This window comes from Virgibacillus tibetensis (genome assembly GCF_036026595.1).
GTDB classification, from domain to species: Bacteria; Bacillota; Bacilli; order Bacillales; family Amphibacillaceae; genus Virgibacillus_P; species Virgibacillus_P tibetensis.
The window spans coordinates 857,014-899,890 of sequence record NZ_JARZFX010000001.1 but is presented as its reverse complement, the minus strand read 5'-3'; the positions used below and the strand labels follow the sequence as shown (position 1 = coordinate 899,890).

At 36.8% G+C, this 42,877-nt stretch carries 49 protein-coding genes (1 of these 49 cut by a window edge); 36 read left to right on the top strand and 13 right to left on the bottom strand.

Going from position 1 to position 42,877, the window contains the following annotated elements:
- The first annotated feature begins 369 nt into the window (after positions 1–369).
- The 4 genes from pdhA to lpdA are packed head-to-tail and all read left to right on the top strand — an operon-like array spanning position 370 to position 5,177.
- Positions 370–1,452 carry a pyruvate dehydrogenase (acetyl-transferring) E1 component subunit alpha gene (pdhA, locus tag QGM71_RS04910; RefSeq protein WP_327606388.1) on the top strand — a complete coding sequence of 361 codons (1,083 nt, stop codon included), beginning with the start codon at positions 370–372 and terminating at the stop codon, positions 1,450–1,452.
- A 3-nt stretch (positions 1,453–1,455) separates the two neighbouring features.
- The gene (locus tag QGM71_RS04905) at positions 1,456–2,433 is read left to right on the top strand and encodes an alpha-ketoacid dehydrogenase subunit beta (RefSeq protein ID WP_327606387.1); all 978 of its coding nucleotides are present in this window, start codon (positions 1,456–1,458) and stop codon (positions 2,431–2,433) included.
- 23 nt (positions 2,434–2,456) lie between these two features.
- Entirely contained in the window at positions 2,457–3,764 is a 1,308-nt protein-coding gene (locus tag QGM71_RS04900; RefSeq protein ID WP_327606386.1) for a dihydrolipoamide acetyltransferase family protein, read from the top strand.
- Between the two features lie 3 nt (positions 3,765–3,767).
- Positions 3,768–5,177, top strand: coding sequence for a dihydrolipoyl dehydrogenase (lpdA, locus tag QGM71_RS04895; RefSeq protein ID WP_327606385.1), 1,410 nt, complete (start codon positions 3,768–3,770; stop codon positions 5,175–5,177).
- Between the two features lie 38 nt (positions 5,178–5,215).
- On the opposite strand, the gene QGM71_RS04890 is transcribed toward lpdA, so the two are convergent.
- Together QGM71_RS04890 and QGM71_RS04885 are read right to left on the bottom strand one after the other, a co-directional pair.
- Positions 5,216–5,596 (bottom strand): hypothetical protein, encoded by a 381-nt coding sequence (locus QGM71_RS04890; protein ID WP_327606384.1) that lies wholly within the window; start codon positions 5,594–5,596, stop codon positions 5,216–5,218.
- Positions 5,597–5,757: 161 nt separating this feature from the next.
- Positions 5,758–7,299: a glycine betaine uptake BCCT transporter gene (locus tag QGM71_RS04885; RefSeq protein ID WP_327606383.1), complete on the bottom strand. Its 1,542-nt coding sequence runs from the start codon at positions 7,297–7,299 to the stop codon at positions 5,758–5,760.
- A 266-nt stretch (positions 7,300–7,565) separates the two neighbouring features.
- Here QGM71_RS04885 and QGM71_RS04880 point away from each other — a divergent pair, with 266 nt between their 5' ends.
- The 4 genes from QGM71_RS04880 to QGM71_RS04865 all read left to right on the top strand — a co-directional run bounded on the left by QGM71_RS04880 (position 7,566) and on the right by QGM71_RS04865 (position 10,389).
- Entirely contained in the window at positions 7,566–8,435 is an 870-nt protein-coding gene (locus QGM71_RS04880) for a polysaccharide deacetylase family protein (protein WP_327606382.1), read from the top strand.
- Positions 8,436–8,810: 375 nt separating this feature from the next.
- Complete coding sequence (locus QGM71_RS04875; protein WP_327606381.1) at positions 8,811–8,915, top strand: GapA-binding peptide SR1P; 105 nt, start codon at positions 8,811–8,813, stop codon at positions 8,913–8,915.
- 225 nt (positions 8,916–9,140) lie between these two features.
- The gene (locus tag QGM71_RS04870) at positions 9,141–10,112 is read left to right on the top strand and encodes an NAD(P)H-dependent flavin oxidoreductase (RefSeq protein WP_327606380.1); all 972 of its coding nucleotides are present in this window, start codon (positions 9,141–9,143) and stop codon (positions 10,110–10,112) included.
- Between the two features lie 7 nt (positions 10,113–10,119).
- Entirely contained in the window at positions 10,120–10,389 is a 270-nt protein-coding gene (locus QGM71_RS04865) for a UPF0223 family protein (RefSeq protein ID WP_327606379.1), read from the top strand.
- A 32-nt stretch (positions 10,390–10,421) separates the two neighbouring features.
- On the opposite strand, the gene QGM71_RS04860 is transcribed toward QGM71_RS04865, so the two are convergent.
- A complete protein-coding gene (locus tag QGM71_RS04860; protein ID WP_327606378.1) occupies positions 10,422–11,039 on the bottom strand; it encodes a YktB family protein in 618 nt (205 codons plus the stop codon).
- Positions 11,040–11,262: 223 nt separating this feature from the next.
- Between QGM71_RS04860 and QGM71_RS04855 the strand changes: the two genes are divergently transcribed.
- A complete protein-coding gene (locus QGM71_RS04855) occupies positions 11,263–11,454 on the top strand; it encodes a hypothetical protein (protein WP_327606377.1) in 192 nt (63 codons plus the stop codon).
- 143 nt (positions 11,455–11,597) lie between these two features.
- On the top strand, positions 11,598–12,404 hold the full coding sequence (locus QGM71_RS04850; protein ID WP_327606376.1) for an inositol monophosphatase family protein: 807 nt from the start codon (positions 11,598–11,600) through the stop codon (positions 12,402–12,404).
- A gap of 14 nt (positions 12,405–12,418) precedes the next feature.
- On the opposite strand, the gene QGM71_RS04845 is transcribed toward QGM71_RS04850, so the two are convergent.
- Positions 12,419–12,589, bottom strand: coding sequence for a DUF5325 family protein (locus QGM71_RS04845; RefSeq protein WP_327606375.1), 171 nt, complete (start codon positions 12,587–12,589; stop codon positions 12,419–12,421).
- Positions 12,590–12,775: 186 nt separating this feature from the next.
- Between QGM71_RS04845 and QGM71_RS04840 the strand changes: the two genes are divergently transcribed.
- On the top strand, positions 12,776–13,078 hold the full coding sequence (locus QGM71_RS04840) for a YlaH-like family protein (protein ID WP_327606374.1): 303 nt from the start codon (positions 12,776–12,778) through the stop codon (positions 13,076–13,078).
- An 86-nt stretch (positions 13,079–13,164) separates the two neighbouring features.
- On the opposite strand, the gene QGM71_RS04835 is transcribed toward QGM71_RS04840, so the two are convergent.
- Positions 13,165–13,368, bottom strand: coding sequence for a YlaI family protein (locus QGM71_RS04835; protein WP_327606373.1), 204 nt, complete (start codon positions 13,366–13,368; stop codon positions 13,165–13,167).
- 218 nt (positions 13,369–13,586) lie between these two features.
- Between QGM71_RS04835 and QGM71_RS04830 the strand changes: the two genes are divergently transcribed.
- Positions 13,587–13,889, top strand: coding sequence for a hypothetical protein (locus QGM71_RS04830; protein WP_327606372.1), 303 nt, complete (start codon positions 13,587–13,589; stop codon positions 13,887–13,889).
- Positions 13,890–13,949: 60 nt separating this feature from the next.
- Here the strand turns inward: QGM71_RS04830 and QGM71_RS04825 are convergent, their stop codons facing one another.
- Positions 13,950–14,552, bottom strand: coding sequence for a YhcN/YlaJ family sporulation lipoprotein (locus tag QGM71_RS04825; protein ID WP_327606371.1), 603 nt, complete (start codon positions 14,550–14,552; stop codon positions 13,950–13,952).
- 105 nt (positions 14,553–14,657) lie between these two features.
- Positions 14,658–15,155 (bottom strand): hypothetical protein, encoded by a 498-nt coding sequence (locus tag QGM71_RS04820; RefSeq protein ID WP_327606370.1) that lies wholly within the window; start codon positions 15,153–15,155, stop codon positions 14,658–14,660.
- A gap of 153 nt (positions 15,156–15,308) precedes the next feature.
- On the opposite strand from QGM71_RS04820, the gene QGM71_RS04815 reads away from it, so the two are divergent.
- Together QGM71_RS04815 and pyc are read left to right on the top strand one after the other, a co-directional pair.
- A complete protein-coding gene (locus QGM71_RS04815; RefSeq protein WP_327606369.1) occupies positions 15,309–15,590 on the top strand; it encodes a YlaN family protein in 282 nt (93 codons plus the stop codon).
- 700 nt (positions 15,591–16,290) lie between these two features.
- A complete protein-coding gene (gene pyc, locus QGM71_RS04810) occupies positions 16,291–19,734 on the top strand; it encodes a pyruvate carboxylase (protein ID WP_327606368.1) in 3,444 nt (1,147 codons plus the stop codon).
- A 114-nt stretch (positions 19,735–19,848) separates the two neighbouring features.
- On the opposite strand, the gene QGM71_RS04805 is transcribed toward pyc, so the two are convergent.
- Entirely contained in the window at positions 19,849–20,805 is a 957-nt protein-coding gene (locus QGM71_RS04805; RefSeq protein ID WP_327606367.1) for a COX15/CtaA family protein, read from the bottom strand.
- Positions 20,806–21,276: 471 nt separating this feature from the next.
- Between QGM71_RS04805 and cyoE the strand changes: the two genes are divergently transcribed.
- The 7 genes from cyoE to QGM71_RS04770 all read left to right on the top strand — a co-directional run bounded on the left by cyoE (position 21,277) and on the right by QGM71_RS04770 (position 27,774).
- Positions 21,277–22,218 carry a heme o synthase gene (gene cyoE, locus QGM71_RS04800; RefSeq protein ID WP_327606366.1) on the top strand — a complete coding sequence of 314 codons (942 nt, stop codon included), beginning with the start codon at positions 21,277–21,279 and terminating at the stop codon, positions 22,216–22,218.
- Positions 22,219–22,285: 67 nt separating this feature from the next.
- Positions 22,286–23,338 carry a cytochrome c oxidase subunit II gene (coxB, locus tag QGM71_RS04795; protein WP_327606365.1) on the top strand — a complete coding sequence of 351 codons (1,053 nt, stop codon included), beginning with the start codon at positions 22,286–22,288 and terminating at the stop codon, positions 23,336–23,338.
- Positions 23,339–23,390: 52 nt separating this feature from the next.
- A complete protein-coding gene (gene ctaD, locus QGM71_RS04790; protein WP_327606364.1) occupies positions 23,391–25,244 on the top strand; it encodes a cytochrome c oxidase subunit I in 1,854 nt (617 codons plus the stop codon).
- Position 25,245: 1 nt separating this feature from the next.
- Entirely contained in the window at positions 25,246–25,869 is a 624-nt protein-coding gene (locus QGM71_RS04785; RefSeq protein ID WP_327606363.1) for a cytochrome (ubi)quinol oxidase subunit III, read from the top strand.
- Positions 25,870–25,872: 3 nt separating this feature from the next.
- Positions 25,873–26,196, top strand: coding sequence for a cytochrome c oxidase subunit IVB (gene ctaF / locus QGM71_RS04780; protein ID WP_327606362.1), 324 nt, complete (start codon positions 25,873–25,875; stop codon positions 26,194–26,196).
- A gap of 132 nt (positions 26,197–26,328) precedes the next feature.
- Positions 26,329–27,237, top strand: a complete 909-nt coding sequence (ctaG, locus tag QGM71_RS04775) for a cytochrome c oxidase assembly factor CtaG (RefSeq protein ID WP_327606361.1) — start codon at positions 26,329–26,331, stop codon at positions 27,235–27,237.
- Positions 27,238–27,318: 81 nt separating this feature from the next.
- Positions 27,319–27,774, top strand: a complete 456-nt coding sequence (locus QGM71_RS04770) for a DUF420 domain-containing protein (protein WP_327606360.1) — start codon at positions 27,319–27,321, stop codon at positions 27,772–27,774.
- A gap of 47 nt (positions 27,775–27,821) precedes the next feature.
- Here the strand turns inward: QGM71_RS04770 and ytvI are convergent, their stop codons facing one another.
- Positions 27,822–28,880 (bottom strand): sporulation integral membrane protein YtvI, encoded by a 1,059-nt coding sequence (gene ytvI / locus QGM71_RS04765; RefSeq protein WP_327606359.1) that lies wholly within the window; start codon positions 28,878–28,880, stop codon positions 27,822–27,824.
- A gap of 175 nt (positions 28,881–29,055) precedes the next feature.
- The gene (locus QGM71_RS04760) at positions 29,056–29,421 is read right to left on the bottom strand and encodes a YugN family protein (protein ID WP_327606358.1); all 366 of its coding nucleotides are present in this window, start codon (positions 29,419–29,421) and stop codon (positions 29,056–29,058) included.
- A gap of 225 nt (positions 29,422–29,646) precedes the next feature.
- On the opposite strand from QGM71_RS04760, the gene QGM71_RS04755 reads away from it, so the two are divergent.
- The 7 genes from QGM71_RS04755 to coaD all read left to right on the top strand — a co-directional run bounded on the left by QGM71_RS04755 (position 29,647) and on the right by coaD (position 33,774).
- Entirely contained in the window at positions 29,647–30,717 is a 1,071-nt protein-coding gene (locus tag QGM71_RS04755) for a CAP domain-containing protein (protein ID WP_327606357.1), read from the top strand.
- Between the two features lie 117 nt (positions 30,718–30,834).
- Positions 30,835–31,239 carry a YlbD family protein gene (gene ylbD / locus QGM71_RS04750; protein ID WP_327606356.1) on the top strand — a complete coding sequence of 135 codons (405 nt, stop codon included), beginning with the start codon at positions 30,835–30,837 and terminating at the stop codon, positions 31,237–31,239.
- An 11-nt stretch (positions 31,240–31,250) separates the two neighbouring features.
- Entirely contained in the window at positions 31,251–31,484 is a 234-nt protein-coding gene (locus QGM71_RS04745) for a YlbE-like family protein (protein WP_327606355.1), read from the top strand.
- Positions 31,485–31,543: 59 nt separating this feature from the next.
- Positions 31,544–31,981: a YlbF family regulator gene (locus tag QGM71_RS04740; RefSeq protein WP_327606354.1), complete on the top strand. Its 438-nt coding sequence runs from the start codon at positions 31,544–31,546 to the stop codon at positions 31,979–31,981.
- A gap of 96 nt (positions 31,982–32,077) precedes the next feature.
- Complete coding sequence (locus QGM71_RS04735; RefSeq protein ID WP_327606353.1) at positions 32,078–32,353, top strand: YlbG family protein; 276 nt, start codon at positions 32,078–32,080, stop codon at positions 32,351–32,353.
- A 368-nt stretch (positions 32,354–32,721) separates the two neighbouring features.
- Complete coding sequence (gene rsmD / locus QGM71_RS04730; protein WP_327606352.1) at positions 32,722–33,276, top strand: 16S rRNA (guanine(966)-N(2))-methyltransferase RsmD; 555 nt, start codon at positions 32,722–32,724, stop codon at positions 33,274–33,276.
- Between the two features lie 15 nt (positions 33,277–33,291).
- Positions 33,292–33,774 carry a pantetheine-phosphate adenylyltransferase gene (coaD, locus tag QGM71_RS04725; protein ID WP_327606351.1) on the top strand — a complete coding sequence of 161 codons (483 nt, stop codon included), beginning with the start codon at positions 33,292–33,294 and terminating at the stop codon, positions 33,772–33,774.
- 105 nt (positions 33,775–33,879) lie between these two features.
- On the opposite strand, the gene ylbJ is transcribed toward coaD, so the two are convergent.
- Complete coding sequence (gene ylbJ, locus QGM71_RS04720; protein WP_327606350.1) at positions 33,880–35,106, bottom strand: sporulation integral membrane protein YlbJ; 1,227 nt, start codon at positions 35,104–35,106, stop codon at positions 33,880–33,882.
- A 287-nt stretch (positions 35,107–35,393) separates the two neighbouring features.
- Between ylbJ and QGM71_RS04715 the strand changes: the two genes are divergently transcribed.
- The gene (locus tag QGM71_RS04715) at positions 35,394–36,419 is read left to right on the top strand and encodes a SepM family pheromone-processing serine protease (RefSeq protein WP_327606349.1); all 1,026 of its coding nucleotides are present in this window, start codon (positions 35,394–35,396) and stop codon (positions 36,417–36,419) included.
- Positions 36,420–36,546: 127 nt separating this feature from the next.
- Here QGM71_RS04715 and QGM71_RS04710 read toward each other — a convergent pair whose 3' ends face one another.
- Complete coding sequence (locus QGM71_RS04710; RefSeq protein WP_327606348.1) at positions 36,547–37,758, bottom strand: nucleotidyltransferase; 1,212 nt, start codon at positions 37,756–37,758, stop codon at positions 36,547–36,549.
- A 366-nt stretch (positions 37,759–38,124) separates the two neighbouring features.
- Here QGM71_RS04710 and QGM71_RS04705 point away from each other — a divergent pair, with 366 nt between their 5' ends.
- The 4 genes from QGM71_RS04705 (at position 38,125) to QGM71_RS04690 (ending at position 40,629) form a co-directional block, all read left to right on the top strand.
- Positions 38,125–38,655, top strand: coding sequence for a YceD family protein (locus QGM71_RS04705; RefSeq protein ID WP_327606347.1), 531 nt, complete (start codon positions 38,125–38,127; stop codon positions 38,653–38,655).
- 48 nt (positions 38,656–38,703) lie between these two features.
- Positions 38,704–38,880 (top strand): 50S ribosomal protein L32, encoded by a 177-nt coding sequence (gene rpmF / locus QGM71_RS04700; protein WP_327606346.1) that lies wholly within the window; start codon positions 38,704–38,706, stop codon positions 38,878–38,880.
- A gap of 405 nt (positions 38,881–39,285) precedes the next feature.
- Positions 39,286–40,047 (top strand): enoyl-CoA hydratase/isomerase family protein, encoded by a 762-nt coding sequence (locus QGM71_RS04695; protein WP_327606345.1) that lies wholly within the window; start codon positions 39,286–39,288, stop codon positions 40,045–40,047.
- Positions 40,048–40,143: 96 nt separating this feature from the next.
- Positions 40,144–40,629, top strand: a complete 486-nt coding sequence (locus tag QGM71_RS04690; RefSeq protein ID WP_327606344.1) for an RsfA family transcriptional regulator — start codon at positions 40,144–40,146, stop codon at positions 40,627–40,629.
- Between the two features lie 177 nt (positions 40,630–40,806).
- Here the strand turns inward: QGM71_RS04690 and QGM71_RS04685 are convergent, their stop codons facing one another.
- Positions 40,807–41,286: an N-acetyltransferase gene (locus QGM71_RS04685; protein ID WP_327606343.1), complete on the bottom strand. Its 480-nt coding sequence runs from the start codon at positions 41,284–41,286 to the stop codon at positions 40,807–40,809.
- Between the two features lie 201 nt (positions 41,287–41,487).
- On the opposite strand from QGM71_RS04685, the gene QGM71_RS04680 reads away from it, so the two are divergent.
- The 3 genes from QGM71_RS04680 to bshC all read left to right on the top strand — a co-directional run.
- On the top strand, positions 41,488–42,363 hold the full coding sequence (locus tag QGM71_RS04680; RefSeq protein ID WP_327606342.1) for a 2-dehydropantoate 2-reductase: 876 nt from the start codon (positions 41,488–41,490) through the stop codon (positions 42,361–42,363).
- Between the two features lie 10 nt (positions 42,364–42,373).
- A complete protein-coding gene (locus QGM71_RS04675; protein ID WP_327606341.1) occupies positions 42,374–42,757 on the top strand; it encodes a DUF3397 family protein in 384 nt (127 codons plus the stop codon).
- 72 nt (positions 42,758–42,829) lie between these two features.
- Positions 42,830–42,877: the beginning of a bacillithiol biosynthesis cysteine-adding enzyme BshC gene (bshC, locus tag QGM71_RS04670; RefSeq protein ID WP_327606340.1), read on the top strand. Its footprint extends 1,596 nt past the window's final position; only the first 48 of its 1,644 coding nucleotides appear in the window; its start codon is at positions 42,830–42,832; its stop codon lies off the right edge, out of view.

Here is a 42,877-nt window from a genome sequence, read left to right as displayed (position 1 = left end):
TTTTATTTTTGTTTTTTAAAATAAAGGCAACTAAATAATACAGATAGCTATTATGATTGTAACAGATTGGAACAGCAGCCTATAGAACGTGACGGAAGTATATCTACCTGTGAAAAAAATAGATCAAATACAAACAAACTGTTTGACCAAAAATAATTTATAAGCTAAGATTTAACTAGATTAATGATTGTACCATTAAATTTTGTTTTCTTATTGTAACAGTTTATGTTATTCAAATAACTCTTGATTAGTAAATTTAATAAAAGGGTACAAGAATAAGAGCTAAATGGTACAGATTTTTCTTATGTTTTGGGTAGGCTAGTAGAGACTATATAAAAAGGATATAAAGAAAGGAAGAGGTGAACTATTTTGAAATATGTACTTGAAAATGTGGAGAGTCAGTTCGAAATGTTCCAGATTCTTAATGAGGATGGAAAGATTGTAAATAAGGATGATATGCCTGATCTATCGGATGAGGAATTAAAAGAGCTTATGCGCAGAATGGTTTATACACGTATTTTAGATCAGCGTTCAATCGCATTAAATCGTCAAGGCCGACTAGGATTTTATGCCCCTACTGCAGGACAAGAAGCATCGCAACTGGGAAGTCAGTTTGCTTTGGAAAAAGATGACTTTATTTTACCGGGATATCGTGATGTGCCACAACTTATTTGGCAAGGTCTTCCATTATATCAAGCATTTTTATTTTCCAGAGGACATTTCCATGGTAATCAAATGCCAGAAGGATTACATGCGCTTAGCCCACAAATTATTATTGGTGCACAGTATGTTCAAGCAGCAGGTGTTGCACTTGGGATGAAAAAACGAGGTAAAAAGACAGTTGCTGTTACGTATACAGGCGATGGTGGAACATCACAGGGTGATTTCTATGAAGGAATTAACTTTGCAGGTGCTTACAATGCCCCAGCGATTTTCTTCATACAGAATAACTATTTTGCGATTTCAGTCCCAGTAGAAATGCAAACAGCTGCTAAGACATTAGCACAAAAAGCTGTAGCTGCGGGTATAGAAGGAATTCAAGTGGATGGTATGGATGTACTAGCTGTCTATGCTGTTACTAAAAACGCACGGGATCGTGCAATCAGCGGGAAAGGCCCTATGCTAATTGAAACATTAACGTACCGTTATGGACCACATACGATGGCTGGGGATGACCCAACACGGTACCGAACAGATGACCTTGACACTGAATGGGAGAAAAAAGATCCAATTGTGCGCTTCCGTAAATTCTTGGAAAGCAAGAAATTATGGTCTGAAGAGGAAGAAAACAAAGTTATTGAAGAGGCAAAAGAAGATATTAAGAAAGCAATTAAAAAAGCTGATGAATATCCGAAGCAAAAAGTTACTGACTTTATAAAGAATATGCATGAGGAACTTCCAGTAAATCTGCAAGAACAACTGGAAGAATACAAAGAAAAGGAGTCGAAGTAAATCATGGCACAAATGACAATGATCCAAGCAATCACTAATGCAATGCATACAGAGCTGAAAAATGATGAAAATGTACTTGTGTTTGGTGAAGATGTTGGTAAAAATGGTGGCGTATTCCGTGCTACTGAAGGACTGCAAGATGAATTTGGTGAAGAGCGTGTATTTGATACGCCCTTAGGTGAATCAGGTATTGGCGGTTTGGCAATTGGGCTAGGTCTTCAAGGCTATCGTCCTGTTCCAGAAATTCAATTCTTCGGCTTCGTATATGAAGTAATGGATTCAATCAGTGGACAAATGGCTCGTATGCGTTATCGTTCAGGTGGAGCACATCATTCACCAATAACTATTCGGTCACCATTTGGTGGGGGTGTGCATACACCAGAACTTCATGCGGATTCTTTAGAAGGATTAATCGCTCAGCAACCCGGAATTAAAGTAGTAATTCCTTCCACGCCATACGACGCAAAAGGTTTACTAATTTCATCTATCCGAGATAATGACCCAGTGTTGTTCTTGGAACATATGAAGCTTTATCGATCATTTCGTGGAGAAGTTCCTGAAGAAGATTATGCTATTGAATTAGGGAAAGCGGATATTAAACGTGAAGGTAAAGACGTAACACTTATTGCTTATGGAGCAATGGTTCATGCCTCGTTGAAAGCAGCAGAGGAATTGGAAAAGGACGGTATTGATGCAGAAGTTATTGATTTGCGCACCGTGTCGCCAATTGATTATGAGACTGTTATAGAATCAGTGAAAAAGACCAACCATGTCGTTGTTGTGCAGGAAGCTCAACGTCAAGCTGGTGTTTCAGCTAACATAGTAGCCGAAATCCAGGAACGGGCAATTTTGCACCTTGAAGCGCCTGTATTGCGCGTTACAGCACCTGATACTGTTTATTCTTTCTCAGCTGCTGAAGAAATTTGGTTGCCAAATTACCAAGACATTGTAGATAAAGTAAACACCGTAATGAACTTTTAAATAGTAGATAGGAGGTAGTAATAATGGCATATGAATTCAAACTGCCGGATATTGGTGAAGGCATTCATGAAGGCGAAATAGTTAAATGGTTTGTCAAAGAAGGCGAAGAAATCAAAGAAGACGATGTGCTTTGTGAAGTCCAAAACGATAAAGCCGTGGTAGAGATACCTTCTCCAGTTGAGGGTACAGTGAAAAAAATTCATGTTGAAGAAGGTACGGTTGCAATTGTAGGTGACACGCTTATTACCTTTGATGCAGAAGGTTATGAGTCAGATGATGACGCTTCTTCCGATGGGACAGAAGAACAGCCTGCCACTGAGGAAAAAGAAGAAAAGAATCAAAAAGAAGAATCAAAAGAAGAAGCACAGCCCGTGAAAGAAGATTCTGAAACAGATGGCAAACGTGTTATTGCAATGCCGTCAGTAAGAAAGTACGCACGTGAAAATGACGTGAGAATTCAATCTGTTACTGGTTCTGGTAAAAATGGCCGTATATTAAAAGAAGATATAGATAGTTTCTTAAATGGTGATCAGCCATCAGAAACAACTGGAGCGGATGAAGCACCTGAATCATCTAAGGAAGCTGAAACTTCGAAAGAAGCAAAAGCACCTGCAGCAGCAAAAGGGGAGTACCCTGAAACTCGTGAAGCAATGAGTGGAATCCGAAAAGCAATTGCCAAAGCGATGGTTAACTCGAAAACGAAAGCTCCACATGTGACATTAATGGATGAAGTAGATGTTACAGAGTTAGTTTCACATCGTAAGAAATTCAAAGCTGTTGCAGCCGAACAAGAGATTAAATTAACGTATTTACCATATGTGGCAAAAGCGCTTGTTTCAGCGTCGAAAAAGTATCCTATCCTAAACGCTGCTGTTGATGATGAGACAAATGAGATCATTCACAAGCAATATTATAATATAGGTATAGCAGCAGACACGGATAAAGGCTTGCTGGTACCAGTAGTTAAGGACGCAGATCGCAAATCGATTTTTACAATTTCTAAAGAAATTAATGAATTGGCAGAAAAGGCTCGAAGTGGTAAACTTACATCTGAAGAGATGAAGGGTGCGTCAAATACAATAACAAACATTGGTTCTGCTGGTGGACAGTGGTTTACTCCGGTTCTTAATTATCCAGAAGCAATTATCCTTGGAATAGGACGTATCGCTGAAAAACCTGTAGTACGTGATGGAGAAATTGTAGTTGCTCCAGTACTCGCATTATCCATGAGTTTTGATCATCGCATTGTTGATGGAGCGACTGCCCAGTTGGCTTTAAATCAAATTAAGCGATTATTGAACGATCCACAATTAATTATGATGGAGGCGTAAATTATGGTAGTAGGAGATTTTCCGATTGAATTGGACACATTAGTTGTTGGTGCAGGACCTGGAGGCTATGTTGCTGCTATTCGAGCTGCACAGTTAGGTCAGAAAGTTACCATTGTAGACAAGGGAACACTTGGTGGTGTTTGTTTGAATGTAGGATGTATTCCTTCTAAAGCATTGATTGAGGCAGGTCATAAAGCTCAGCATGCCTTTGGAAGCGAAGACTTGGGGATCAAAACTGAAAATGTTACGGTTGATTTCTCGAAAGTTCAAGAGTGGAAGGGAAGCGTAGTTAACAAGCTGACCTCCGGAGTTGAAGGACTTTTAAAAGGGAATAAGGTAGACATTTTAAGTGGAGAAGTATACTTTGTTGATAAAAACACTGCAAAAGTGATGGATGAGAAAAATTCTCAAACATACACGTTTAATAACTGTATTATTGCAACTGGATCCTCACCGGTTGAAATTCCATCTTTTAAATTCTCTGATCGAGTGCTGGATTCTACAGGTGCACTAAATCTAGAAGAAATACCTAAGAAAATGGTAGTAATCGGTGGAGGCTATGTCGGTACTGAACTAGGTTCTGCTTACGCAAACTTTGGTACTGAAGTTACCATTCTAGAGGGTACTAAAGATATACTTGGCGGTTTTGAAAAGCAGATGACACAGTTGGTTAAAAAAGGTCTTAAGAAAAAAGGTGCCAAAATTGTTACTGAGGCCATGGCTAAAGGCGTTGAAGAAACAAAAGATGGTGTTAAAGTATCTTATGAGCTTAAAGGTAAAGAAGAAACAATTGAAGCTGATTATGTATTAGTTACAGTTGGTCGTCGCCCAAATACCGAGGAAATCGGCTTAGAGCAAGTGGGTATTGAAACTGATGATCGCGGTTTAGTTAAAATTGATGACAAATGCCGAACAACTGTAGATAACATTTATGCAATTGGAGACATTGTTGCAGGTCCAGCACTTGCACATAAAGCATCTTATGAAGGGAAAGTTGCCGCTGAGGTTATCAGTGGTGAAAAATCTGTAATTGATTACGTGGCAATTCCAGCAGTAGCATTTACAGACCCGGAGCTTGCGACAGTTGGATATAATGAAAAGGAAGCTAAAGATGCTGGGTATGATGTTAAAGCTTCTAAGTTCCCATTTGCAGCAAATGGACGTGCACTTTCATTAAATAATAGTGATGGTTTCATGAAACTGATTACACGTAAGGAAGACGGCTTGGTAATTGGTGCCCAAATAGCAGGTCCTAACGCAAGTGATATGATATCAGAACTTGGCCTGGCCATTGAAGCAGGTATGACTGCTGAAGATATAGCACTTACTATACATGCTCACCCAACTTTGGGAGAGATTACAATGGAAGCTGCTGAAGTAGCTTTAGGTACACCTATTCATATGATGAAATAAAAATTAACACAAATAAAGAGAGAGCTGCAGCTCTCTCTTTATTTGTGTATGGTTTTCTCTAGCAATAGTACTATTTCTTTTTTTGTTTTCTGACCGGAAATCTGAGTGACTAATTGTCCATCTTTTGTAATTATTAGTGCGGGGTGATCTGTATCTAGCATTAAATCCAGTTCCTCTATATTTTTTTCTATTTCTTGGGCATTATTAAATTCTCTTGGGTATTTGGCTTTGAACTCTAAAACAGCATCCATATAAGTATCTTCTACTGACTGACTTGCATTATTGGTTAAAAACATAACATTATAATCCGACGGTTGAAATGAAATAACATTTACCATAGCACCTGTGTTTTGACATCCTGATATAAATAGTAGGAATAAAATTATAGGTAAGTATTTTTTACTTTTAATTTTGAACACCTTCCTCTTTTGAACAAGTGGAAACTAATTAACCTCAGTTTAACAAAAACATAGGGGGATGAATTGAATGTTATAGAACTGTTATACAAATGAAACTAGCTTGTAGATAGGAGTAATATACTTATAATATTTCAATAACAAAAGGTTAGACCTGTTATGGTCTAACCTTTTGTCCTGTTATTATTTTTTTTACTAAGTTCAATTTCTTCTGCTTCCTCTCTAAACGATTTTATTAGAGAGAAAATAATTAAAATCATTATTATTGAGAATGGAAAGGCAGCTATGATTGAGGCTGTTTGTAACGCTTCTAATCCACCCTGCCATAATAGGACAGCTGCTGCACTTGATTGAATAATACCCCATATGAACTTGACGCGGTTTGGTGGGTAGAGACTGCCACCGGTTGTTTGCATCCCGAGAACAAATGTTGCTGAGTCAGCTGATGTAATAAAGAACGTGCTAATCAGTAGAATGGCAATAATGGACATTACAATGCCTAGTGGGAAGTTCTCAAAAACAGCGAATAGAGCCGCTTCCGTGCCATGGTCTTTAACAGCACCAATTATATTTGTACCTTCGAAGTATTCCAAATGAATTGCTGTCCCTCCGAAAACAGTAAACCATAGTGCACCAAAAATAGTCGGAACTAGTAAAACGCCCAAAACGAATTCTCTTATCGTTCTGCCACGAGATACGCGTGCAATAAATGTTCCTACAAATGGGGCCCACGCGATCCACCAAGCCCAGTAAAAGATTGTCCAATCTTTAATCCAAGTAGTATTATCTTCATGGAATGGTGTCATTCGTAAGCTCATACTTGGCAGGTTTTGTAAGTAACTACCAAAAGAAGTTGTAAATAAATTCATAATGAAGGTGGTAGGTCCTAGAAATAATAAGAATAGCATTAACATAATTGCTAGAATTACATTCACATTACTTAAATATTTGATGCCCCTGTTTAATCCAGTCATGGCTGAAATCATATACAGAATCGTGACGATGCCGATGATGATGAGCTGCAGCAGGACCGATTGCTCTAAGTTTGTAATAAATGCCAGCCCGCCACTAATCTGAATAGCTCCAAAACCTAAAGAGGTAGCTACGCCGAAGATGGTAGCAAAAACAACGATAAAATCAATAAGTGTACCCCAGGCTCCTTTCATGTGATCGCCAAATAATGGTTCTAAAATAGAACTCACTACCCCGGGAGATTGCCTGCGAAATTTAAAATATGCCAATGCTAACGCAACAGTTGCATATATTGCCCATGGGTGCAGTCCCCAATGGAAGATGCTGTACTGCATTGCTGTTTTTGCTGCATCATTTGTACCAACCTCCCCATAAGGTGGGTTGTGAAAATGAGAAAGTGGTTCAGCTGCTCCCCAGAATACTAAACCGATACCCATTCCAGCACTAAACAGCATTGCAAACCATGTTAAATAATTATATTCCGGTTTATCACCAGGTTTGCCAAGTTTTATATTGCCATACTTAGAAAATATAAGATAGATCGCAAATAATAAGAAACCAGTTGCACTAAGTAAATAAAACCAGCCAAATGTATCCACTAAGTAGGTTTGAATAATGGTAGTAATATTATCCAGGTTTCCATTTGGTAAAACAGATGAAGGTATGACCCCCCAAATAATAAATAGAACTGCTACAGTTGCTGAGATGTAAAATACGCGAGTTACTTTTTTCATAGTGAGTATCCTTTCGTCAATGAATTTTACAAAGTCAATCAGGTTACTATTTAAACATAAGTTACATCCACGTTCAATTTTTTAACGCTTCATTACTATTCCCTGACTAAATTAATATAATGCAGTGTCTATTTTGCCTGTACCCTTGGTCTCTTTTACTTAAACAGTACAGGCGTTTTAACTAACTTGGGAGATAAGTATTGTCACTATCTCTTAGTATCAACTATAATAGAATAATTACTTATAAAACATCAGGAGGAAATATAATGAAGAGAATAATAAGTATTTTACTTTTACTATTCCTGGTTTTTCTTGCTGCATGCACGGATGGGGAAGAAGAGGATAAAGAAATTATATCCTCACCGAAAGATCAGGAAGAAACACATGAAGATGACCAAGCTCAGCAGAGTACAGAAGAAGATGATAAGGAACGGTCTGAAACGGAGTCAGCAGAGCCAGTTGATAAAATACAAGAGGAACCAAAATATGAAATAGCTGAAGACTGGTCAATCACTCCTATTAACGGCCAGGCAAATGAACAGGTTGTGCTGCTGACAATTGACGACGCTCCAGATGATTATGCCGTAGAAATGGCTAATACCTTAAAAGAATTAGATGTAAATGCTATTTTTTTCGTAAATGGACATTTTCTAAATACACCTGAAGATGAAGAGAAGTTAAGAGAGATTCATGAGATGGGGTTTGTAATTGGAAATCATACATATAGCCATCCAAACTTACGGGAAATATCTGAAGAAGAACAAACAGAGGAAATAATTTCTTTAAGTGACCGGGTGGAGGAGATAATAGGAGAGCGGCCATTATTTTTTCGTGCCCCACATGGAGCCAATACAGATCATTCGAATCAAATTGTTAAAAATGAGGGAATGGCAGTAATGAATTGGACCTATGGCTATGATTACTTTGAGCCTTATATGGATGCTGAAAAACTAACAACAGCTATGATTACAGGTGAAGGTCCAGAAGTAGATGTACCGTATTCGTTACTTAAACCAGGAGCTAATTTATTAATGCATGACAGAGAGTGGACTGCAGCAGCTCTAGAAGATATAGTTACTGGGCTGCAGGATAAAGGGTATGAGATCGTTGATCCTAATTTAATACGTACAAACTAGTTTTGTGATAAAAAGCTGATCAACAACTTTTGTTCAGCTTTTTTGATTGCAAAGAATTAAGGTCTGCTTATTGAACAGTTCCTTCCTTTTATTCTCGAGGACACAGAAAAACTTAACTTTTTAACTAGAAAGCGAACGCAAATCAACGGCTTCTATATACACTTTTGTAATATCATCGTGGACTTTTTCAGAGATCAGTTTATTCCCTGCAACGAGGGGATTAATATATAGGCGATGTCTACCAGGTTCACTTTTTGATTACAAATAACATATATTACTAATGTGATATACTATTTAACGCTTGATTTTTCCAATGTGCCATATTATAATATGAATACGTTATCATAACTACTAATCAAAAAGGAGTTGGACCAAATGGGTACAATTGTTTGTCAAGACTGTCAAGAGATAATTGAGCATTTTGATGAAGAGAAAGTAACAACCCTTTATGGAACATGTCCTACGTGTAACGAGAAGTAACTATATTATATTATTGAAATAAGAGCTGCAGCATAATGCAGCTCTTTTGTGTGTTTGGGCTCCAGAACGTAACTGGCAGCTGCCTAACTATGGAGGAGCTGTCTATAGAAAGTAATTCGCTGACTAGTTAAAAAACCGCTAACCAACTGTAGTTTAAGTAGTGATAGCCAAAATTAACTGATCAATGGTAGGATGAAAACATAACTGTTCAAGGGGGATAATTTAATGAAATGGAGAAGTCGGGTTACAGAACTGTTAGAAATTAAATATCCAATTATTCAAGGGGGACTTGCTTATCTAGCGTATGCAGATTTGGCAGCAGCCGTCTCCAATGCAGGTGGCTTGGGGCAAATTACGGCAATGAGTCTGCCGGATGCTAATAAGCTGCGGGAAGAGATACGTAGACTTAAGACAATGACTTCAAAGCCGTTTGGAGTAAATTATGCAATTGGACAACATGGTCGCGCATATGAGCATATGGTAGAAGTGGCTATCGAAGAAAAAGTTCCTGTTATTTCTGTAACTGGTGGTAATCCCAAAGGTGTAATGGATATGGTACAAGGGCACAATATTAAGAAACTAGTGCTTGTTGCTGCAAGAAGGCAAGCTGAGAAGGCAGAAGAACTAGGTGCTGATGCTGTTATGGTAGTAGGCCAGGAAGGTGGGGGGCACTTGGGTCGTGGAGATGTTGGTACATTGGTTTTAACCCCTCAGGTGGTCGATCATGTATCTATCCCTGTTATTGCTTCTGGTGGTATTGTTGATGGCCGTGGTATGATGGCTGCTCTTGCCTTAGGTGCAGAAGGGATTGAAATGGGCACGAGATTTATCGCTACTAAAGAATGTATTGACGCACATGAGAGCTATAAACAGGCAATACTAGATGCTGATGAGAATTCCACTGTAGTAATAAAAAGATCCATCGGAACACCTGCCAGAGCCTTGAAAAACGCTTGGACAGATGAGATTCTGCGTATTGAAAAGTTGGACAAGGGATATGAATCTCTAAAAGATTACATAAGTGGAAAAGCAAATCAGCGTTATATTCATGATGGGGAGGAAGGCAAGGGTTTTGGCTGGGCTGGACAAGGCGCAGCAAGAATTAATGCTATTCCTACAGTTGATGAAATGATCCAAGCAATGATAAAGGATGGAGAAGCTATTAAGAGAAAATGGAGTATTACAACAAGGGGGTGAATATTCAGTGGAATATAATTATCCAATGGATGAAACGTGGACAAAAGATGAAATAATTGACGTGGTGAATTTTTTTGCCTTGATAGAACGAGCATACGAAGAAAAGGTTAAACGGGATGAACTTTTGTCAATGTATCGGCTATTTAAACAAATTGTACCATCAAAAGCTGAGGAAAAAACGATGTTCGCTGATTTTCAAGATAACTCGGGATACTCAGCATATCATGTTATAAAAAAAGCAAAGGAGTCACAGGAAGCTGTGATATCAATGAAGTGAGACAACACCCTTTCTGGGTGTTGTCTCGTTTCTTATTTGCTGCTCAATGCTTTTTGATAAAAAGGCAACAACCTCGTATACGTTTCCTTTGCTGTTTTTAAAAATTCATTGCCACTTACTACGCGCTTATCATTGACAGGTAACTGTTGTCCGATTAGAAACTCAGCCTTTTTCACATCGCGAAAACGTTCGACATCTTTTAATTCTAAATCCGGAAGTGCTATGGAGTCTTTTTTCATATGATCTAGTGAAACTACATAGTTATCAGGTAGTTCTTTAAGTTCATCAAAGCTGTCAATAAAGCTTTCAGCAATAGCCTTCTTATGATCCAATTCATATATGAGTGCTAACCAAATGAAAACATGATCATCAAATAACCCTACCTGAAAATGAGGGTGTTTCTTATAACCACGTTTGTTGTCAGCTATTGCCAGCCATGTATCTTGTGGGGGATTGACTGTTCTGCGAGCATGCTTTGCAATATGTAAATACACTTCGTTTCCTAATTGAGCAGATAAATAATCCACCAGATAACTTCCAATTTCCTGAAATTTAGGTTGAATCCGTGTTTGTATTGCTTCCATTCTTCCTTCTAAACCATCTATAGAAAAAGTATCAAAATCCTTTTGCTCAAATCCGTTAAATGTCATAGAGTTCCTTCCTTCCTTCTTTTCCAGACTACATTATAATAATTATTAATTATATGAGAGTTACAGTCAAGTTATATACTTACATTCCTCACGTATCAGGTTTAAAACTAACCATTTTAGGGGAAAGTTAGTAAATAAATAGTTAGTTTTAAAAAAAATATTGAACCAAAATGCAAAATTAGTCATAAACATATAAAAAGTAATCTGAAGGGATGTGGATAATTTGAAGTATGTAATGGAGGTATTAAGGCGTAAAGAAGCACAAGAGAAATTACCGGTAATTCGAATGGAAATCGATTATGAACTTGTCACACTTTACGATGCGCTGCAGGCAGAAGATACAGTTCAAATAATAAAAACGAAAGAACGTCTGGAACAGTTGAGAATACAACTGCTTGAAATACAAAATGAATAGCGTTTGAACTGGCCTTCAATACTATATCACTAGATATACATATTGGGGTCATCATTTTAATATCGCTTATAGTAACCTATGCAATGACTATACACCTCCAATTTGTTAGTATAACACTATAAGTTAAAGATGGAGGAATAGATATGAAGTCAGAGATTCGTGATAATTTATTTGATCAGGCAATGGAATGGGTAATGAGTGCCGGAGCAAATATAAGAAATAAAATTAATGATCCATTGGAGATTGATACCAAGTCGAATGCCAATGATCTGGTTACAACAATGGATAAAGAGACAGAATACTACTTCGCAACATGTATCAGAAATAAATATCCAGAACACTTCTTATTAGGTGAAGAAGGTTATGGAGATAACATAACTACTATGAAAGGTACAGTCTGGATCATTGATCCAATTGATGGGACGATGAATTTTGTTCATCAAAAAAGAAACTTCGCTATTTCTGTTGGTATCTACCATGAAGGGGTAGGGGAAATTGGATTTATATATGATGTGATGGCAGATGTCCTTTATCATGCGAAACGAAATGAAGGGGCGTACAAAAATAATGTAAAGCTACCTCATTTAAAAGAAGATCTAAACTTAGAAGAATCTATAATAGGCTTAAATCACTTCTGGCTATGCACCAATCGTTTGGTGGATGAGAAAATTATGCAGGACTTGGTGAGGACAGTTCGAGGAACAAGAACTTATGGTTCTGCTGCTCTGGAATTTGCTCATGTAGCAGAAGGTATAATGGATGGATACTTAACGATGCGCCTAGCTCCATGGGATATTGCAGCCGGATTAATTTTAGTTAAAGAAGTCGGTGGGATAACCAGTAATATAGATGGAGATCAAATCAATATTCTCGAAGCAGGCTCTGTAGTAACTTGTAATACGAGCATACAAAGCAAATTGCTTGATTATTTACAGAAAGGAAGAAAGTGACTCAAACTGATGAGTCACTTTCTTTTTCGTTTCAAAGATATGCCGTATCCCATTATAGCAAACCCTAATATAATAAATAATAAAATTAACCAAACATTGCGAAAGGCTATTGCTACCCCTACTGCTATAAACATAAGTATAACTAACATGGCTAAGAGGAGCATGGGAATGTTAATATTTTTCATATGAACACCTCTATTTCTATCTAAATCAGTATATCTTAAAATAAGCAGTTATTCAAAAAAATTTACAATAGTAATGATTTAACTAGCATGTAAGAAGAAGATTTAGTATGATAGTACAAGAGTTTGAAGGTAACTAAACATAGAAATAAACGCTTAAGAGTTAAAGCAAAGTAATGGGGGAGACAGATGGATACAAACTTCAGTCTTATTTTTGATTTCATATTGGATTATTATGGTACCAGCAATATTTTTTGGATATTTTATGTGTTAAATCTAATATTCGGAGCGCTATCGTTTCAATTAGGTTTTGCAAGAAAACTGCCACTGATAAAAACTATATTTGTATATATAATGCTCGCTGTAGGTACTTATATATTGACTATATTCAGCATATTAAAGCTTCCTATAACTGAAAGCCTGCTAGTTGTAGCAATTGTGCTGGCAATTTATCGGTTGAGATTGTATAAACAAAGACAAGCAAAAGAATAGTGACAAATTAAAACGCCCCTAATGAAAAATCAGGGGCGTTTTACAATTCGGCCTTTTATTGAAGAAACTTAAACCGACATGTAATTTTATATAAAATCATCAGGTTGCTTTTTTTCTTCATATAGTTGAAATTTCCCGGTAGCATGGCGCTGCTTTGTTTTATCCCCTATACGGTCATAGCAAGTTTCACATAAATACATATGGATTCTGCGATTTCTTAAACGTTTAGCCTGTAAGGAATAATCTTCTATTGAATGTATGTCATCACATATAACGCATTTTACTTGCATCACTTTCACCTCAAAACTGGAAATGTTTTAATGCACTGACTATTTAACCCTGTAAAAACAGGGGTTATCAATCGGTAACTATGCTTAAATATAATATTTCCTTAAATTGTAACACAATAGGGCCTAGTAATAGAAGTGGGTGCTTTATGTTTTATAAAAGATTATAAGGGAATAGATATAGTACAGATAAATAATGATGAAAGCGGGAGGGTAATTCAATGAAGAAACGCTATATACTTTCAGCTGTCGGTACTGCAGGTGCTATTAGCGCGACAGCTAGTTACTTTCTAAAGAATAAAACGAATCGAGACAAGTTAAAACAAAAAGTAAACCGCGTTACTACTAAATTCAAGATGAATGCGGACAAACCAAATGCGAGTACATTTGATTCGGCAGGAGCCCCTGATCAAACAGAAACTATGGACGAGGCGCAATTGGAAAACGCTAAGATGGTATCGGAAGGCTCACAATTTGGAGTACACTATTACAATAATGTGAAAGAAAAAGAAAATAATTATTAAAAAAGAATAAATGAAAAAGAAAGTGGTGACTAACCAATTGGCTGGTCACCACTTTCTTTTTTATTCATTTTGGTGATGGGATTGCTCACCCTCTATTTCTTCTAACTTTTGTCTATCTTCTTCTGGGAGAATTTCTTTGTTTTGATCCGGTTCTTGTGGTTGGTCATTATTTATTGGAAATTCTGGCATATACCTTCCAACAATTGCAGCTAACTCATCTACCACACCACGTACTGGATGACCTTGACCAATTTTATCACCCATCCCGCGAATTCGCTCCACTACGTCAGCATCAGCTACTACTACTGCTGTCTTACCATATGGGTCATGATAAAGTGCTTCTAGCACAGAGTATTTTATGGTCCCAACACGTGAACGGTCTAAGTCCTTATCGACATTTATACCAACTACTGCATATGGTCCAGCCACGACTGCTGCTGCATCATATACGTTTGGGACATTACTCGCAATATTAGCTAAATGGGAGGCAATTTCTCCATTATTTAAATTTTGTTGCTCTACAGGATCAGAATTCTCAACCTGAACAAATCGGTTATTATTATTTTGTTCTTCTCTTGCTAAGGGTTCTTCCCTATTTTCCTGTTGGCAGCTAACTAACAGAATTATACTTACAATTAAAATTACAGCTACTCGTAACTTCACAATGCATTCCTCCTAAATAGTATCCATACGGTTATTTTGGATGGAATGGCATAAATTATACAAAGAAGCTGCTACAATATAATTTGTAACAGCTTCATTTGCTATTTATTTAATAATTACTTTGGTAATATTTTTTATAGGATTTTCTCTGTTGGAACCATCTTTGTAATATAAATGGACAGGCCCATCCTCTTTTAGGGGCTTTCCATCTCTTGCAAATAAGAAGTAGCTGTTTATGAGTTCATCAAGCGAAATGGTTACCTCTCCACTTGCGGTAACCAGTATAGCAGCCGAAGCAATTGAATCTATTTCAGCATTTGCAAGAAAATCATCTAGTGGCATGACGTAGGAGCTCTTTAGAATTTTTTCGCGTTCAAATCGTTTAATGCTTTTGTTCACTGGTGGGTTTATTTTTTGTTGATAAACTTCTCGATCCCATCGTTTGGAAGCATTTTCTAGTTCATTGTCTTCGTTTTCACTATCAAGCGTGTTCACGTTACTGTTAAATGCTTCTTCCAGTAATATTTTTCTATCATCAAAAATCCAAACAGTTGGATCTAAGGTGATTGCGTATGTAACTTTTCCAGTTATTGGAACTATCATTATATTCACCTCTTCTAAATTATCTTTACTAAGGATAGCAGAGATATAAAAAAAATTCACTTTTTGTGATTTTTTTTAATTTCGTTTGCATTTTTCTGTGGCTAACGATACTATATATAATAGAAAGTCTTTTTAATGGAGGGGATGTATTTGATGCCTGAGGTGACTGTAGATCATCGTGAAAAAGCCTATGCCCTTCTAAAGGCTGATGCTGATAAAATTTTACGGCTAATTGAAGTTCAAATAGAAAATTTGACGATGCCACAATGCCCCTTATATGAAGAGGTATTAGATACACAAATGTTCGGACTCTCAAGAGAGATCGATTTTGCTGCACGTTTGAACTTAATCAGCGAGAATGAAGGTAAAGCACTTCTCGAAAATCTTGAAAGGCAACTCAATATACTGCATGAAGCAGCACAGAAATCTGTGTAATTAGACTACTGTTCTCGTGTTGTTATTTCATGAATTAGCAAAAACTTTGCCTACAACAAAACTGGCGAAGTTTTTTTGTTTTAACATCAAAAATGAGTGCATTACATTTAAATGTGATATACTAATAGCTGAAAATGTTACACTATTAAGCGCATTGCGTTAATTAAGTTTATTCTGGGATGCAAGTTCTTCCAGGGAAGTATTAAATATTTCAAAGGGTGGTGTAATTTTAACGAAAAAATAGACAGAATTGCCCTTCAATATCGTCGAATTAGTGGGGGATGAATGGCTATTTTTATTTTTTGAGAAATAAAAAGCAAAACTTATGACAGTTAAAGAAAATTTTGATAATATAAATAAACGTACATTCGGAGGTGGCAAAGCGAGTTCTTGAATTAAAAATACAAAATTTATCCAAGTGAAATTCGATGTGATACACTTAATAGTTGGCTTTCCATCTGTGTCAGCAATACAACTCTGCACTTTTGGATAAACAAAAGTATTACTAAAAGCACGGCGAGGTTGACGCAAAAGGAATTACAATTAAAAAACAACACAAGATAACAGTCTTGCCTTTATTAAGGACAAGAAGTCTGCCATCGTATCAAAAACTGTGATTTAGTTGTTTCATTGGAAACTAAAAGTACAAAATGAATAGTAAAAATAAAACTACAATTTATAATAACTTAGGAGGCAAAACATGTCAGAATTAAAACAGATAAATAAAGTATTAGTAGCTAATCGTGGGGAAATAGCCATTCGTGTCTTCCGTGCTTGCACTGAACTTAATATACGTACTGTTGCAGTATATTCTAAAGAAGATTCCAGTTCTTACCATCGTTTTAAAGCGGACGAAGCATATTTAATTGGAGAAGGAAAAAAACCGATTGATGCTTATTTGGACATCGAAGGTATTATCGACCTGGCTAAAAGCGTAAAAGTAGATGCTATTCATCCTGGGTATGGTTTTTTATCAGAGAACATTCAATTTGCAAAACGCTGTGAAGAAGAAGGCATTATTTTCATCGGTCCTACGAGTGAGCATTTAAATATGTTCGGTGATAAAGTAAAAGCAAGAACACAAGCTATTAACGCAGGTTTGCCAATAATTCCCGGTACGGACGGACCAGTTGCTTCAATTGAAGAAGTGAAAGATTTTGGTGACCAGCATGGTTATCCAATTATTATTAAAGCGTCACTTGGTGGCGGTGGACGCGGTATGCGCATCGTTCGTAATGAAAAGGGACTGGCTGACTCATATGATCGCGCTAAATCGGAAGCAAAGGCAGCATTTGGGAATGATGAGGTGTATGTCGAGAAATTAATTGAGAATCCGAAACACATAGAAGTACAAATAATGGGTGATAAAAATGGAAATATTGTTCACCTATTTGAAAGAGACTGTTCTGTACAACGAAGGCACCAAAAAGTTGTGGAGGTTGCACCAAGTTTAGCATTATCAGATGAAATCCGTAGTGAGATGTGCGATGCTGCAGTTGATTTAATGAAAAAGGTTAACTACATAAACGCGGGTACAGTTGAATTTTTAGTTACTGGAGAAGAATTCTACTTTATTGAAGTAAATCCACGTGTACAAGTAGAGCATACAATTACGGAAATGGTAACAGGTATTGATATTGTTCAAACACAAATTAAAGTAGCAGAAGGCCGGGACCTTCATGATGAATCAGTTGGTATGCCTTTGCAGAATGATATTAAGGTAAATGGGTATGCAATTCAATCACGTGTAACAACTGAAGACCCATTGAATAATTTCATGCCGGATACAGGTAAGATTATGGCATACCGTTCAGGAGGAGGCTTCGGAGTCCGTTTAGATGCCGGTAATGGTTTTCAAGGTGCCATTATTTCTCCGCATTATGATTCATTATTAGTTAAAGTTTCTACATGGGCACTGTCCTTTGACCAGGCTGCACATAAAATGGTCAGAAACCTAAAGGAATTTAGAATTCGTGGTATTAAAACAAATATCCCTTTCTTAGAGAACGTTATTTTACATGAACAGTTCTTATCTGGTCGCTATAGCACAACGTTTATTGACCAAACACCCGAATTATTTGTATTTCCAAAGCGAAAAGACCGTGGAACAAAAATGCTTTCGTATATTGGCCATACAACGATAAACGGTGGAGAGGGTATGAAAAAAAGTTCGAAACCGGATTTTTCTAAATTAACTATACCGAAAGTGAATAGTTTGGAAGAAGTACCCGCAGGAACGAAACAAATATTAGATGAACGTGGACCAGAAGGGCTTGCCAAGTGGTTAAAGGAACAAAAGGAAGTAATGCTGACAGACACAACATTTCGGGATGCACATCAGTCTTTACTCGCAACTAGGGTTAGAACAAAGGATTTACTGCAAATAGCAGACCCAACTGCCCGCTTGCTGCCTAACTTATTCTCAGTAGAGATGTGGGGAGGAGCAACTTTCGATGTTGCTTATCGTTTCTTAAAGGAAGATCCATGGGAACGGCTGCTGAGTATACGTGAAAAGATGCCTAATGTACTGTTGCAAATGTTGTTGCGTGCGAGCAATGCTGTGGGTTATAAAAACTACCCGGATAATGTAATAAATGAATTTGTAGAAAAGAGTGCATCTGCAGGTATAGATGTCTTCCGTATTTTTGATAGTTTAAATTGGGTCGAGGGCATGAGATTAGCAATAGAGACTGTTCGTGAAAACAACAAAATAGCGGAGGCTTCCATGTGCTATACCGGGGATATATTAGATGTTGGACGCTCGAAATATGACTTGGATTATTACAAAAATCTGGCTAAAGAACTTCAACAAGCCGGAGCTCATATTTTGGGTATTAAAGATATGGCAGGCCTGCTCAAGCCAGAAGCAGCATATCAATTAATTACAAGTCTAAAAGAAACAATTGATTTGCCAATTCATCTCCATACTCATGATACAAGCGGCAATGGTATTCATATGTACGCCCGTGCCATTGAAGCAGGGGTGGATGCGGTAGATGTAGCTGCTGGCCCAATGGCAGGATTAACATCACAGCCGAGTGCACAAACACTATATCATGCCCTCGAAGGTACTGAAAGGCAGCCAAAGATAAATGTTCAGGCTTATGAGAAGTTATCTCACTACTGGGAAGGAATTCGCGAATACTATCAAGAATTTGAAAGTGGTATGAAATCACCACATACAGAAGTGTATCTTCATGAAATGCCTGGTGGACAATACAGTAACTTGAAACAGCAAGCCAAAGCGGTTGGCTTAGAAGATCGTTGGAATGAAGTCAAAACGATGTTCCGTCAGGTGAATGATATGTTTGGTGATGTCGTTAAAGTTACACCATCTTCAAAAGTTATTGGAGATATGACATTATTTATGGTCCAAAATAACTTAACTGAAGATGATGTTTATGAACGTGGTGAGTTCATTGACTTTCCGGATTCAGTAGTAGAACTTGCTCAAGGTTATATAGGGCAGCTATACCAAGGATTTCCACCAGAATTGCAACGAATAATCTTAAAAGGAAAAGAAGCAATCACTGTGCGTCCAGGAGAATTATTGGATCCGGTAGATTTCACGCAATTAAAGAACGTATTATTTAAAGCACTGGATAGACAAGTAACTAGTTTCGACCTGATTTCCCATGCGCTTTATCCAAAAGTATTTATGGATTACCATAAATTCTATGAAACTTATGGTGATTTATCTGTTCTGGATACACCAACATTCTTTTATGGAATGAAGCTGGGTGAGGAGATAGAAGTTGAGATCGAACAGGGGAAAACACTTTTTGTAAGGTTACTTTCCATTTCGGAAGCACAGACAAATGGGACAAGGGTGGTTTATTTTGAACTGAATGGTCAATCACGTGAAATTGTTGTGAAGGATGAAAGCATACAATCCGAACTGACTTCCCGACCTAAAGCAGATAAAGACAACGAAAAACAGATAGGGGCTTCCATGCCTGGTACAGTTTTAGAGGTACTTTGCAAGCAAGGTGACAAGATAAACAAAGGGGATTATTTACTGATTAATGAAGCTATGAAAATGGAAACAACAGTTCAAGCACCATTTACAGGGGTAATTAAATCAATCTACGTTAAACAAGGAGAGACCATAGCTGTTGACGATCTGATGATTGAGTTTGAGTAAGATGATGCCTATTTGGAAGGAAAGTAAAGTACAGAAAAGCTATCGTTAACTTCAGTGTTCAATAATATAAAAAAGGAAGTAGAGATTATTAATTCTACTTCCTTTTTTAGTTAGCTATTCAATTGAGGCAAACGTTCTTTCTTTATTATTTTGCGTTTCTCTTTCAAATTTAGCGCTCCGGGAGGAAAGTAAAATAAAATAACTCAACATCCCGAAATAACAAGAAATAACAAATGCATGCAGTAAAGCGATTCCCAGGTTTAACAGAGTAAAAATAATCATTGCACCAAAGAACACTTGTAAAACGATCAAAGATAAAGTAGCAAACCAGCCCCAATACATAACTCGACTATACCGGTAATTCTTAGCGATTTTAATAAAGAACACTATAGTCCAAATGAAGAGGATGCCTGCTGCTAGCCGGTGCCCCATTTGGATCCATTGTTGTAAGTTATAGTCTGAAAAAGCAAATGGTGAGTTATTAGTACAGAACGGCCAATCAGCACACACAAGATTTGCGTTTGTATGGCGAACTAGAGCTCCGGTATAAACAACTACTAACGTATAGATGGTTAGTAGGTATATTTCTATTCGGTGCTTCTTTTGGATAAGTAAGGATTTTGTATCAAATTTCTTATCAATTTCAAAAATAAGTAACATGAGTAAAAATACTGAAGCAAACGATATTAGGGATATACCAAAATGAGCAGCAAGAACAAAATCAGATTGCCCCCACATTACTGCAGCAGCGCCGATAAGACCCTGTAATACTAAAAAGAAAATGGATAAAAGGGACAAAAACTTAACTTCACGAATATGTCCTGCATATTTCCAGGCAATGATAGCCAGTGCGAGAACTGCAAAGCCAACAACACCTGAAACCAACCTGTGACTTAGCTCTATTATTAATTCAGGGGTTATATCGGATGGTAAAAATTCGCCGTTGCATAATGGCCAACTGCTTCCACAACCAGCCCCCGAATCTGTTTTAGTCACAAGTGCCCCACCAATTAAGATGAATACCATCCCAATTGTAGAAACAACTGATAACCACTTTAAAATTTTCATCATAAGTATAGCCTCGCTTTTTGCATGATAGACTAATAATAATATTGTTTACACTTAGAAAGCAATTAAATTAGAATAAAAAATGACAAATGACACACAATTGTTATACTATCATGACTTATTACTATTTTCATGGTGAAAAATAAAAAAACCCTTGCATTGTTGTTCATTGTTTGCTAGAAATAGTATAAGGGATATTTGATTATGCTTTGTATAACTGTGTCTAAATTGGCAAAATTATTACATAATTACACGAAATAAAGGCTTTTATGCCTTTTATTTTAATTTTAAGCCATACTTTTCACGAATTTGTCACAATTAATACAAAGTAATTACCCCAAGGGAGTTATTAGATTGTAATATCATTCCATGGTACAATTAGAATAATAGTGAGGATATTTTGGGGAATAATAGTAAAAAATATCCATAATTTTATTATGCTTATTGGGTGGGATATTGAAGGGGGGTAAGGAAATGGATAAAGTGGAGGCGCCTACTTCACAGATAATTGGCAATGTTGCCATGTCGCAAAAATCGAATACAACTATTATTTCCGATCTGAAATCTCTTATTAAAATAGGGATTGTAAATTCGAACATGATTACTGTTTTTACAGGATTCTGGTTAGCTCTACATTTTACAGGTTCTTCATTTATAGCTTATTGGGATGTATTTCTTTTAACCATAGCTGGAAGTGCTCTCGTAATTGCTGGAGGATGTATCCTTAATAATTGGTATGATGTCGATATTGATCCAATAATGATAAGAACAAAATCCCGCCCTACGGTAACTGGTAATATATCAATAAATACAGCGTTGGGATTAGGTATAACAACAACACTACTTGGTTTAATCCTCTTGCTGTTCACTACAGTACAAGCAGCTTTATTCGCATTCTTGGGATGGTTCATTTATGTTGTGTTATATACAATGTGGTCAAAACGAAAGTATACGCTTAATACAGCAATCGGAAGTTTCTCAGGTGCAGTCCCCCCGTTGATTGGTTGGGCAGCAATTGATCCGAGTTTTCATATTGTGCCTTTTATCTTGTTTTTAGTAATGTTTATTTGGCAAACACCACATTTTCTTGCATTAGCAATGAGAAAAAATAATGATTATAAAGCTGCTGGTATTCCTATGCTGCCTGCTGTACATGGTTTTGAATTCACTAAAAGGCAGGTTGTAGTTTACATTGCATGTTTACTGCCGTTACCATTTTATTTAACAACTCTCGGTACAACTTTTGTTGTTATTGCCACCTTACTCAACGTAGGCTGGCTGGCAATTGGGATAAGTGGATTTTTTATGAAGAATGATTTGAAATGGGCTAACATGATATTTGTTTATTCAATTAATTACCTGACCATATTTTTCTTGATGATGGTTGTTGTTACATTGAGTTCCCCATTTAATTAAATTTTGTCCTTACTAATATAACTATATATATAAGGAATTTACCAAGAAGAAAGAGAGGTATGATTAAATGAAAGGTTGGATGGGAAGGTTTAAATCTTTATTCCTGTTAGGTACACTTGCACTTATTTTATCTGGGTGTGGTAAAGAAAACTTAACAGCTCTTGTGCCAAAGGGATATGGTGCAGAGGCTTCAATGAATTTAATAATTCTATCAACAATAATTATGTTATTTGTATTTTTTATCGTAATACTTATTTATGTAATTGTCTTAATTCGTTTCCGTAAGAAGAAGGGACAAGAAGATTACATACCAAAACAAGTTGAGGGGAATAAAACCTTGGAAACTGTTTGGACATTAATTCCAATAATTTTGGTATTAATACTAGCAGTGCCAACAGTTGCAGCTACATTTGATCTAGCAGATGAGTCAGGATCAAATGACGGACTGAATATAGATGTTACTGGTAATCAGTATTGGTGGCACTTTAATTATGAGGGAGAAGAAATCCAGACAAGTCAGGATATTTATATCCCAACAGGAGAAAAAGTATATCTGCACATGCTTTCTTCTGATGTAATTCATTCTTTTTGGGTACCGAGTATTTCAGGTAAGATGGATGTTAACCCTGAAAACGTAAATACAATGTATATCGAAGCATATGAAGAGGGTGTCTATTGGGGTAAATGTGCTGAGCTATGTGGCCCGTCCCATTCACTGATGGACTTTAAAGTAATTGCAGTTAGTCCTGAGGAGTTTGACCAATGGGTTGAGGATATGCAAAACGTTGATCCGGACTCTGAGTCATTAGATACGGTTGCACAAGATGGAAGAGATTTATTTGAGGCTAATAATTGTATGGGTTGCCATGCTATTGGTTCTTCCCCAGCTCAAGTTGGTCCCAACCTAACAAACTTCGGAGATCGTTCTGAAGTTGCAGGTATACTCGAATACAATAAAGAAAACATTGTAGACTGGTTGGTAGATCCTGAATCAATTAAGCCAGGAAATAAAATGACTGGTAATTACCCAGCTCTTTCTGAGGAAGAAGCAGGCAGTATAGCAGATTATTTAATGCAGCTTCAACCTTCTGAAATAACACCTGAAAGTGCAGGGAATTAAAGAAAAATAAAACATATTATGAGATGTAGGATGTATAAGGGAGGTTTATAATTTGAGTATAGCAGCTACTCAAAAGAGAGGCTTCGGCGCTGTGTTGTGGGATTATTTAACTACTGTAGACCATAAGAAGATAGCACATTTGTATTTATTTGGTGGTGGTTTTTTCTTCCTGCTTGGCGGATTAGAAGCAATGATTATACGTATTCAATTAATTAAACCTGAAAATGATTTTATCAGTGCAGGTTTGTACAATGAAATGATAACGATGCATGGTACAACGATGATTTTCCTTGCAGCAATGCCGTTATTATTAGGTTTGATGAATGCCGTCATGCCTTTACAGATTGGGGCGCGTGATGTAGCGTTTCCATTTCTGAACGCATTAGGTTTTTGGTTATTCTTGTTTGGTGGAGTTATATTAAATTGCAGTTGGTTCCTGGGAGGAGCGCCTGATGCAGGGTGGACTTCCTACGCTCCATTATCACTACAGTCACCAGGACATGGTGTGGATTTCTATGTATTGGGTCTCCAGATATCGGGTGCCGGTACACTGATAGGTGGTATTAACTTTCTAGTAACGATTGTTACAATGCGTGGTCCAGGCATGACTTATATGAGAATGCCATTATTCTCATGGACTACATTTGTTACAAGTACATTAATATTGTTTGCTTTCCCTGCTTTGACTGTTGGCTTATTCTTATTAATGTTTGACCGTATGTTTGGCTCAGCATTCTTTGATGTAGCTCTTGGCGGGAACACAGTTATCTGGCAGCATTTATTCTGGATATTTGGTCACCCTGAGGTTTACATTTTGATATTGCCAGCATTCGGGCTTTTTAGTGATATAATCTCCACATTTTCTAAAAAGAGACTATTTGGTTACACAGCAATGGTCTTTGCAACGATTTTAATTGCATTTTTAGGATTTATGGTTTGGGCCCACCATATGTTTACAGTTGGTTTAGGACCGGTAGCAAACTCGATTTTCGCAATAGCAACTATGGCTATTGCAGTACCTACCGGCATTAAGATCTTCAACTGGCTGGCAACAATGTGGGGCGGGAGTATTACGATCAACTCTGCTATGCTATGGACTCTAGGGTTTGTACCTACATTTACAATTGGTGGTATGACTGGTGTTATGCTTGCTTCTGCTGTAGCAGATTACCAGTACCATGACACGTATTTTGTAGTAGCACATTTCCACTATGTTATTGTTGGTGGTACATTATTTGGAATACTAGCGGGTCTCCATTATTGGTGGCCGAAAATGTTTGGTAGAATACTCCATGAAGGAATGGGAAAAATGGCATTTTGGATTTTCCTGGTTGGATTCCACTTAACATTCTTTATTCAGCATTTCCTTGGCTTGATGGGTATGCCACGTCGTTACTGGGTATTCCTGGAGAATCAAGGCTTAGATACAGGTAACCTAATTAGTACCATTGGCGCATTTCTGATGGCTATCGCGGTTATTATATTCTTTATTAATATTGTCTATACAGCAACTAAAGGTGAAAAAGCACCTGCTGACCCGTGGGATGGACGTACTCTTGAATGGTCAATTCCTTCACCACCACCGTATTACAACTTTAAACAGTTGCCATTAGTACGTGGTTTAGATCCTTTATGGATTGAAAAAACTGAAGGAAAAGGTAAAATGACGCCAGCAGAACCAGTTGGAGATATTCATATGCCAAACGGTTCAATTATACCGTTTGTAATGTCATTAGGTTTCTTCATTGCAGGATTCGGTTTTATATACCAAACGGACCACCGTGGATGGTTGGTTGTGTTATTTGGTGGAATGGCTATATCTCTTGGTTCTATGTTAGTAAGATCATTAAAAGATGATCATGGTTATCACATTACAAAAGAAGAACTTGAAAGGGAGGCTGACTAATATGAGTCACGATCATTCCTTGAACCCTGCTACAATGCCGGAAGAACCAGAAAAAGCCACCCTTGAAGGTAAAAATAAGTTCTTGGGTCTGTGGTTTTTCCTTGGTGGTGAAACAGTTCTTTTCGCTAGTTTATTTGGAACATATCTCGCACTGAAAAATTCCACTGCAGGTGGACCAAGTACAACGGATTTATTTGGATTAGAACTGGTTTTTCTTATGACCATGTTGTTATTAACTAGTTCTTTGACTAGTGTTTATGCAATGTACCATATGAAGAACAACGACTTTAAAAAAATGCAGTTATGGCTGGGAATTACAGCACTTCTGGGTATTGGGTTCTTAGCATGTGAAATATACGAGTTTGCTCACTATATTAATGATTATGGATTTACGTTCCGTTCATCAGCATTTGGATCGGCTTTCTATACATTGGTTGGCTTCCATGGGGGACACGTTGTATTTGGTCTAAGCTGGTTAATTGCACTAATGGTCCGTAACGCAAAAAGAGGTTTGAATCTGTACAACGCACCAAAGTACTACACATTTAGTTTATACTGGCACTTTATAGATGTTGTATGGGTATTTATCTTTACAGTTGTTTATTTAATGGGAAAGGTGGGTTAATTCATGACAGAAAGCACCGATACCAATAAAGTTGATACTTTCAGGCAACAAAGGAACAAAGAGGAAATGAAAAAGCAACTAATTTCCTTTGCACTAATGATTGGCTTTACTATAATTGCTTTTGTGCTAGTTGGTACAGAAGCTATGGAAAGCATGTTTATTATCCCTTTGCTGATTATATTAGCAATTGTGCAAGTAGCATTTCAGTTTTACTATTTCATGCATATGAAGGATAGAGGACATGAAATGCCTGCAGTGATGATTTATGGAGGTATGGGAGCAGCTGTATTAACATTAGCCGCTCTATTACTTATTGTTTGGTGGTAATGGAAGAGACCGGGTTTGAACCCCGGTCTTTTTTCTATTCAGATCGTTATTAATTTGTCACATTAACAAGTGTGTGAATAAGGTAATTAAGTTATAATAATAGAGACAATCCCTTTTTTGGAGTGAATAATTATGTGGTTAGAACTACAAATATTTGGTTTTCGCGCATTATGGAGTCCATACTTTTTCATGTTTGTACTATTCTTAGCGTTACTATATTTTCTAATAACTGGGCCTTACCGGCGTAAGTTTGGTGAAAATGATAAGCCATCCTTTTCGCAACAAATTTTCTTCTATACAGCTTTGTTATTACTGTATCTTGTGAAGGGTTCACCAGTTGATCTACTGTCACACATCATGTTAAGTGCTCATATGGTTCAAATGGCTATATATTACCTTATATTTCCTATTTTTATCATTAAAGGGCTACCTGTCTGGGTTTGGAGAAAAGTAATTGAAAAGCCAGTAATTAAACCGGTATTGAAGCTTTTAACAAAGCCGATTATATCCTTACTGCTATTTAATACATTGTTTTCTCTTTATCATGTTCCTGCAGTTTTTGACTTTGCAAAGTCATCGCAACTGATTCACACATCGATTTCCCTTACGATTTTGTTTGCTGCATTTATTGTTTGGTGGCCAATTCTTTCACCAATAAAGGAATACGACACGATGAGCCCAGTACTTAAACTAGGTTATATTTTTGCTAATGGCGTCTTAATAACTCCAGCCTGTGTATTGATTATATTCGCTGATCATGCGTTATTTGCAACTTATAGTCAGGATGGGGCTTGGATGCAGGCATTGGCTTTATGTGTCCCAGGAGATGTCCTGCAGGGAATTACTTATTCAATATCTGGTCCAGAAATGTTTTCTCCGTTTAGTACGATGGAAGACCAGCAATTGGGTGGAATAATTATGAAAATCATGCAGGAAATAACATATGGTGTTATTTTAGGGAGGGTTTTCTTTAAATGGTTTAATAAAAAGAGCCTAGAGATTGACCCAATTCCTGTTACTGAAACCCAGACTCAATCTTAACAAGGAAAACACGAATCTCATTTCTAATGGGATTATGTGTTTTTCTACTACATACCAGCTTTTGAAAGGATAGTGTAACAGATGCCTTTTTTACCTACAATCAGCACTTTTTTAATATTACTAAGTGCAATTCTTGTAGCTTTTGGGTGGAGATTGATAATCAAAGGAAAATCCTCTGCTCACAAAAAAACAATGATAGCTGCTGCAGCCAGTGCTCTTTTATTTTTTATTATTTACGTTTCACGTACAGTATTTGTCGGAAATACAGATTTTGGCGGGCCTGACGAATTGAGGATTTATTATACAATATTCTTGATTTTTCATATAATATTAGCTACTACGGGGGCTGTGTTTGGCGTTGTAACTATTACCCTAGCTTTTAAACGAAAAATTGCAGTACACAGAAAGATAGGGCCTGTCACAAGTATCATTTGGTTCTTTACTGCTATTACAGGGCTGATGGTTTACTTGCTTTTATACATTCTCTACGAGGGTGGGGAAACTACTAGTATGATTAAGGCCATATTAGGAACATAATAGGAAAGGGATGAGCATAATCTATGCTCATCCCTTTTTTGAATGTATTAAATTTTAATATTCCATTTTATAATACCGGCCTCTTTAGCTGAGTTAAAAGCAATTACGAGTACCGGCCCTATAATAAATCCTAAGATGCCTAAAAGTTTTAGTCCAATAAACATGGCAATTAAGGTGGCCAGAGGAGAAAGGCCGATATGCTGACCCATTACTTTGGGTTCTACAATTCTCCTTACAGCAAGCAGTATTACTGCTAATATGGCAAGTTGTATCCCCATAGTTGAATCTCCAGCTAATAGGTGGAAAATAGCCCATGGACCCAAAATAATAATTGATCCAATAATAGGAATAAGGTCGACCAGCCAAATAATCAGTGACATAATTATTGCGACTTCTGGTGCTATAAGGAACAACCCTATTAAACTAACTCCTAGAATAATGAGACTGACAAGGAGCTGTGCCTTTAAAAAGCCTAGAAGCACACTGGATAGACGTGTATTCATAAATGATACTTTCTCCGCAGTTTCTTTCGTTAGCATGTGATACAACTTAGATTTAAGGATTGGAAGTTCCAGCATAAATAAAAATAGAGCAATTAAAAAAACAATGAAGCTAATTAGATATTGAGGTACTTTTGTAAAAATTTGAGCAATATTGTCAAGCGTTATTTTCTCTTTAGCGGTTTCACTGAGTTTATGTAAATTTTGTTCGATTGTTTCCGATATCTGATTAACAAATTCTTCGGGAAGGTTACTTGTATAGTTTTGGAAGTCAGATTCCCAATTGTCATAGGCTCGATTAAGTTGGTTGAAATGGGTGGGGACATCTTCTACAAAATTCACCACTTGTGTTACAGCTTTTGTGACGACAAAAGTACCAGCAATACCTACAAATAATAAAAACAATAAAAAAACGATGATGACAGAAGCTTTTCGACTGATTTTTGTTTTGCGCTGTATTAAACGTACGATCGGGTTAAGTAACATTGCGGTTAATAAAGCCACAATTAAGGGTACTGAAATTGGTAATATAAAAAAGAAGATTAATATTATAAAAATTAATAATAAAATAAATGTCCATTGGCGTTTACTGATAGTACGGAGCAAAATAATACGTTATCCCCTTTCTGGTTATGTAATCGGTAGGTGAGTCTATAAGAAATATAGCATTTATTTTCACTTTTGAACAGAAGAATCTACTTATTATCAGGCTTTTAGGAGTTGATTCGAGGGATTTTTAAAAAGCCAGTTACTCTAGTCAATAAGAGTAACTGGCTTTTCCTTATTTCTTATATTGTACCATCTCTTCTTTAATTTTAGATACTAAGTTTACTGCACGTTCTACTAAGTTTTCAGGGAAACTTTCATTTTCTCCATATTCTACACCGTGAGGATAGTAATGCTTTCCCAGTAATGGTGTTGCTAGCTTAATCACAGCATTCCCACTATCAACATCACCCTCTACTGTGTACCCTTGAATGCGAATATAATATGTAATGTTTTTTTCTTTTGAATCAATTCTATAATCGTAAGTCACACGATCATAATCCCATTGCCCAGCACGAATAAAGGCATGTTTTCCGGTTAAATGATCTAGTGGTTTTAAGTCCATAATAACATCTTCAATTCCTGTGTTTTCTAATCTCATTTTATCCACCTCACATATTTGTCCTCACTAAACTATAATAGTACGAAACGATCTAAGTTGCAATCGAAAAGTCATTACCTTTTAGGATATAATGTAAGTATAACAGAAATCTGTTTTATTTTTTATATTTTACGGGTAAATTGTGAAATAATAGAGATAAGAGAATGATAGTTAATTTAAAACATATAATTACGAACAGGAAAACATTATGAGGGAGTATACGATATGCGATTAGTTAAAGTTTTAATTTTATTATCCCTATTTTCCATTGCAGGCTTCTATTTTTTGGAACAAAATGATATATCACCTGAAGAGGCAATGGACAGGGTAACAAATGTAGTACAAGAGAAAAAAAATATGTTGGAAACAAAAATAGCACCAGAGGAAGTTACTGTGGACATTCCATTGGAAGGTGCGCTTTATAACTGGATTGGTAAATCATCTGACGAGCTGGTACAAGTACTTGGTGAACCACACAGAAAGGATTTAAGTGCTTATGGTTACACGTGGTGGGTATATACAGATCAATCAAATCAGTATATTCAGTTTGGCGTTGATGAGGAGGAAATTAAGACCATCTATGCTACCGGGAGTGATTTAGAGATAGAGCCGGTAATCGTTGGGCAATCATATGCGTCAGTAGAGGAATCATTTCCATTTTTGAATGAGATTACGTACAGTAAAGGAGTTTCCTCTTATACATTCCATGTAAATGTCAATGATATACAGATGCGCCCACTAGTTAAATTAACAGATGATATATTTATTCAATTTTATTTTGATACTTTTACAAGTAAATTGTCATCTATCCGTATCTTAACTGCGGAAACATTATTGGAACACCGCCCTTATGAGGTTAAATACCGCGGAAGCTTACCGGGGGAACCGGATTTATCGGACGAAGGATGGGCGGAAGTAGAACAGGGTATGGAACAACAGATTTACGACATAACAAACGTGATAAGAAAACAGCATGAAAAAACAAAGCTTGAGTGGGAAGACTCAGTGAGCGATGTAGCATTCAAGCATAGTAAAGACATGGCTGATAACAACTACTTTTCCCATTATTCTCCAGATGGGAGCGGACTGAAGGAACGGCTGGAAGCGGGTAATGTATCTCATGCTGGAGCTGGTGAAAACATTGCGGCTCAGTACCCAGATGCTGCTGCCGCCGTAGAGGGCTGGTTAAATAGTGAAGGACATCGAGAAGCCCTCTTAAGTGATGACTTTACACATCTCGGTGTAGGTGTTTACCGATTGTATTACACACAGAACTTCTTAGCAAAACCTTTTTAAGTGTGGAAATCTCTTTAGAACCTTGCTATTGAGTCAGATTTCTTTGTAGCACAGTATCTCTCATTAAAGCATAAATTAATTAATAGCAAACGACTATATTAATGAGAGGTGAATATGTTGAGTGATCAAGAGTTGCATCCTTCAGTGGTCCGGTTTAAAAACTTTATAAATAAACATCCGAAGCTTTTAGAAGAAGTCAGAAGAAATGGAAGGTCTTGGCAAGAGTACTATGAGAAATGGACACTATTAGGTGACGATGATCCATTATGGGAGCACTACAAACAGGATGATTCCAAGGAGTTGGACGATGAAGATGTTGAGAGTGAAGAGACAAAAGACAAAAGTGAATTATTCGGGCAGCTAATGAAAATGACTGAAAAAATGGATATGGAAAAAGTTCAAAAGCAGGTGCAACAATTAAGCAGTACAATAACAACCATTCAGGAAGGGTTAACTCAATTTAAGCAAACTAAGAATACACAGCCCGCACCGAAAGAACCATTTAATTGGTTCCGTGATTAAGGAGTGAGACGATGGACGAAGCTAGTTATCGTTATTTAGCTCAGAACCCAAGGTTAGCTATGTTTGTTAGGTATAACCCTGAGTGGTACCGGTATCTATCTCGGGAACCTAACCGAATCCAAGAGTTAGAAAAAGAAGCAAAGAAATTTTATGGTAGGACATTTCCTCAACGGGTAAATAAGATTAATCATCATGTTCAGATGGTAGGAATGCTAATGCAATTTGCTGGTGCTATGAAAGATTAAATATCTTCTTATTTTCAGATAGCGAATTAAATGTTAAGATGGTAATGGAGGTGTAATTAATGATAGCTACACTGGAGTATGCAGATATTCTTGACCGTTCTGAACAATTAGGTCAGATGATATTGGATTCAGATGTGATGGAGGAATACAACAATTCCCAAAGAGCGTTAAATGAAGATAATGAAGCCCAACAGCTTATTAAAGCGTTTATAGATATAAAAGGTCATTATGAGGATGTACAACGATTTGGTAGATATCATCCTGACTATAGTGATATTATGAAGAAAGTACGTTCTGCCAAACGTGAAATGGACATGAATGATAAAGTGGCGACATTTAAAATTGCCGAGCGTAATCTGCAAAGAGTATTGGATGAAATAAGTCAGTATGTTGCATTAAGTGTCAGCGAACAAGTTAAGTCCCCTATTGAGGGCGCAGCACTAAGTGATAGTGGCTGTGGCTGTGGAAGCGGCGGATCCTGTGGTTGCGGCACATAAAAATACTCTAGTTAGTTACTTTAGTGTGTTCAGGTCAATCGAGCTAAGTGTACCATTGTTAATTAGTTGCAAAAATAATGTTAGCGAGGACTTTCTATGAGAACAAAGCGACAAGGAATTATAATTTGGTATCAGCACACAAAAAATTTAAAGCAAATTAAACGGTACGGACACTTATTGTATACATCGAAGAAGTTAAAGTATGCTGTTATTTATGTTGATCAGACCGAGGTCGAAACGATTGAACAAAAATTATTGAAGCTGCCATACGTGTCGAAGGTGGACCGTTCTTATAAACCATTTGTACAAACAAACTTTGAGAATGCTAAACCAGATAAAGCAAAGCAATACGATTATAAAATGGGAATCTAAAACCGCTGAGGACGTAAATTTATGTCCTTAACGGTTTTTTGTTTTCAGTGGGTTATTGGATTTCTCTTGGAACAAAAGAAAAAACCTGCAGAAATATATCTGCAGGTCCCTTTGTTTTCCTCTTGGAAAAACAAAAAGGCAAAGGGAGAGGAGAAACCGGAGGAAGAACTTATGGGGAAGTTTAAGTCTTCTCCGAGTTTTGAAACAACCAAGCTAACGATTAGCTGTTTCATTATGTTATTATGTACGAAGATAAATATTATATACACTTGAGATATTCTTTTTTCATCAATTAGACTGATCTAAATTTTCTTCTATATCTTATTCATGATAGAATAATGTCGAAAGTGACAAATTGAGGTGGTTTCATGCGTGTTATAGCAGGAGTTCTGAAAGGCAGACAGATAAAAGCAGTTCCAGGTAAAATGACAAGGCCGACAGCTGATAAAGTCAAAGAGGCGGTATTTCAAGTTATGGGTCCTTATTTTAAAGGCGGGGCTGTACTTGACTTGTATGCAGGAAGTGGCTCTTTAGGCATCGAGGCACTCAGCAGAGGGATGGAACAAGCAGTCTTCGTTGATAAACAACCAAAAGCAATACATACTATAAATGAGAATTTAAAATCAATGAAAATAGAACAAGAGACTGAAGTCTACCGTGCAGATGCATTTCGTGCTATAAATGCTGCTGCGAAAAGAGGGCTGCAGTTCGACCTGATTTTACTTGATCCTCCCTATAAAAAAGTAGACTATGCAAAGCTTTTAGATGAAATAGTAAAGCTTCAGCTAATTAAAACGGATGGGATCATCTACTGTGAACACGATGTTTCTGAAGAACTACCATTAATACATGAATATTTGTCGCTGCTGAAACAACAGAACTACGGTGGAACCATAGGAATCACCATCTATCAAAAGAACTAGAAGGGAGTGCTAGCTATGAGCAGACTAGCAATTTGTCCAGGGAGCTTTGATCCAATTACTTACGGACACCTAGATATTATACGACGAGGGGCAAGTATTTTTGATAACGTAATAGTGACTGTTTTTAATAATCAATCAAAAGCACCTTTATTTGATGTTGAAGAGAGAATTTGGCTGATAGAAGAATCTACAAAGGATATGCCGAATGTAACAGTTGATTCTTCCGCTGGGTTATTGATGGATTACGCAAAAGAAAAAAACGCACAGGCTATTATACGCGGGCTGCGTGCTGTAAGTGATTTTGAATACGAAATGCAAATCACATCCATGAATAGGAAACTGGATGAAAGTATTGAAACTTTTTTTATGATGACTAACAATCAATATTCCTTCTTAAGTTCCAGTATTGTAAAAGAAGTGGCAAAATATCATGCAAATGTCTCGGACCTTGTACCTAAAGTAGTCGAAGATAGTTTGAAGAGAAAATACAAAAAGTGATGCTCACCTATAATAATGATTTTAATTATGGGTGAAAGTTTTTATACAACGATAAATCAACTTTATCTCTATTTATCTTTAAAGTTGATTGGAAGGATGTTGCTTTTAGGCAACATCCTTTTTACTGTTTTTTTTAATTAGAATAAATGCACCTATACCCAGAAAAGTTATCGTAATTAAGGGACCGGTCTGTTTTAATAGCTCCATAACAGTTACCCAAATGTTTTGCTGCACGTCTTGGGATACTGGAATATCCCCTATGTCTGATACCTGCTTATCCAAATATAATGGCTTATATAAAATAACGGTAAGGATACTTGCAATCAGGCCGTGCAAAAACCGGGCGAAGAAATAAGGCGAAAAGCGAATATCAGTTTTTGCTAAAATGCTAGCCACTTGGGCCTGAATGGAAAAACCGTTAAACCCTAGAATAAAGCTTACGATAATTGCCTTTTGTAACAATGAATCTGTCGTTACTTTTGATATCATGTCTGCACCAATCGTAATTTCAAATAACCCTGAAAAGAAAGGTAACGCTAAATCAACTGGTAATGCTATGACTTTCAAGATTAGTTGAAAGATAGTAGCAATTACTGGTGAAACGCCAATTATAAACAATAATTTAATAAGTACAGAAAACAAAATAATAAACCCGCCAACCATAACCAGTGTTTTTATGGAATTTAACACAGCATCCCCAACTACTTCCCCAACTGGGCGCTCGTCCTTTAAACGAGTTGCATGCATTTCGTTAAATGCCCTAATAAGGGAGATCTTTTTACCTTTTGTTTTCTTCTGTGCTTGTGCCTTTAAAGTTTCTTCTCTTCCATAAAACCGCATTAGTATACCTACAATAGCATTACCTACATAGTGGCAGGTTGCTAATAATATACCTAATTTAGCATCATGAAAAAAACCTATGGAAACAGCACCAAAAATAAATAATGGGCTTGAAGCATTTGTGAATGAGACAAGCCGTTCCGCTTCTATCCGGGATAAATGCTTTTCTTCCCGTAACCTGGCTGCTATTTTTGCCCCAGTTGGATAGCCGCTCGCCATTCCCATTATCCAGCCGAAGCTACCAACCCCTGGGACATTAAATACTGGACGCATAATTGGTTCAAACAATACACCAGTGAACTTAACTACACCAAATGCTAGCAATAGTTCTGCTGTAATAAAAAAAGGCAGTAGGGAGGGGAAAACTACTTCCCACCACATGTTTAATCCACGTATACTGGCTTCAAAAGCTTGGTCAGGGTATTTAATTAAGCAAAAAGTAATAAAAGTAGTAGTACCAGATAATATAATCGTTTTTAATAATTGATTCAATATGATGCCCCCTAATGATGAGCCTAGCTCTGTACATCTTTATTAGTTAGTAGTAGAATATTTCTAGCTTGATTTATAGATTTTTTTTAGATTTTCAGGACCGTTTTTCCCAAAGAATGAGTTCTAAATCAGTATGTGTTCGTTCTAAATTGGAAAAAGTGTTTTTTGTACAAGTCTTTATCTTTATCAATATACGCACATACACATCTGATTTATGCCATACACTTTTTAAAGATGTTAATCCTGCATGTCAAGTTGTTAGTACTGGTACGGAAGGGGGCTCCACAATGAATTTTACTAAAAAACATATTTTATCTTTAATAGTTGTAGTATTACTCGCTTATTTCCTGACTGTTTTTAAGCTGCCTTACTATATTTACAAACCGGGGGGAGCCGATGCATTAAATCCTATTGTAGAAGTTGTTGAGGGATATGAAAGTAAAGGAGATATGCACCTTGTGACAGTTAGCGGTGGGCAAGCGACGCCAATCCAATATGTTTGGGCTAAGATCCTGCCACATCATGAGATTCTCGCTTTAGAAGAGGTACGCCCGGACGGGATTACGGATGACGAGTATATGCATGCACAGTTGCAAATGATGGAAAACTCCCAGGAGGCCTCTACAGTAGTCGCTTATAAAGCAGCCGGGGCTGCCATTACAATTGATTTTAATGGTGTGTATGTTGTCTCAGTTGTGGAGGACATGCCGGCAGATGGAAAATTAGTTATGGGAGATCGAATCATTGGAATAGATGGAAATGAGATAAATGAGGCCGATGATTTGATCAGTTATGTAGAAACTAAGCAAGCACAGGATGTAATTAAGTTGGACATAGTACGAGATGAAGAAACGTTAACGGAAGAAATAACGCTGGAAACGTTTAGTGAACTGGAAGGAAGAGTTGGAATAGGAATTCGGCTAGTAACAGATCGAAGTGTGACTGTTGAGCCAGAGGTGCGTTTTTCGAGTGGCAGAATTGGCGGACCAAGTGCCGGCTTAATGTTCGCGTTGGAAATATATGATCAGCTGACCGAAAAGGATTTAACAGGAGGCTATGATATAGCTGGTACAGGCGAAGTCGACTATAACGGGAATGTCCTTCGAATTGGTGGTATTGATAAAAAGGTAATAGCCTCTGATAAAGAAGGGGTAGATATATTCTTTGCACCAAGTGAGAATGGATCTGAAACTTCTAATTATATATTAGCAAAAGAGACCGCTGAGGAAATTGGAACAGAAATGAAAATAGTACCTGTGGACACTTTTAATGACGCACTGAAATACTTAAAGGAAATAGACCCTAAGAGTTGATTAGAGCGAGCACTCCGTTTATCAAAGCTGCAGGTTACTGACAAAGAACTAAAAGGACCGTTTATGTAAGTCAGTCTTTTTAGCCTGAGGAACCAGAAAGAGATTCACACAGGTAATCTAATTCTGGTCAGATTCTGATGGGTGGCTGGAACTCTTGCTGGCGAAGCTTTTGCTGTTTTACAGGCGAAAGAATACTGTAATAGGCATTGCTGGCTTTCTCTTCTATAGAAAGCATTGGGATTTTATTTCGACTTATTTTGGAGATGATTGGAACACTCATCTCTTTTTTTATAGTATTTAAGTATGCTTGACCGTTTTTTGTTAAGCCTAATAAACGAACGTACGGAACAGTAGAGGTATTTTTTGCGATTTCCATATCCGTTTTCTTCGTATTGGTTAAAATATGAACGAACATTCGTTGTAGCCTTGTCCATGTATATCGTTTTGTTTTAATTGCCTGGATCCATTCATTAAATGATGTGGCTTTAATGGCAGTTTTCTTAATGCGGTACTCCAGTCCCTCGTCAACCCCATTAATGGCTGCAAGTTCGTCTACGCTCATTGTCATCACTCTATAATGAACTAAGCTGAAATAATGTTCCCATGAGTGCCATATAGAAGCTGCATGTTTATACAATAGTAATTGTCTGTATGTTTCTTCAGGTACTGTCCGGGCAATCTGTGGAGAAGCATGGTTTACAGAGATAAGTTCTTTTCGGATGCTTGTTGCACTTGCAATAGAGCTGGTAATCGTATCATCATGATAATTACTGCTGGACCGCTTTATGGTTAGGGGGGTTATAGGTAATTCCTTATCCAATATTGCTTTAACATAACTAAAACCGAGTATATTATTCGGTTGAGTTAAGTCCATAGTACTGGGAGTCAACCCAATTTCCATGTATGCTTGCTTACTGGCCTCTGGAAATGACAAACCTTTATTTAAGAATATCTTGAGAGATTGCTGGTAGATAGTCTCTTTTTCTTTAAACATTTTATAGGTTGTTGTAAAATTGGAAATATCCCCGGACTCACTGCCAAAGCAAATGCTGGATACACCAATTTCAAATAGTGTTTGGACAGAACCCTTGGCAAACAAATTACTACTCTGTACGGCAAAGGGGTATGGTAATTCCAATACGATGTCAATACCTGACTGCAGAGCAGCCTGTGCCCGGTGAAATTTGTCAATTACTGCAGGTTCTCCTCTTTGTAGGAAAGAACCACTCATTACTGCAATCATACAGTCGGCATTTGAGATTTTCTTTGCTTCCTGGATATGATACATATGTCCATTATGAAATGGGTTATATTCAACAATTAAGCCACATGCTTTCATACAAACAACTCCTATGCATCTAATGGTAATAAGTGTATCAAAAAATCAAAGTTGGCGCATCATACTTTGATTGATTTTCATGACTATCGGCACCGCAGCTGAATTTAATCGAAATTAAACTTATATTTAAGCAGCTGTTAACAAGATATAGGTAGATCTTAATTGAATAACTAGGATTGGGTCGATTGCTTTCCTATTTCTCTTCTATAAATAAGACAGGTAAAAATAATCAGGTAATTAAACGTCGCAGAAATAGGGGAAACTCTCTTTGAGAGGCTTCTCCGCTTTTTAATTCTGTAAAGAAAATATGTTGACAAAAGTCTATTTTTCTTTTAAAATAACTCTTGTTGCCTAGAGGTGATCATAATGAAATTTGCATTAGCGCAAATTAGAAAAAAAGCTTATAAAGAACCACTTACATTTGATGAAATGGTAGATGTATCTGAAGTGGTAAGCTTAAATAATGATATACGTGAAATAAAACCTGTCAGGGTGCATGGGAATTGTTACCTGCAGGGCGAGCAAATTATTTTCTCGTTTTCTATAAGTGGAGAAATGATTTTACCGTGTGCACGTACATTGGTGGATGTCCCCTATCCTTTTGAAGTTAAAGCGGATGAGGTGTTCACTACGTCGTCTTACTATAGTGAAGAAGAAGAGGAAAATGAAATTCATCCAGTTGACGGGGAAGTACTTGACTTAACTCCGTATATAAAGGAAAATATTTTATTAGAGGTTCCTTTTCGCGTTTTCTCTGAAGATACAAAAGCTCAAAAAGCAGCTCCTGCTGAGGGACAAGGATGGGCATTTATTTCAGAAAAACAAAAAGAAAAGACGATAGATCCGCGTTTAAAAAAGCTGGAGTCATTATTTGAAGATAACAAGGAAGACGAATAGGAATAATTGTTCTCGTTTTGCTTTCTTTATATGAAGGAGGTGTAAGTCATGGCAGTACCAAAAAGAAGAACTTCTAAAAAAGTGAAAAACCAACGTCGTACTCATAAAAAATTACACGTACCTGGCATGGTAGAATGTTCAAATTGTGGAGAGTTAACTAAACCACACCACGTTTGTAAATCATGCGGTCAATATGATGGTAAAGAAGTAATAAGTAATAGTTAATTATTTATGAAATGAACAGATCACGTAGTTGGTCTGTTTTTTTTATAGTCCCCATTTCTCATCGCTTTTTGCTATTGATGTAGCAACGTAACTTAAGCCTGATTCCCTCCCGTCCTTTAGAGGATGAGTGCATATCCAGTGTTGCGGAAAAACACTCACTTTCCATAGGGAACGCTTCAGCCTGTTCTTTTTTCGACGAACACGACGTTCAAGTGTCGGCGTTGGTCATAGGTGTCTTCGGTGAATTGAGTAATCGCTTGTACAGGTACAGTTATAGTATTTTAGAAAATGGCCTTTTAAATAAATTATTTTCACTTGTCGCAGTAACGGAATTAAATGAAATTTCACATAAGCTTTGTTCAGTTCGAGAATACATAGAAAATGAGATAAAGGGAGAGAGTCAACGTGGTTGAAACAGTTGAATATAAAAAGTATGACGAAGGTTATGGCGAGATATGTTTAAATCGACCAGCGAAGCATAACGCTATTTCGGGAAAAATGATGAGAGAACTCAAGGCTAGTTTAGAAGTTGCAAAAAACGATTCTATTACATTCCTGGTACTTTCAGGAGCTGGAAAGAAGATGTTCTGTGCAGGTGGCGATTTAACAGATTTACATGGAGACTTAACCCCTGATGAGGCGTTTTCTTATTTGTATCCTATGAAAGATGTGTTATATGACATTGTTTCTTTTCCAGTACCAGTGATCTGCCTATTGAATGGAAATGCACTAGGAGGAGGTTGTGAGATAGCAACAGCATGTGATTTACGAATAGCAAAAGACACTGGTAAATTTGGCTTTGTGCAAACGAATCTTGGTATTATACCTGGATGGGGTGGTGGAGTATTGCTATATGAAAAAGTAAACCCATCTTTTGCACTGCAGTGGTTAATGGAGGCAAGTGTGTACGAGGCAACTACTTTAAAAGAGCACGGTTGGCTAAACAGGATTGTATCTGAACAGGAGTGGAAAAATAAGAATGAACTCTTACAACCGTACATTACAAAGTCCTATGAGCAAATGAAAATATTGAAGAATCAATACAAGAAAAAGATATCTAGTCTTGGCTTATCTTCCATGATGAATGAAGAAGTTAGAAACTGTTCCAAACTATGGGACTCGAAAGAGCATAGAATAGCTGTTGAAAAATTTCTAAAGCGCAAGTAATGTCATAATCACTTTTCCTTTAAAAAAGAGTAAAGATTTATTCTATCACTCCTATCTTTTGCATACATTGATAGCAAACGTATAAGGAGGGATGTTATGAATGCGACTCGCCAAGATGCTTGGTCAAAAGATGAAGATATTATTTTAGCTGAAACCGTTCTTCGATATATTCGAGAAGGAAAAACACAGCTCGAGGCTTTTAAAGAAGTAGCTAAGCAGCTATCACGCACTTCTGCTGCTTGTGGATTCAGGTGGAATGCAACTATTCGTAAACGTTATCAGGACGCAATTCAATTAGCAAAAGAAGAAAGAAAAAAAGGAAGTAGAGATGAATTATGGGATTTTGCTGAACCAACTAATAACCAGGAAAGAGATACAATAGAAACTGCAATCTTATTATTAGAAAAAATGAAGACAAAACTCCCTGATGAAACCGAAATAGTGAAACAGGAGCATGAAAACAAGTTGGAACTTCTTGAGAAGAAAAATGAAAAATTGAAAGAACAGCTGCTGCGTTATGAAAACGCCTGGGAAGAGATGGGAAAGCTGTGGGGGTGGGTTAGTTCTAATCAGCAAAAATGAATAGCGAAGTAGCATTTATACTTAAACGAAAAAGAAAGACATGAATGATATATTTACCATTCATGTCTTTGCTTGTAGTCTAGGAAACGTACCATTTTGTCTATGCGTAAACTCGGCTGCATTTTTGCAACAGCGGCCATGATTCAGTACCTCTTAACAGGCGCACTACTTGCTCCTTTAAACGGTTTCCTGCTCTTTAACACCCTCAGGAAGCCATATTAGGGGATTTTCCCCCAGATCTCTTTCCATATCATAATTTGCTTTTTGGAAGTTCATTTTTTCCCAGAATCCATGTGAGTTAATCCGGGGATTTGTTTTAATGGGTAGATCATAAGTCTTGGCAAAGTCAACTAATGCCTTGCCGTACCCATTTCCTCTATAGTTAGGTAAAACTTCCAATTTCCATAACGTTAAATAATCTTGTGGCGGTTCAAAATAGGCATCATATTTCTTCTTAACCTTGTACAAGCTCATTCTCGCAACTAGGTTATCACCAAAGTAGATCCCGTAAAATGGTGAATCATTGTGATTTTCCATAAGATTATTTTCTAAATCCTCTAACATAGATAGTTCCTGATTACCGTATTCCTTGAAAAATTTGAATTTCTCTAATGTTTTATAGTTAATTAATAGTTTTTCGACTTTAATTTGATTCATGTAAATCTCCCCCTATGAATTTCTGTTATAGTTTCAGAAATATTTTGGTATTTCTCTTTCATTTATTATAATATAAATAAATTAATATTGAAATAGAATAAACTGAGTATACATTTCCATCTGAAAATTTTGTGCTTATTAACTCCATAAAGTCTCATGGTTTGGTACAATGAACAATAAGTACAGAAGGAGAGAGGAATTGTGAATATAGGAGTAATAGGTGGTGGATCGATTGGATTACTACTTAGTGGGTTATTGGCATGTGAACATAGTATAACCGTGTATGTTCGAAGAAAACAGCAAAAGGAAAAAATAAACCAACATGGTTTGCTTGTTGTGGGTTCTCCCCACCCTATAAAAATAAATGCATTACTTATTGAAGAGCTGAAAAAAGAAGACTGTTTGATTGTCTGTGTGAAACAAAATCATATTGCTTCAATTGTTCCCAAATTAGTCATGGTGGATAAATCTACTCCTCTGGTTTTTCTGCAAAATGGAATGGGGCATGTAGAATCTCTATCTATACTTAAGCAGCCAATAATATTAGGTGTCACCGAACATGGTGCGCTTCGGCTTGAAGATAACGTAGTTGAACATACTGGAAAAGGGAGTATAAAGCTTGCTTCTCATTCCAGTGATGAAGAGTTCGTATATGAGTTTGCAGAAAAATTAACACAGCCATTATTTCCTGTTTCCAGTTATAAAGACTGGTCGAAATTACTTGCAGAAAAGTTAGTAATTAATTCCGTAATAAATCCATTAACAGCACTACTTGATTTTCCCAATGGTACTATCGTACAAAATTCATTTAGCAGAAAACTAGCTAAAGGACTATGCGCGGAGGCCGCTTTAATTCTTGGCTTAGATCCTAACATTCAATGGGACCGTGTAAAAGAAGTCGCAAAAAACACAGAAGGTAACATTTCATCAATGCTAAAGGACATAAGAGAAAGACGGGAAACAGAAATAGAGGCAATATCGGGGTATTTAATTAAGAAAAACAATCAAAATCACACGATTCCATATACATCTTTTGTTTATAACAGCATTAAGGCATTGGAACTGAAAAGGGGATAAGGGAAATAGCATGATTGATTTTATTATTTACAGTATTTCTTTTTTCGTTACTGTTCCATTGATTGCAACATGGATCATTTATAAAATTACTAAGAAACTATATAATCAGAAGTTAAAGGCAGTACATAAAGCGGCAAACTGGACTACTCTTTTATATATTATAGCTGTTACTATTTTACTTACTATTGTTTTTAATAGACAAATGATCGGTATCGTTTCAGCACTGCTATTGTGTATATTTACTGGAATTGTATTTATACAATGGAAAAGTGAGACTGAAATTATATTTAGAAAAGCTTTTAAAGTCTTTTGGAGACTTTGTTTTCTACTATTTTTATTCCTGTATTGCTTCTTATTACCCATCGGGATTATCCAACGAATATTTTTTCTTTAGAAAAATTAAGGGTAAGGCAAACAGATTACATGATATTTTATATGGAATTATGTAAAATACATGGTGGACATTATGAATAGAAGGAGCATGGGATTTATGCAGGTCGACCCTATACAGCTA

Coding starts and splice junctions, on each gene's coding strand:
- QGM71_RS04905 (WP_327606387.1), top strand. CDS start 1,456: ATGGCACAAATGACAATGATCCAAGCAATCACTAATGCAATGCATACA.
- QGM71_RS04900 (WP_327606386.1), top strand. CDS start 2,457: ATGGCATATGAATTCAAACTGCCGGATATTGGTGAAGGCATTCATGAA.
- lpdA (WP_327606385.1), top strand. CDS start 3,768: ATGGTAGTAGGAGATTTTCCGATTGAATTGGACACATTAGTTGTTGGT.
- QGM71_RS04885 (WP_327606383.1), bottom strand. CDS start 7,299: ATGAAAAAAGTAACTCGCGTATTTTACATCTCAGCAACTGTAGCAGTT.
- QGM71_RS04880 (WP_327606382.1), top strand. CDS start 7,566: ATGAAGAGAATAATAAGTATTTTACTTTTACTATTCCTGGTTTTTCTT.
- QGM71_RS04875 (WP_327606381.1), top strand. CDS start 8,811: ATGGGTACAATTGTTTGTCAAGACTGTCAAGAGATAATTGAGCATTTT.
- QGM71_RS04870 (WP_327606380.1), top strand. CDS start 9,141: ATGAAATGGAGAAGTCGGGTTACAGAACTGTTAGAAATTAAATATCCA.
- QGM71_RS04860 (WP_327606378.1), bottom strand. CDS start 11,039: ATGACATTTAACGGATTTGAGCAAAAGGATTTTGATACTTTTTCTATA.
- QGM71_RS04850 (WP_327606376.1), top strand. CDS start 11,598: ATGAAGTCAGAGATTCGTGATAATTTATTTGATCAGGCAATGGAATGG.
- QGM71_RS04845 (WP_327606375.1), bottom strand. CDS start 12,589: ATGAAAAATATTAACATTCCCATGCTCCTCTTAGCCATGTTAGTTATA.
- QGM71_RS04840 (WP_327606374.1), top strand. CDS start 12,776: ATGGATACAAACTTCAGTCTTATTTTTGATTTCATATTGGATTATTAT.
- QGM71_RS04835 (WP_327606373.1), bottom strand. CDS start 13,368: ATGCAAGTAAAATGCGTTATATGTGATGACATACATTCAATAGAAGAT.
- QGM71_RS04830 (WP_327606372.1), top strand. CDS start 13,587: ATGAAGAAACGCTATATACTTTCAGCTGTCGGTACTGCAGGTGCTATT.
- QGM71_RS04820 (WP_327606370.1), bottom strand. CDS start 15,155: ATGATAGTTCCAATAACTGGAAAAGTTACATACGCAATCACCTTAGAT.
- QGM71_RS04815 (WP_327606369.1), top strand. CDS start 15,309: ATGCCTGAGGTGACTGTAGATCATCGTGAAAAAGCCTATGCCCTTCTA.
- pyc (WP_327606368.1), top strand. CDS start 16,291: ATGTCAGAATTAAAACAGATAAATAAAGTATTAGTAGCTAATCGTGGG.
- QGM71_RS04805 (WP_327606367.1), bottom strand. CDS start 20,805: ATGATGAAAATTTTAAAGTGGTTATCAGTTGTTTCTACAATTGGGATG.
- cyoE (WP_327606366.1), top strand. CDS start 21,277: ATGGATAAAGTGGAGGCGCCTACTTCACAGATAATTGGCAATGTTGCC.
- coxB (WP_327606365.1), top strand. CDS start 22,286: ATGAAAGGTTGGATGGGAAGGTTTAAATCTTTATTCCTGTTAGGTACA.
- QGM71_RS04785 (WP_327606363.1), top strand. CDS start 25,246: ATGAGTCACGATCATTCCTTGAACCCTGCTACAATGCCGGAAGAACCA.
- ctaF (WP_327606362.1), top strand. CDS start 25,873: ATGACAGAAAGCACCGATACCAATAAAGTTGATACTTTCAGGCAACAA.
- ctaG (WP_327606361.1), top strand. CDS start 26,329: ATGTGGTTAGAACTACAAATATTTGGTTTTCGCGCATTATGGAGTCCA.
- QGM71_RS04770 (WP_327606360.1), top strand. CDS start 27,319: ATGCCTTTTTTACCTACAATCAGCACTTTTTTAATATTACTAAGTGCA.
- QGM71_RS04760 (WP_327606358.1), bottom strand. CDS start 29,421: ATGAGATTAGAAAACACAGGAATTGAAGATGTTATTATGGACTTAAAA.
- QGM71_RS04755 (WP_327606357.1), top strand. CDS start 29,647: ATGCGATTAGTTAAAGTTTTAATTTTATTATCCCTATTTTCCATTGCA.
- QGM71_RS04745 (WP_327606355.1), top strand. CDS start 31,251: ATGGACGAAGCTAGTTATCGTTATTTAGCTCAGAACCCAAGGTTAGCT.
- QGM71_RS04740 (WP_327606354.1), top strand. CDS start 31,544: ATGATAGCTACACTGGAGTATGCAGATATTCTTGACCGTTCTGAACAA.
- QGM71_RS04735 (WP_327606353.1), top strand. CDS start 32,078: ATGAGAACAAAGCGACAAGGAATTATAATTTGGTATCAGCACACAAAA.
- rsmD (WP_327606352.1), top strand. CDS start 32,722: ATGCGTGTTATAGCAGGAGTTCTGAAAGGCAGACAGATAAAAGCAGTT.
- coaD (WP_327606351.1), top strand. CDS start 33,292: ATGAGCAGACTAGCAATTTGTCCAGGGAGCTTTGATCCAATTACTTAC.
- QGM71_RS04715 (WP_327606349.1), top strand. CDS start 35,394: ATGAATTTTACTAAAAAACATATTTTATCTTTAATAGTTGTAGTATTA.
- QGM71_RS04710 (WP_327606348.1), bottom strand. CDS start 37,758: ATGAAAGCATGTGGCTTAATTGTTGAATATAACCCATTTCATAATGGA.
- QGM71_RS04705 (WP_327606347.1), top strand. CDS start 38,125: ATGAAATTTGCATTAGCGCAAATTAGAAAAAAAGCTTATAAAGAACCA.
- rpmF (WP_327606346.1), top strand. CDS start 38,704: ATGGCAGTACCAAAAAGAAGAACTTCTAAAAAAGTGAAAAACCAACGT.
- QGM71_RS04690 (WP_327606344.1), top strand. CDS start 40,144: ATGAATGCGACTCGCCAAGATGCTTGGTCAAAAGATGAAGATATTATT.
- QGM71_RS04685 (WP_327606343.1), bottom strand. CDS start 41,286: ATGAATCAAATTAAAGTCGAAAAACTATTAATTAACTATAAAACATTA.
- QGM71_RS04675 (WP_327606341.1), top strand. CDS start 42,374: ATGATTGATTTTATTATTTACAGTATTTCTTTTTTCGTTACTGTTCCA.